Origin of the sequence: Nocardioides sp. (assembly GCF_035576065.1) — a bacterium.
GTDB lineage: Bacteria > Actinomycetota > Actinomycetes > Propionibacteriales > Nocardioidaceae > Nocardioides.
Map to the genome: position 1 here is coordinate 55324 of NZ_DATLWX010000020.1, position 57671 is coordinate 112994.

At 68.9% G+C, this 57671-nt stretch carries 48 protein-coding genes and 1 tRNA gene (2 of these 49 only partly in view); 23 read left to right on the forward strand and 26 right to left on the reverse strand.

What is annotated here, in order from left to right:
* Positions 1 to 339, reverse strand: the 5' portion of a protein-coding gene (locus VNJ48_RS10880) for a hypothetical protein (RefSeq protein ID WP_325601955.1). 69 nt of this gene lie to the left of the window's left edge; only the first 339 of its 408 coding nucleotides appear in the window; it begins with the start codon at positions 337 to 339; its stop codon lies off the left edge, out of view.
* 1755 nt (positions 340 to 2094) lie between these two features.
* On the opposite strand from VNJ48_RS10880, the gene VNJ48_RS10885 reads away from it, so the two are divergent.
* The 3 genes from VNJ48_RS10885 (at position 2095) to VNJ48_RS10895 (ending at position 9049) form a co-directional block, all read left to right on the forward strand.
* Positions 2095 to 7719 (forward strand): polymorphic toxin-type HINT domain-containing protein, encoded by a 5625-nt coding sequence (locus VNJ48_RS10885; RefSeq protein WP_325601957.1) that lies wholly within the window; start codon positions 2095 to 2097, stop codon positions 7717 to 7719.
* Between the two features lie 2 nt (positions 7720 to 7721).
* A complete protein-coding gene (locus VNJ48_RS10890; RefSeq protein WP_325601959.1) occupies positions 7722 to 8063 on the forward strand; it encodes a hypothetical protein in 342 nt (113 codons plus the stop codon).
* Between the two features lie 407 nt (positions 8064 to 8470).
* Positions 8471 to 9049 carry a hypothetical protein gene (locus tag VNJ48_RS10895; protein ID WP_325601961.1) on the forward strand — a complete coding sequence of 193 codons (579 nt, stop codon included), beginning with the start codon at positions 8471 to 8473 and terminating at the stop codon, positions 9047 to 9049.
* Here the strand turns inward: VNJ48_RS10895 and VNJ48_RS10900 are convergent, their stop codons facing one another.
* Positions 9050 to 10507 (reverse strand): phosphodiester glycosidase family protein, encoded by a 1458-nt coding sequence (locus tag VNJ48_RS10900; RefSeq protein WP_325601962.1) that lies wholly within the window; start codon positions 10505 to 10507, stop codon positions 9050 to 9052.
* A 158-nt stretch (positions 10508 to 10665) separates the two neighbouring features.
* Between VNJ48_RS10900 and VNJ48_RS10905 the strand changes: the two genes are divergently transcribed.
* On the forward strand, positions 10666 to 11838 hold the full coding sequence (locus VNJ48_RS10905; protein WP_325601964.1) for a site-specific DNA-methyltransferase: 1173 nt from the start codon (positions 10666 to 10668) through the stop codon (positions 11836 to 11838).
* An 11-nt stretch (positions 11839 to 11849) separates the two neighbouring features.
* Here the strand turns inward: VNJ48_RS10905 and VNJ48_RS10910 are convergent, their stop codons facing one another.
* The gene (locus tag VNJ48_RS10910; protein ID WP_325601966.1) at positions 11850 to 13250 is read right to left on the reverse strand and encodes a wax ester/triacylglycerol synthase family O-acyltransferase; all 1401 of its coding nucleotides are present in this window, start codon (positions 13248 to 13250) and stop codon (positions 11850 to 11852) included.
* Between the two features lie 108 nt (positions 13251 to 13358).
* Between VNJ48_RS10910 and VNJ48_RS10915 the strand changes: the two genes are divergently transcribed.
* Both VNJ48_RS10915 and VNJ48_RS10920 read left to right on the forward strand, forming a co-directional pair.
* Positions 13359 to 14459 (forward strand): FUSC family protein, encoded by a 1101-nt coding sequence (locus VNJ48_RS10915; protein ID WP_325601968.1) that lies wholly within the window; start codon positions 13359 to 13361, stop codon positions 14457 to 14459.
* Positions 14460 to 14589: 130 nt separating this feature from the next.
* Positions 14590 to 15228, forward strand: coding sequence for a hypothetical protein (locus VNJ48_RS10920; protein ID WP_325601970.1), 639 nt, complete (start codon positions 14590 to 14592; stop codon positions 15226 to 15228).
* Between the two features lie 107 nt (positions 15229 to 15335).
* On the opposite strand, the gene VNJ48_RS10925 is transcribed toward VNJ48_RS10920, so the two are convergent.
* From VNJ48_RS10925 to VNJ48_RS10950, 6 genes are all read right to left on the reverse strand, one after another.
* Positions 15336 to 15932, reverse strand: coding sequence for an HNH endonuclease (locus VNJ48_RS10925; RefSeq protein WP_325601972.1), 597 nt, complete (start codon positions 15930 to 15932; stop codon positions 15336 to 15338).
* A complete protein-coding gene (locus VNJ48_RS10930; RefSeq protein WP_325601974.1) occupies positions 15925 to 16695 on the reverse strand; it encodes a hypothetical protein in 771 nt (256 codons plus the stop codon). Before VNJ48_RS10930 ends, VNJ48_RS10925 begins: the two co-directional genes overlap by 8 nt.
* 247 nt (positions 16696 to 16942) lie before the next feature.
* Positions 16943 to 18070, reverse strand: a complete 1128-nt coding sequence (locus tag VNJ48_RS10935; protein WP_325601977.1) for a glutamate--cysteine ligase — start codon at positions 18068 to 18070, stop codon at positions 16943 to 16945.
* A gap of 34 nt (positions 18071 to 18104) precedes the next feature.
* The gene (locus tag VNJ48_RS10940; protein ID WP_325601979.1) at positions 18105 to 18677 is read right to left on the reverse strand and encodes a DUF402 domain-containing protein; all 573 of its coding nucleotides are present in this window, start codon (positions 18675 to 18677) and stop codon (positions 18105 to 18107) included.
* A gap of 9 nt (positions 18678 to 18686) precedes the next feature.
* Positions 18687 to 19514, reverse strand: a complete 828-nt coding sequence (locus VNJ48_RS10945; RefSeq protein WP_325601981.1) for an SDR family oxidoreductase — start codon at positions 19512 to 19514, stop codon at positions 18687 to 18689.
* Entirely contained in the window at positions 19511 to 21016 is a 1506-nt protein-coding gene (locus VNJ48_RS10950) for an NAD(P)/FAD-dependent oxidoreductase (RefSeq protein WP_325601984.1), read from the reverse strand. Before VNJ48_RS10950 ends, VNJ48_RS10945 begins: the two co-directional genes overlap by 4 nt.
* A 48-nt stretch (positions 21017 to 21064) precedes the next feature.
* On the opposite strand from VNJ48_RS10950, the gene VNJ48_RS10955 reads away from it, so the two are divergent.
* Positions 21065 to 21655 (forward strand): TetR/AcrR family transcriptional regulator, encoded by a 591-nt coding sequence (locus VNJ48_RS10955; protein ID WP_325601986.1) that lies wholly within the window; start codon positions 21065 to 21067, stop codon positions 21653 to 21655.
* A gap of 198 nt (positions 21656 to 21853) precedes the next feature.
* Entirely contained in the window at positions 21854 to 25612 is a 3759-nt protein-coding gene (gene hrpA, locus VNJ48_RS10960) for an ATP-dependent RNA helicase HrpA (RefSeq protein ID WP_325601988.1), read from the forward strand.
* Positions 25613 to 25749: 137 nt separating this feature from the next.
* Here hrpA and VNJ48_RS10965 read toward each other — a convergent pair whose 3' ends face one another.
* Positions 25750 to 26355, reverse strand: a complete 606-nt coding sequence (locus VNJ48_RS10965) for a hypothetical protein (protein ID WP_325601990.1) — start codon at positions 26353 to 26355, stop codon at positions 25750 to 25752.
* Positions 26356 to 26391: 36 nt separating this feature from the next.
* On the opposite strand from VNJ48_RS10965, the gene VNJ48_RS10970 reads away from it, so the two are divergent.
* Both VNJ48_RS10970 and VNJ48_RS10975 read left to right on the forward strand, forming a co-directional pair.
* Positions 26392 to 26838 (forward strand): type II toxin-antitoxin system PemK/MazF family toxin, encoded by a 447-nt coding sequence (locus tag VNJ48_RS10970; protein WP_325601992.1) that lies wholly within the window; start codon positions 26392 to 26394, stop codon positions 26836 to 26838.
* 56 nt (positions 26839 to 26894) lie between these two features.
* Positions 26895 to 28262 carry an ABC transporter substrate-binding protein gene (locus VNJ48_RS10975; RefSeq protein ID WP_325601994.1) on the forward strand — a complete coding sequence of 456 codons (1368 nt, stop codon included), beginning with the start codon at positions 26895 to 26897 and terminating at the stop codon, positions 28260 to 28262.
* Between the two features lie 3 nt (positions 28263 to 28265).
* Here the strand turns inward: VNJ48_RS10975 and VNJ48_RS10980 are convergent, their stop codons facing one another.
* Positions 28266 to 29609 (reverse strand): HRDC domain-containing protein, encoded by a 1344-nt coding sequence (locus tag VNJ48_RS10980; protein WP_325601996.1) that lies wholly within the window; start codon positions 29607 to 29609, stop codon positions 28266 to 28268.
* A gap of 2 nt (positions 29610 to 29611) precedes the next feature.
* Complete coding sequence (locus VNJ48_RS10985; RefSeq protein ID WP_325601998.1) at positions 29612 to 30232, reverse strand: DUF3000 domain-containing protein; 621 nt, start codon at positions 30230 to 30232, stop codon at positions 29612 to 29614.
* Positions 30233 to 30304: 72 nt separating this feature from the next.
* Here VNJ48_RS10985 and hemE point away from each other — a divergent pair, with 72 nt between their 5' ends.
* Complete coding sequence (gene hemE / locus VNJ48_RS10990) at positions 30305 to 31348, forward strand: uroporphyrinogen decarboxylase (protein WP_325602000.1); 1044 nt, start codon at positions 30305 to 30307, stop codon at positions 31346 to 31348.
* Here the strand turns inward: hemE and VNJ48_RS10995 are convergent.
* On the reverse strand, positions 31345 to 32355 hold the full coding sequence (locus VNJ48_RS10995) for an NYN domain-containing protein (protein ID WP_325602002.1): 1011 nt from the start codon (positions 32353 to 32355) through the stop codon (positions 31345 to 31347). The genes hemE and VNJ48_RS10995 overlap by 4 nt on opposite strands.
* A gap of 30 nt (positions 32356 to 32385) precedes the next feature.
* On the reverse strand, positions 32386 to 33345 hold the full coding sequence (locus tag VNJ48_RS11000; RefSeq protein ID WP_325602004.1) for a DUF4349 domain-containing protein: 960 nt from the start codon (positions 33343 to 33345) through the stop codon (positions 32386 to 32388).
* A 92-nt stretch (positions 33346 to 33437) separates the two neighbouring features.
* Between VNJ48_RS11000 and hemG the strand changes: the two genes are divergently transcribed.
* The 3 genes from hemG to VNJ48_RS11015 all read left to right on the forward strand — a co-directional run bounded on the left by hemG (position 33438) and on the right by VNJ48_RS11015 (position 36467).
* Positions 33438 to 34769, forward strand: a complete 1332-nt coding sequence (hemG, locus tag VNJ48_RS11005; protein ID WP_325602006.1) for a protoporphyrinogen oxidase — start codon at positions 33438 to 33440, stop codon at positions 34767 to 34769.
* Positions 34766 to 35473: a hydrogen peroxide-dependent heme synthase gene (gene hemQ / locus VNJ48_RS11010; RefSeq protein WP_325602008.1), complete on the forward strand. Its 708-nt coding sequence runs from the start codon at positions 34766 to 34768 to the stop codon at positions 35471 to 35473. Before hemG ends, hemQ begins: the two co-directional genes overlap by 4 nt.
* A 79-nt stretch (positions 35474 to 35552) precedes the next feature.
* On the forward strand, positions 35553 to 36467 hold the full coding sequence (locus VNJ48_RS11015) for a hypothetical protein (RefSeq protein ID WP_325602010.1): 915 nt from the start codon (positions 35553 to 35555) through the stop codon (positions 36465 to 36467).
* 6 nt (positions 36468 to 36473) lie between these two features.
* Here VNJ48_RS11015 and VNJ48_RS11020 read toward each other — a convergent pair whose 3' ends face one another.
* The 5 genes from VNJ48_RS11020 to msrB form a co-directional block, all read right to left on the reverse strand.
* A complete protein-coding gene (locus VNJ48_RS11020) occupies positions 36474 to 38120 on the reverse strand; it encodes a hypothetical protein (RefSeq protein WP_325602013.1) in 1647 nt (548 codons plus the stop codon).
* A 13-nt stretch (positions 38121 to 38133) separates the two neighbouring features.
* Entirely contained in the window at positions 38134 to 39165 is a 1032-nt protein-coding gene (locus VNJ48_RS11025; RefSeq protein WP_325602015.1) for an NAD(P)-dependent oxidoreductase, read from the reverse strand.
* On the reverse strand, positions 39162 to 39944 hold the full coding sequence (locus tag VNJ48_RS11030) for a glycosyltransferase family 2 protein (RefSeq protein ID WP_325602018.1): 783 nt from the start codon (positions 39942 to 39944) through the stop codon (positions 39162 to 39164). The genes VNJ48_RS11025 and VNJ48_RS11030 overlap by 4 nt, the downstream gene beginning before the upstream one ends.
* On the reverse strand, positions 39941 to 41143 hold the full coding sequence (locus VNJ48_RS11035) for a nucleotide sugar dehydrogenase (protein ID WP_325602019.1): 1203 nt from the start codon (positions 41141 to 41143) through the stop codon (positions 39941 to 39943). Before VNJ48_RS11035 ends, VNJ48_RS11030 begins: the two co-directional genes overlap by 4 nt.
* A gap of 96 nt (positions 41144 to 41239) precedes the next feature.
* A complete protein-coding gene (gene msrB / locus VNJ48_RS11040) occupies positions 41240 to 41644 on the reverse strand; it encodes a peptide-methionine (R)-S-oxide reductase MsrB (RefSeq protein WP_325602021.1) in 405 nt (134 codons plus the stop codon).
* A gap of 106 nt (positions 41645 to 41750) precedes the next feature.
* On the opposite strand from msrB, the gene VNJ48_RS11045 reads away from it, so the two are divergent.
* The 7 genes from VNJ48_RS11045 (at position 41751) to VNJ48_RS11075 (ending at position 48292) form a co-directional block, all read left to right on the forward strand.
* Positions 41751 to 42824, forward strand: coding sequence for a ferredoxin reductase (locus tag VNJ48_RS11045; RefSeq protein WP_325602023.1), 1074 nt, complete (start codon positions 41751 to 41753; stop codon positions 42822 to 42824).
* A gap of 45 nt (positions 42825 to 42869) precedes the next feature.
* Complete coding sequence (locus VNJ48_RS11050) at positions 42870 to 44087, forward strand: acyl-CoA desaturase (protein WP_325602025.1); 1218 nt, start codon at positions 42870 to 42872, stop codon at positions 44085 to 44087.
* Positions 44084 to 44392, forward strand: coding sequence for a hypothetical protein (locus VNJ48_RS11055; RefSeq protein WP_325602026.1), 309 nt, complete (start codon positions 44084 to 44086; stop codon positions 44390 to 44392). The genes VNJ48_RS11050 and VNJ48_RS11055 overlap by 4 nt, the downstream gene beginning before the upstream one ends.
* Positions 44393 to 44434: 42 nt before the next feature.
* Positions 44435 to 45445 (forward strand): NADP-dependent oxidoreductase, encoded by a 1011-nt coding sequence (locus VNJ48_RS11060; RefSeq protein ID WP_325602027.1) that lies wholly within the window; start codon positions 44435 to 44437, stop codon positions 45443 to 45445.
* A gap of 26 nt (positions 45446 to 45471) precedes the next feature.
* Positions 45472 to 46611 (forward strand): DNA polymerase domain-containing protein, encoded by a 1140-nt coding sequence (locus VNJ48_RS11065; RefSeq protein ID WP_325602029.1) that lies wholly within the window; start codon positions 45472 to 45474, stop codon positions 46609 to 46611.
* On the forward strand, positions 46608 to 47180 hold the full coding sequence (locus tag VNJ48_RS11070; RefSeq protein WP_325602031.1) for a DUF664 domain-containing protein: 573 nt from the start codon (positions 46608 to 46610) through the stop codon (positions 47178 to 47180). The genes VNJ48_RS11065 and VNJ48_RS11070 overlap by 4 nt, the downstream gene beginning before the upstream one ends.
* An 89-nt stretch (positions 47181 to 47269) precedes the next feature.
* Positions 47270 to 48292 (forward strand): hypothetical protein, encoded by a 1023-nt coding sequence (locus tag VNJ48_RS11075; RefSeq protein ID WP_325602033.1) that lies wholly within the window; start codon positions 47270 to 47272, stop codon positions 48290 to 48292.
* A gap of 16 nt (positions 48293 to 48308) precedes the next feature.
* Here VNJ48_RS11075 and VNJ48_RS11080 read toward each other — a convergent pair whose 3' ends face one another.
* The 3 genes from VNJ48_RS11080 to VNJ48_RS11090 are packed head-to-tail and all read right to left on the reverse strand — an operon-like array spanning position 48309 to position 52631.
* Positions 48309 to 50945, reverse strand: a complete 2637-nt coding sequence (locus VNJ48_RS11080; RefSeq protein ID WP_325602034.1) for a stealth conserved region 3 domain-containing protein — start codon at positions 50943 to 50945, stop codon at positions 48309 to 48311.
* 25 nt (positions 50946 to 50970) lie between these two features.
* Positions 50971 to 51537, reverse strand: a complete 567-nt coding sequence (locus tag VNJ48_RS11085) for a hypothetical protein (RefSeq protein ID WP_325602036.1) — start codon at positions 51535 to 51537, stop codon at positions 50971 to 50973.
* Positions 51534 to 52631, reverse strand: coding sequence for an ATP-dependent DNA ligase (locus VNJ48_RS11090; protein WP_325602038.1), 1098 nt, complete (start codon positions 52629 to 52631; stop codon positions 51534 to 51536). Before VNJ48_RS11090 ends, VNJ48_RS11085 begins: the two co-directional genes overlap by 4 nt.
* 47 nt (positions 52632 to 52678) lie before the next feature.
* Between VNJ48_RS11090 and VNJ48_RS11095 the strand changes: the two genes are divergently transcribed.
* Positions 52679 to 52757 (forward strand) — tRNA-Gln (locus VNJ48_RS11095).
* Positions 52758 to 52871: 114 nt separating this feature from the next.
* Positions 52872 to 54473, forward strand: a complete 1602-nt coding sequence (locus tag VNJ48_RS11100; RefSeq protein WP_325602040.1) for a M28 family peptidase — start codon at positions 52872 to 52874, stop codon at positions 54471 to 54473.
* Positions 54474 to 54563: 90 nt separating this feature from the next.
* Here the strand turns inward: VNJ48_RS11100 and VNJ48_RS11105 are convergent, their stop codons facing one another.
* The 4 genes in view from VNJ48_RS11105 to VNJ48_RS11120 are tightly spaced (at most 10 nt apart) and all read right to left on the reverse strand, a layout consistent with a single transcriptional unit that may run on beyond the window.
* Positions 54564 to 55265 carry an ABC transporter permease gene (locus VNJ48_RS11105; protein ID WP_325602042.1) on the reverse strand — a complete coding sequence of 234 codons (702 nt, stop codon included), beginning with the start codon at positions 55263 to 55265 and terminating at the stop codon, positions 54564 to 54566.
* 10 nt (positions 55266 to 55275) lie between these two features.
* Positions 55276 to 56190 (reverse strand): ABC transporter ATP-binding protein, encoded by a 915-nt coding sequence (locus tag VNJ48_RS11110; protein WP_325602044.1) that lies wholly within the window; start codon positions 56188 to 56190, stop codon positions 55276 to 55278.
* Positions 56187 to 57062: an ABC transporter permease gene (locus tag VNJ48_RS11115; protein ID WP_325602046.1), complete on the reverse strand. Its 876-nt coding sequence runs from the start codon at positions 57060 to 57062 to the stop codon at positions 56187 to 56189. The genes VNJ48_RS11110 and VNJ48_RS11115 overlap by 4 nt, the downstream gene beginning before the upstream one ends.
* Positions 57055 to 57671 carry the 3' portion of an ABC transporter ATP-binding protein gene (locus tag VNJ48_RS11120; RefSeq protein ID WP_325602047.1) on the reverse strand. Its footprint extends 325 nt past the window's final position, so the window shows 617 of its 942 coding nt (coding positions 326-942); its start codon lies off the right edge, out of view; it ends in the stop codon at positions 57055 to 57057. The genes VNJ48_RS11115 and VNJ48_RS11120 overlap by 8 nt, the downstream gene beginning before the upstream one ends.

Sequence of the window (57671 nt, forward strand, 5' to 3'; positions counted from 1 at the left end):
CTGCTCGGCGGCAGCGACGTCGACTCGCAGATCAGCCACGGTGGCGTCGAGGGTGGCGACTGTTGTGCGGAGGCTGACCGCGCTGGCCTCGAGTGAGGTGACGTTCGCGCGGAGGGCGGCGCTCTTGGCCCACTCGGCGCGAAGAGTGTCCATAGCGAGCCCGAGGTTGTGGTCGGTGATGACGAACTTGCCTTCCCAGAACGTGGCCCGGTCGCGCCACTCCTGGACTGCCTGGTCGCATTCGGGTGGGGTGGTGGGGTCGGCGGCCTGCGCTGGTGCGACGAGCCCGCCAAAGATGAGGGCGCTGGTGACGGTGGCGATCGCGACGATCTTCTTCATGGTTTCCCCCGCTAGGTGTGTGGTCGGAACATACATTGATTTCGGCGTGGGTAAAGGTGAGCGTCCCGGCCGACCGTTATCCAGACACCGATTGCCGATGCGGATAATCCAGGCGCGCGCTGGGGAATCGCACCTTCTCGTCCTATCAGCCGCCGCCGCAGTGCGTTGCTGCCGTGAACATCTCTAGCGGGCGCCAGGCGGGAAACAGCTCGGTGGGCAGCACCCGCGGACCTGAACCCTGGCCGGACGGACCTGTAGCAGACGCCGCATGATTGCGCCATAGCCCCACCGGCCCATTGACCGTAGTCAGGGCGTAGAGCCATGGTTTGCGCAGCGGCCGCGTGGGGCCGCTTTTCTGCGTCTCGGGAGAACTGAATGAAGCTTCGTTTGCTGTCCGCATGCATCAGTGGGGTGGTTGCGGTCACGCTCCTGCAAACGGTAGCGGTTGCACCAGCCGTGGCGGCCGATAGCGACGCCGAGGCGCACGCCAAGTTCAAGGCCAGAGCTGATCGCTTCCTCGAAGACATGGGGTTGCCGGCCGGTGTCCCGGAGGTTGCGGCTGTGCCGCTGCCTGTTGCGCCTGCAGAGGAGCAGGGGCAGTCTCTCGAACGGTTGCCTGGTCCGAGCTGGCGCGACGTGGACATGGCTGGCACCGGCACCGTGGTGCCGGCTGCTGTGTGGCGCAAGGTCCCCGGCACGCCGGTAGAGGTACGCCAGTCCGCTCTTGTCGAGGCCTCCCGTCGGGTTCCGGTCCAGATCTCCACGCGGTGGGCGCCCGAGCTAGGCACGGGGGTTGTCGCAGTCGAGGTCTCCTCCCTGCCCGCCGACATCGGCGAGGTCGCTCCCGGCGTCCCAGCCCAGATGCCCGAAGTCGTGGTCCCGGCATTGGACATCCGCGTATCCATGGGCGCTGCGGCGAACGCGTTCGGTGGGGTGTGGACCGACTCCCTGGAGGTGACTGAGCTCGGGTCCGACTTGTGCGGCGATGAGCTTGCAGATTGTCAGTTGGCGGTCCTGACCGCTCCAGGCCAGACACCAGAGCTGATCGGCAAGGACCGTCCGGGCGTCGTTACCTTCGAGACGTCACCGATGACGGCCGCCCTTCAGGCGGCACCGCCGACGCGGGTGGACGAGCAGGGTGTTGCGCAGGAGCAACCGGCAACTGCCGAGGGCCCAACGGAAACTCAATCGACCTCCATGACCTACGCCGTGGCAGGCAGTGAAGGCTCCTACAAGGCCAACCCGTTGCCGGTCTCAGCGGGGTGGCAGGTCGGCGTCGGTTCCGGCGAGTTCAGTTACAGCTACGACTTCGAGTTGCCGGACCCCCAGCTGACGGGGGCACCGTCGCTGGGGTTGGCGTACTCGTCGGGCTCTGTTGATGCGATGACTCTCAACACCAATGGGCAGGGCTCCGCCGAAGGCTTGGGCTGGTCGATGGGCCATAGTTTCGTCACCCGGTCCTATGCGTCGTGCGGCGACGATGGCGAGAACTCTGGGGACTTGTGCTGGAAGACCAACGGGCCACATCTGGTCGAGGACCTACGCCTGGTCCTCAACGGTCAATCCTCCGAGTTGATCCCGATCAACGGCCAGCCGAACGAGTTCCGGTTGCGAATCGACCCCGGCTGGCAGGTCACCCGCAACACCACCGGCAACCCGCGACCCAACAACTCCGACAACGACGGCGAGTCGTTCACCGTCCGCACACCTGACGGCACGACCTACAGGTTCGGCGCTGCGACCCAGTCCGAGTCCGTGTGGACGGTGCCGGTCTTCGGCAACAACTCGGGCGAACCATGCGCGGACGGGACCTTCGCCACCAGCTGGTGCAATCAAGGGTGGCGCTGGAACCTTGACGAGGTCACCGATCGCCACGGCAACAGAGTCATCTACGACTACGCCGTCGAGACCAACCACTACAAGCGAGGCCCTGCTCAGGTCCTCACGCCCTATCACCGCGCCGGGCGCCTGACGCGTCTTCGCTACGCCTTCGACGACGGCATTGCACGCGCCGAAGTCCTGCTCGACTCGGTGCAGCGTTGCGCCGCCGCGAGGATGGATCCGTCTGTCAACTGCCCGGCACCGACCGCCGACACCGCACAGGCATATCCAGACGTGCCGACCACACTGATCTGCGGGCCCGACAGCCCATGCGCCAACAACTCGCCGACATTTTTCTCTACGAATCGGTACAACAAGGTCACCACCCAGGTCCGGCCCTCAGGCCAAGGCGAGCGCGTCGTCGACGTCTACGAACTGAACCACGACTTTCCCAGGGCGACCGACGGCGTCGAGGAACCCCACCTGTGGCTTGACTCCATCAGGCGTGAAGGCCGCAACGGCCAAGGCGCCGAGACGATGCCCAAAGTCGAATTCAACTGGGTGATGGACCAGAACCGAGTCGTGGTCCCAGACGGGCAGCGGTCACTGCACAAGCCCCGGATCCAGGCGATCCTCACCGAGTACGGCGGCCGGATCCAGGTCTCTTACGGCCAAGCAGGAGACAACACGCCGAACGTCGCTGGCGATGACGCGGATCCTGGCAACCACCGCTGCACCCCGAATGAGGTCACTGGCCGGGATCGTTGGGAGATGAAGCAGGACTGCTTCGCGCAACGGATCAACGGCCCCTCGTGGGAGTGGTTTCACAAGTACTTGGTGCGCCGGGTCGCGTTGAGCGACCGCGCTTTGGGCTACGACAACCCGCCGCACTACCCGGGCAACGGCGCCCCCGAAGGGCCCTCGGTGCTGGGGGAGTGGCAGGTCACCGACTACCACTACCTGGGCGCACCCGCGTGGCGGTTCAGCAACAACCTCAACGCCGGTGTCGACGACGAGACCTGGGACGACTGGCGCGGCTATGAGACCACCAAGGTCACCAACTTGGAATCCGACCAACGACACCTGACCGGCGAGACACTCGCCGAGCAGCGGGTCACTCGCTTCCGCGGCATGCACGGCTCACGCCTCAACCTCGCAGGCGACCCCGTAGTAGCAAGGCTCGACTCTGAGGAGTACACCCAGGCGGAGAATGAGCCCCTGGACCAGTACTGGCTGGCGGGGCGCACAGCGGAGACGCAAACCTTGTCCGGCACCCGCGACTTCAATACACCCGTCGCGGGACCGGACCGGGCGAGCACCCCGCTCGAGACGACGTATCACGAGTACGGCAACTTTGAGACCGCCAGCCCAGCCTCGACCGGCGCGCGCTCAGCGCATCTGGTGTACCCGAAACTGACCCGCACCCATACCCGACTCATTGGCACTGGTACCGACCGGACCCGCAGTCAGGTGTACACCGTGGCCAGCAGCGGGACATCGAACCGCGGCGTCACGACGGGTGCCATCACCTCAACGGTGGACGACGGCGCCGGGCTGGCACCCGTGTGCACCACAGCTACCTGGAAGAGCTCCGACGAACTCTGGCTCCTTGTGCCTGGCCGCACCCAGGTCTGGGACGGTGCCTGTAACACGGGAACACTGACCGCGCAGACAGACCGGCTCTACGACAACGAGGTGGCCGGCACGAACCCGGCCGTCACGATCGGCAACCTGGTCCGTGAAGACGTCAAGCTCAACGCCACCGAAACCGCCCGTCACGGCTACGCCTACGACAGCCTCGGACGCATAAAGCATTCTACGAACGCGCGCGGCCACACCAGCAAGACGCTCTACCAGACAGCCGGCACCATGCGTGACGTCGTCACAGAACTCTTCGAGACCAATGCGCTCGCGCACGCCTCCACGACGACCCTTGATCCCGGACGCGGACAGGCCATCAAGGTCCTTGATCCCAACGGCGCCATCACCACAATGACCCACGACGGACTCGGCCGCCTGACCACAGTCCGTCTCCCCGGCAACGCTGGCGACCCCACCCCGTCGATGCAGATGACGTACGCCAACCTGCGGGACGCCCAGCAGAACCCCATCGTCCCGCGGGTGACGACGACCATTCAACGCTATGACGCCAAAGTTGACCGGGTCTGGCAGTTCTACGACGCGTGGGGGCGAAGCATCGAAACCCACGTCACCCAGGGCGACGGCAAGGACAGCACCGGCACGGCCACGACCACCAACCCGGGGCGTGTTGTCACGGTTACTGGCTACGACAGCCTCGGCCGCGTCCGTTACTCCATGCCCGCCGTACCCAACGGCGTGACCCCGAACGCCGATGTCGAGCCGCTGAACCCCAACCCAGCTGATGTCGCCAACGTCGTCGAAACCATGTACGACGGCGCTGGCAGGGTGGTGCGCACCAAGCGAACCGTCCCCACCGGTTTCAGCAGCCACCGCACCGACTACTTCGGCGACCGCATCCTGACCAAGCCGGCGCGCGGTGGCTGGTCCCGCACCGAGATCAACGGCCGCGGCCAGACCACCCGTGTGGCCCAGTTCACCTCGGCGTCTGAAGCCACACTCGGCCAGGCGGCCCGGTACGCCTACACCGCAGCCGGCCAGCTCAAGACCATCCACTCCGCAGTGGGGTCCACGACCGAGTCCGCGTGGACGTACACCTATGACCTCGCCGGACGCCGAACCGCAGCCACTGACCCTGACACCGGCACCTCCACCATCCGTTACGACCTCAACGGCAACGTCATCGAAAGTACTGACGCCGGCGGCCGGACCTTTGCCACTGCCTACGACTTCCTTGACCGCCCCACTCAGAGCACCTCTGGCGGCAACGTCCTGACCGAGTGGGGTTACGACGTCGGCGTCGCGAACTCGATCGGGCGATTGGTCTTCACTCGAACCCACACCCGCGCCGACGGCACCGATCGTGTCTTCACCCGCAAGGTCGGCGGCTACGACGCAAGAGGCAATGCAGCGTCGACCACCATCGAGTACCCGAACGCCTTGCTGGGCATCACATCACCAGAGACCGGCAGTACCACCACCAACCACTTCTACAACCACGCAGACATGCCAGTCGCGACCTCCTACACCGCGACCGCAAACGTCCCATCGATGAAGCTGACGCACCATTACAACCCTGACGCCCCGCTCCTCGACAGCACCCAGATTTTTGGTGGCCGGATCATCGGGCAGTCGTCCTTCGCCAACGACAACAAGCTCATTGCCACCACCGCGGGACTCGCCAACGTGATGGCCGCAACGACCTACGGGTACGAAGACGCGACCGGTCGAGCCAGCAGGGTCAAGCACGCCACCCGCTGGAGCACCTACGACTACCGGCTCAGTTGGGACGACACCGACAACCTCACCCACACCCAACTGACGGCGACGAACACCCAAGCCAAGCCCAACACGGTCCAGAACGAAGTCCAATGCAACGCCTACGACGGCCTCAACCGGCTCGTAGCGGCCTGGTCCAGGGTCCCCGACGCTAACGGGACCTGCTCAGCCCCCACGCCATCGAGCGAAAACCTACTGCTTGGCGAGGACTTGAACTACGCCTATGAAGGCAATCGGCTGACCACCGAGTCCAACAAGCATTGGATCGCCAAGTACAACCGTTTCGGCACGACAACTCGTCGTTGGAACTACGGCCGACCAGGCTCACCGCACGCGGCGACGGACGTCACCAGCCAGTACAACGATGGCACCTTCCCAACCCGGCCGGTGGTCGCGGCAGCCACCCTGTCTTACGACGCCGCCGGAAACATCACGAAGTCCGTGCGCAACGGTCGTCCCACCATCGACTACACCTACGACCCACAGGGCCGCATCGCCACCATGACGTCCGGCACGACGACCCGGTCCCGGGCCTACGACGCTGACGGAGCGCTGCTCGCCGAGTACGGAGCTGGCAGCACGACGCTGACACTCGACGACCTCACGATTTCAGTGACGCCGGGCACGGCACCGACAGCGGTTCGCACTTTCTCGCACGCCGGCCAAGCAGCCGCCTCGATCACCGGGACCGCCTGGACGTACCTGATGGCTGACCAACAAGGCAGCGTCCGCCTCACTGCCGCCGAAGACATCCCGGCAGGGGCCACCAGAAGCCCCGAGGTCTACTCCAACTACGAGCCCTTCGGGAAACGGCTCGGCGGAACCCCGGCCCCTGGAGACCGCGGCTACCTGAACAAGAGATCACTGGCAGGATTCGACCCCAACACGATCCAGCTCGGGCACCGGATCTACTCCAGCGACCTCAACGTGTTCGTGAACCCAGACCCAGTTCTGGTCGCCTATGACCCACAAAATCTCAACCCCTACTCCTACTCACGCAACAACCCAACCACCCTCAGCGACCCGTCCGGGCTCAACGTCGACGACGGCGAAGGTAGCGCCGGCGTTTCTGCAAACATCCCCGACGAGGACGGGATAACACACGAAGAAGAGGCGCAGAACACGGAGTGCTACGGGGACGAAAGCTGCGCGATCGCCTACGACCCCTTTCCTATCGCCAACTACTCCCCGACGCGCGACATCGGAAACTACCGCGACTGGGCTGGCGGATTGGCCTCTGGAGCGGGCTCGACCTTCGACTTCTTCGCCAGCAACGCGAACCCGGTTATGACGGTGGCCACACTGAGCGGCGCCATCGACATCAACGTCGGCTCATCAGCTTCCGACAGCATCAACGACCGCCTCGGCACAAACCGACAATCTGGCTTGTACCTACTTGGTGAATGGGGAGGGGTTCCTGGCGTCACCGGGGCCGTCGGAGCACTAATCAAAGCAGGACGAATCCTCGGGAAGTCCAGACGGCTAGCAGGCCCCTGCTCGTTCGGGGGCTCAACCGTCGTGCTCATGGCAGATGGGACCAAAAAGGCGATCGAGGACGTGGAAGTTGGCGACAAGGTAATCGCCACCAACCCGGTGACCGGCGTACAAAAGTCCAAGACGGTCACTCATGTGTGGGTTCACGACGACACCGTCACGGACCTGCTCGTCGACGGCGAGGTCATCACGACCACAGAAGATCACCCATTCTGGTCTGTCACCGACCAGGAGTTCGAGCGCGCTGACCAGCTCTCCGCCGGCGAACGGGTCCTCAGCGCAGACGGCCGAACCATCGAGGTCTCCGGCTTGGCCCTGGCAACCGAGCGCGAAGGTTTGGCTTACAACCTGAGTGTGCAAGGCATACACACGTACCATGTAGGTGCGGCAGAGATTCTCGTCCACAATACGAACGAGTGCGGCTGGCCAAAGCCGACTGACGACAACTGTCTGGCGTGTGCCCGGGAAATCCAAGACATGATCGGCGGCGATATTGTGCCCATCCGGCCCGCTGGCGGACCGCGGATGGGTCCGTCGACGAACAACCCTAGTGGGCTCTGGGCTGAGCACTACGTCGTGGTTCGCGATGGTCGCGTGTACGACGGTTTCACGGGAACATCGGGGATGTCGATCCCCGACTTCAAGGCTCAGTTCAAGTACGCAGACGACATCAACTTCGGGTTCTAGTCATGCAGGAATCGGAGCTGGTCGAGGTACTGCGGGCATTGGATGCACGCCCGGGGATGCTTCTTCCTGAGCAGTGCTACGGAGCTCTCGTCGCCTACATCGAAGGTTTCGTGGCGGGCGCTGGTAGCAACGAGCTCGACGGTTTCAAGGACTGGGTAGCGTCCCAGGTCCTTGGCCGAGAGTCTTCGTTTCATTGGTCGACCATCGTGGCTCTCGCACAGAGTGAGCAGGCGGGGCGGGCAGGACTCTCGGTACTATCGCCCGAGCAATCTGACCGTGCGTCCAAGAATCTGATCGAGCTCCTGCTCCGCTATCTGGGAGCAGAGGCAACAGCGGAGCGCTGATTCAGCCCAGCCTGGCGTGACCGGAGGAATTTCATTCTGCCTCCCATGACGGGTCGGCCGTCAGTGCCGGCGTTCGGTGCCACGCCTCGGCGCACGAGAGTGTCCAACATGCCTCTGACCTGCTCGAACGCTCTCCACGTCCCGGGGAGGGAGTTCTTGCATCTATTGCTACTCCCGTCCCTTTTCAACCGATAACTATCGTTCTGTCAGGGGACACGGCACTGCAAGGCGGAAGGAGGGGTACAGACAGGCGTAGCCCACAATTGCTCCCCGTTCAGCCTGGAACGAGCAGCTCGAACGATCCTCTCCTCCTCGGCACGAGCCTCAGGGCGCCGGACGGAACCTTCGCGGTGGCACTATCGTCCAACTGCCATCGAGTCCGACCCTTCTCACCCAGTGAGGTCCACGTGAGCCCACGACCAGACCGCCGCCTGAACGCCGCCACTCTTGCCTCCTGCGTGTTGTTGCTGACGGCCCTCGGGGCGTGTGGCAGCAGTGAGAGCGAGGAGCCGACGAGCGCGACCGACTCCTCGGCCAGCAGCTCCGAGTCCACCTCCGAGTCCGCCTCGGAGTCCGCAAGCCCCACCGACTCCGAGGACAGCTCGTCGGAAGGATCGGGGGCAAGCATGCCGGTCGGTGACACGGTCGAGCCCGGGCAGGCGCTCATCGTCAGCACCTCCAACGTCGACGAAGACACCTCGCAGCTCGCCAGCGCGCTGGTCGACGCTCAGGCTGTCGACACCTTCCTCGCCGGGTTCGACCCCAGGCTGGCCGCCGACGTGCGGGCAGCGGTCAAGGACGTGCAGGTCCCGGCCGGCAGCACGCTCTTCGGTTCGGTCGTGGCCGTGGGCTGTGACAGGCCGACGACAGTGGACTGGGAGAAGACGTTCGACGGCATCCAGGCCTCCGCCCCGATGCCCAAGTCCAGCGTCCAGTGCCTGGTGCCGGTCACGTCGGTGGCGTTGTTCCTCGTCGAGGACGTCTGATCAACGGGCGGGCGTCGGTGTCGGCGTAGGCACCGGCGTCGGGGTCGGCGTCGGGGTCGGCGTCGGCGTCGGAGTCGGCGTGGGAGTCGGTGCGGGCGGTGGTGGCGGCGGTGGCGGCGGCACGATCGGCGGGAAGGCCGCGTGGTAGTAGATCGCGACCCCGTTGGGCACCTTGCGCTCCACCAACCCGTCGGAGGGCTCGTTGATCACGCCCATCTCGCCGGTCACCTTGCGTGAGTACAGCGTCGAGGACCCGCCACCGTCGAAGTTCAAGGCGCTCTCGGCGCCCAGCGCCTGCATCATGTTGGCGAGCTCGACCATGGTGTAGCCGCGGCTCACGGTGGAGCGCCCGTCGATGACCAGGAAGAGCAGCTTGCGGCCGTCGACGTCGATGCCGACGGCGGTGCGCGGATGCATGAGCCGATCGTTGATGACCGTCCGGACGCCGTTCAGCAGCAGCGGTCGGTCTCCCGACACGGCCACCAGGGCGCCCGGCTTGGCCTTGAACTTGAAGGTCGCCTTGCGGCCCACCTCGAGTGTCTTGAGCAGCTTGGCGGCCGACCCACGGCCGATCATCACCTGGCCCTTGACCTTGCGGCCCTTGGACAACGCGCCCTTGTTGGAGACGATCTTGCCGTCGACGACGACCACCTCGCGGACCTGCTTGGTGTCACCGTCGGTCACCGAGTAGCCCTTGGTCCAGCCCCAGTCGGTCGTGTAGAGACCGATCGAGTTGTCGGCGACGGTCGGGGCGTTGAGGCCACTGAACTGCCAGCGCGGCCGCTGCCGCAGCTTGGTCTTGGTCGCCATCGGTCCGATCTGCGGGGTGCCGGCAGCGTCGAGGTAGAAGGAGGCGTTCTCCGGGATCCAGCCCGCGGTCGAGCCGTGGAGCACCCCGCGCTCGCGGTCCACCCCGACCCCAAGCGCTGCGCCGGTGTCGGAGATGTCGAAGAAGTCACCGTTGACGGCGCCGATCACGCCTTCGGCCGCCCCCATCTGGCTGACGGTCTGGCGGCGGACGGCATAGGGAGGGCCGAGGTAGTCGACGGCGATGTTGGGGGCGTTGAGGTCGATGGTCAGCAGGTTGGCGCGGATCGGGCCGCGCGCGTCCGACTGGTCCCACTCGCGGATCGTCATGCCGGGGGCGATCTCGTAGGTGGCGTCGCTCGTGACGGTCGGCGGCGTGGCGCGGGCGTTGCGGGGGAGCCGGGGGGCCACCAGTCCCGGGACGCCGTCGGACGTCTGCCCCGGTTCGCTCATGACTGTGCCGCGCTCGCGCAGCGCACGCCGTTGTAGTGGACCCAGGCCACGGCGGTCCAAGCGATCGTCGCCGCTGACGAGGTCGTTGGCAGTCGTCGACCGGGACACACCGGCAGAGACCGACACCGGGACAGCGACGAGACAGCACGCCAGGGCGCCGCCGAGCAGGGACGAGGTCAATCGGTTCGAGGCAAACACACGCTCCACAGTAGGTCGGCACCGGTGGCGGATCGCGCAGTCACGGGGTGTGTCGTCGCCCGGTCGTCCGCCCGGACGTTCGCAGGGTCGTTCGGATGTCGTCACAAGGAGGGAGACGATCCGTCCCGCCCGTTGGTTGTCGCACTAGGCTGCCCGCCGTGGACCAGCGCGTGGACAACGTCTTCATCGAGGGCGACAACCTCGACGTGCTGGCCACGATCCAGCCCGGGAGTGTCGACCTCATCTACACCGACCCGCCCTACAACACCGGCAACGACTTCGCCTATGCCGACTCCTTCCGCACCGATCGCGGGGGCCCGGCCGGCCGGCACGCGGCCTGGGTGGACATGATGCGCCCCCGGCTCGTGGCGATGCGCGAGGTCCTGTCGGCCCGGGGCGCGATCTACGTCAGCATCGACGACAACGAGGCGGCGTACCTGCGGCTGCTGCTCGACGAGGTCTTCGGCGAGGCCAACTTCCGGGCCCAGGTCGTGGTGAACCTCAACCCCAAGGGGCGACAGCTGGGCGGGGGGTTCGCGACGAGCCACGAATACGTCATGGTCTACGCCCGCGACGCGAAGCAGTGCGTCCTGGACGCGAGCAGCCACGACACCGTCGACGCGGCCGACTTCGGACAGAGCACCGAGGACGGCCGGGCGTTCCGGCACCTTCCGCTGCGCAACACCAACAAGAAGTTCAACCCGGTCACCGCTCCGACCCTGCACTTCCCCGTGTACGGCGACCCGGTGACCGGTCAGGTGGCCTCGACCGCCTTCGAGGGTGCCGTCGAGGTGCTGCCCGTCTTCGGCGACGGGCGACCGGCGGTGTGGCGTTGGTCCCGGCCACGCATCGACCAACGTCCCGACGACCTGGTGTGCCGCGAGATCGCCGGTCGGACCGGGACCCGGGTCGACGTCTTCCAGCGGGACTGGCTGCACCGCGAGGGCGGTCGACGCAAGAAGCTGCCCACGATCTGGCTCTCCGAGGAGATCGGCTCCACCGACACCGCAGTGGCCGAGCTCAAGGCCCTGGTCGGTCACGTCTTCGAGTCACCCAAGCCGACCGGCCTGGTCAGGCGGATCCTGGGCACGATGCCGGCCGATGCGGTGGTGCTCGACCCCTTCGCAGGAAGCGGGACGACCGGCCACGCAGTGGTGATCGCCAACACGGGAGACGGCGGGACTCGCACGTGCCTCAGCATCAACTCCGCCGAGCCGACCCGGCCGGGCTCCAACGCTGCGAACGCCGGGCTCGCCACGGTCGCCGACATCACCCGCGCCCGGCTGGCCGCGGTGAGTGAGCTCCACGGTGGTGGGCTCGAGCTCCGCTGAGCCCGGCCCACTCAGATGCCGGCGGCCGACTCCAGCGCGCGGAGCTCGTCGTCGAGGTAGGTCAGCAACCGCTGAAGGTGCGGCACGGTCCGGCGACAGCCCGTGATCCCGAAGCACATCTTGTCGGCGTACGAGTTGCAGGTGATGTTGAGGGCCATGCCGTTGATCGGGATCGACAGCGGGTAGGTCCCGACCATCTCGGCGCCGTTGTAGTACTGCGTGGAGCTGGGGCCGGGGACGTTGCTGATGATCACGTTGAACGGCGGTCGCACGAGGCCGTGCATCCCCATCACGGACGTCAGGAGCGTCGGCGACATGCCCAGCGCACTCATGGCGATGATCTGCGTGGGCGTCATCGACGACAGGGCGGCCTTGCCCTGGCCCATCGAGCGGTGAACGGCCTCGAGCCGGTCGCCCGCGTCGGGGAGATGGGTGCCGAGCTGCACCATCACCGCACCGACGGCGTTGCCGCCCTCGGCCGAGGCGACCTGCGACTTCTTGGCGTTGAGCCCGATCGGCACCATCGAGACCAGTGACGTCTCGGGCAGGGCGTCGAGGTCGAGCAGGTAGGAACGCAGCGCGCCGCTGCACATCGCCATCACGACGTCGTTGAGTGTCGTGCCGGTCGCCTTGCCGACTGCCTGCATCCGCTCGATCGGCCAGTCCTGGGCGGCGAAGCGCCGCGAGCCGGTGATCCCTTGGTTGAACATCGTCCTGGGGGCGTACAGCGACAGGGCCGAGGTCTCGTTGCGCACGCCCGCGCTGAGGGTCCGGACCAAAGCCCCCGGCAGGCCGGCGGCCTCGGCGCTGATGCCGAGTGCCATGCGCAAGGCAGCGATCGGCACCTCCGAGAGAGGCGTCTCAACCGGACCGGGTCGCTCGGTCCTGGTGCGGGGGCGAGCGCCCCAGGGAGGTGGCATGTCGCGCTGGTCGGGGTCGGTGCTCAGGACGCTCTGCATCAGACGCATGGCCGAGACCCCGTCGACCAGACCGTGGTGGACCTTGGTGTAGAGCGCGACCCTGCCATCACGCAGTCCCTCGATGACGTGGGCCTCCCACAGTGGCCGCTCGCGCCCGAGCCGCGTCGAGTGCAGGCGCGAGCAGAGATCGAGCAGCTCGCGGACGCGACCAGGCTTCGGGAGTGCGCTGTGGCGCACGTGGTGCTCGATGTCGAACTGCGCGTCAGGCTCCCAGACGTACTGCCCAGCAGTCGCGATGGAGCGTCTTGGGTGCTTGAGGAACAGCGGCGAGATCTCCTGCGTGGAGGACATCGAGGCATACATGTCCTTGACGTAGTTGCGACCTGCACCCTCCGGCTTCTTGAAGAGCTGGAGACCGCCGACGTGCATCGGCTGCCTGCGGTTCTCGGCATACAGGAAAGCAACGGACGTCGGGTCGATCGGTGTGACCACGTTGGTGGGCCCTCCCTCGAAGAGGCCCTGATCCTGCCGTGCTGCACGCTCGCTCACAAGGGCAACGCCGGACCGGGCCCAGCCTTTCGCTCTGGCAGGATCGCCGACATGGAGGCGAGTCCCTTGGACCGCGTGTGGTCGCGCAGTCGTACGTCGCTTCGCGCGCGCATCGACAGGTTGCGCTCGAAGTCCTTCGCGATCGGACAGTGCGCGATCGCTGCCGCAGTGGCGTGGCTGATCGCCCACGACCTCCTCGGTCACGAGATGCCGTTCTTCGCGCCGATCGCAGCTGTCGTCAGTCTGGGGACCTCCTACGGCCAGCGCCTTCGCCGGGTCGCAGAGGTGACGGTGGGCGTCGCGGTGGGCGTCCTGCTCGGCGACCTGCTCGTGATCTGGCTCGGCTCGGGCTGGTGGCAGATCGCCGTCGTGGTGGTCCTGGCGATGTCGTTGGCCTTCCTCCTCGACGGTGGCCAGCTCATCGTGATGCAGGCTGCGGTGCAGTCGATCGTGGTGACGACGCTCGTCGTCAGCCCGGGCGGCGCCCTGGTCCGGTGGACCGATGCGCTCATCGGCGGCGCGGTCGCGCTCGTCGCGGCGACCGTCGTGCCGGCCGCCGCGCTCCGGAGGCCGCGCGAACAGGCGGCGAGGGTGCTGCGCAAGGAGGCCGAGATGCTGCGGGCCGCGGCCGACGTGATGGACAACGGTGAGCTCGATCGCGCTCTGGATCTCCTCGCCGACGCCCGCGACACCGACTACCTGATCCACGAGCTGCGCAGCGCGGCCGACGAGGGCCTCGCGGTGGTGGCCTCGTCTCCGTTCCGGGTGCGGCACAAGGGCGGTCTGCGGCGCATGTCCGAGCTGGTGGAGCCGCTGGACCGGTCACTGCGCAGCACGCGCGTTCTGGTGAGGTACGTCGCCATGGCGGCATACCGCAGTCGGGCCGTGCCCGCGGGCTACCCGCTCGTCGCCCGCGAGCTTGCCGCCGCGGTCGAGCTCGTCGCCGACGAGCTTCAGGCCGATCGTCTGGCCGAGGCCGCGAGACCAGCCCTCATCGCCGTTGGCGTGGCGACCTCCGAGCTGCCCCGGGAGGATGCGCTCTCGGTCGAGGTGGTGCTTGCGCAGCTGCGGGCAGTGGTCACCGATCTGTTGATGCTGACCGGGATGGGACAGCTGGAGTCGACCGACGCGATCCCGCCGCCGCGGGCGTGAGGCGACCACGCTCACGGGGTGTGGCCCTGGTGGTCCGGTATGCGCAACTGCCGGATCGGTCGATATCCGGATGAGTCCCTGAGACGGTTTTGTCTCGGGCTCAGCGTTCGCAGCGCCTAGGATCCCCGACGTGAACCTTGTCCGCTTCGCCCTGTCAGCTGCATTGGTTCTCAGCGCGACGGTTGTCCTTGTTTCGCCAGCGACGGCAGACAGCGAACGTCTGCGGGACCGCTCTCACGATGTCGTGCGAGTGAGGTGCGAACGACCACAGCAGGACAGCTGCGTCGCGCAATCTTTCACCGAACCCACGGCGGCGTTCGCCGACATCGTCTGGGCACGACACACCTACTCCGATCGTCGCCTTGTCCTGCGCATGAGGCTTCGCGACGTGCTGGAGCGACGCGATGTCGGCACCTATCTGAGCTGGGACGTGCGTGGCCCTCGCGGGTCCGGCCTCAGTGCCCAATGGCTGTGGGACCCCGCTGGCCCTTCCCCCGACCTCACTTCCGTCGACCTCACTGACAAGAACGGCGACTACGAGTGCGCAGGTGCACGAACCACGATCAGCTCTCGCACCGCGACCTTCACCCTGGCGATTCCGACGCGGTGCTTACCCCGTGCGCCTTGGGTTCGCGTAGCTGCGGGAGTCATGGTCCAGGACTTCGCTAGGGGCGGCATCTGGCACGACGACCCGCGTGTCGGTGACGACCTGAAGATCAAGTATCAAGTCGCCGACCATCCCGAGGGCCCGAGACTGTATCGGGGCTGAGCCGCAAGGCGGGGCGACCGACATGTCCGCACATGCCGCGACCCGTGACCTGAACGCGGCCGGTCCGGGAGGCCTTCCTCTGTCCATGGCTGGAGGCGTGGTGTGCCTCAGCCCGCGAGGACGTAGTCGACGCGCAGCGCGGGTACTTGACGACTCCGAATCGTGACGAGGGGTGGTGGGCGGGTGCGGTGTTGGTGTCCGGTGGGCAGAGTCACGGCGACGGACCCGTCCGGTTGAGGTCGGGTCCGCCATCGCGGGGCGTCCTTGGCGTAGTTGCAGGACTCGCACAGTCCCTGGCCGTTGCGGGCACTGGTGGGACCGCCGTCGGCGTGCGTCTGGAGGTGGTCGACGTGCCGGACGGGTGCGTCGCACCACGGGGTGCGGCACACCTGGTCGCGGAGCCGGATGAATCTGGCCAGGCTGCCCCGGAAGAACCGGCCGGTGGCGTCCATCGCGACCAGCTCACCGGTGGTGGGGCTGGTGTAGAGCCGGCGGAGCCAGATCACCTCGTCGCTCGTGCACGCGTCGGCCATGATTTCTCGGGCAAGCTCCGCGGGGATCGGTCCGAACCCCTCCAGGTGTGCGGGGTCGTCCGAGCCGCTGAGTAGTGCGGTGTCGCTCATGATCAGCCCGAGCGACACCTGTGGCGCACCGGCCTCGCCGTCGGCGGCGCCGAGGACCTTGCCGACCAGGGTGTCAGCCATCACCTGTCCCTTGGCCCGCTCGTCGCCGGCCGCTCGTGCACTGTCGGCGGCGGCGGTGAGGGCGGCGAGCACCGCTACTCCGTCCTTCACCGGAAGCAGTGCTGTCAGGTACGTCCATCGTGTCGGGAGCGGGTCGCAGGGTCACGCGTCGATCGGACTCCGCTCGGCGTCGCCGGGCGACCAGCGCAGCGGCATCGAGGCGCGCGACCTCCCTGAGGCAGGCGCCTGCCAGCTCCCGCTCCCCGATCGACTCGACGACGTCGGGGCTCCCCGACACGATCTCGTCGACGGTGAGGCGGTCCTCGAGGGACAGGCAGGCGGTCTCGCGGGCAACGATCGTCGCCTTCCACTCGGTGATCCGCCCGGTCCGCCAAGCGGTCCACGTGTGTGGCAGCTCCGACTGGACGATCTTCGCCAGGCCCAGATGCTGCCGCCCGCGATGGGGGGACTCGCGACGAGCCAACGCCACCTGTTCGACAACACCCCGGCCGCGGCGCGCCGCCAGAACTCCTGCGGCCTCCTGTTCGGCTCGTTGTGAGACGTCGAAATCGGAGGCGAGGCGGGCCTGGGCGGCGGTGACGACACAGGCCAGCCGCTCCAAGGCCCGCAGGGCGCCGATCCGCTCAGCGTCACTCAGGTCACTGACGCCCTCGATCGCCGAGGACAGTCCTTCTGCCCATGACTCGAGGTCGCTCGCGCTCAGCACGCCCGCAGCGCCGCCTGAGGGCGGTGCAGCTGAGGAGGCGGGCAGCGTGTCGAACATGTGTTCGATTCTACCAACGCTGGGGCAATTTGGAAAGAGAAGATCGGGACCTCGTGGACTTCATTTATCCGCTTGGCGGGCCTCATCCCGGGCGTCGACTTCGGAGCCGCCAGCACCCTGCGCATCATCTACACCTACACCTACGACGGGGCGTGGCACGTGGACAGCTTGCGCGGCCGAAGCGCGGGTAGTGCCTCTCCCCGCTCACCAGCGGCGTGCCTGGCTCCCCACGATCACCCGCGACCGCTCAGAGCGAGGCGCGGAGCTCCGCGACGACGGAGTCCACCACTGCGACGAGGTCGCCCCCGGTGGCGGCGGCAACTGCGCGCTGGCGCTGGTAGGAGGCGCCACGGCGAGGTATGTCGGCCACGGACCGCAGCTCGGTCTCGCAGTCGAGTCGCCGGGCGACGGGCGTCAACCGCTCCAGCAGGTCGTCCAGGTCGTCGGTGACGAGACGCTCTCGCGACTTCTCGTCCAGGATCACGATCGCGTCGAGGCCGTAGCGCGCCGCTCGCCACTTGTTCTCCTGCACGTGCCAGGGCGGCATCGTTGGCAGGGTCTCGCCGGCGGCGAGACGGGTGTCCAGGTCGACGACGAGACAGTGGATCAGCGCCGTCAGTGCGGCGAGCTCGTTGATGTCGGACATGCCGTCGCACACGCGGTTCTCCAGCGTGCCGAGGTGGGGCGCTGGTCGGAGGTCCCAGCGCACGTCGGCCATCGAGTCGATGACGCCGGTCGTGGTCTGGTCGGCGATACAGGCCTCGAACTGCTCCCAGGTGTCGAACTGGAAGGGCAACCCGGCCGTCGGCAGCTGCTGGAACATCTGCGACCGGTTGGAGGCATAGCCGGTGTCCTGCCCGGCCCACACCGGTGAGCTGGCCGACAGGGCGAGCAGGTGCGGGTAGGTGTTGAGCAGCGAGGACAGGACGGGCATCACGCGGTCGCGCTCGGGCAGCCCGACGTGCACGTGCACGCCCCAGATCAGCATCTGGCGGCCCCACCACTGCGTCCGGTTGATCAGCTCCTCGTAGCGCGGTCCCTCGGTCAGCTGCTGCGCCGACCAGCTCGCGAAGGGGTGCGTGCCCGAGCCGAGCAGGTCGACCCCGAGCTCGTCGGCGACAGGCACCACGACACCGAGCGTGGTCCGCAGGTCCTCGACGGCCTCTGACACGGAGCCGCAGATGCCCGTGACCACCTCGACGGTGTTGCGCAGCAGCTCCTTGTGGAGCCGCGAGGCATCGGTGAGCCGTGGGCTCGCGGCGGCGAAGAGGTCGGCTGCGGTGTTGGACAGGTCGCGCGTCTCGCGGTCGATGAGCCCGAACTCCCACTCCACCCCGATCGTCGGCTCGGGTGAAGCCTTGAAGTCGATGCGCACGGGACCATCGTAGGGAGGCGGTGGTGCGTGTGCGTCACCCCGACGAGCGGGTCAGCTCGGCCAGCCGCTCGAGCCACACGACATGACTTCCGTCGTACGGCGCACGGCGCTCCACGACGCCCACCTTGACCTCGTCCGCGCTGGCGCGGGCTGCGGCGATGACCTCCGCCGGATAGCCGAACGCGGCCTGGTGCTCGAGGAACTCGTCCTCGTCGTCGATGATGACGGTCCCGTTGAAGCCGCGGACGACGTCGAGGTCCAGGTCCACGGCGCGCAGGAGGTCGCCCTCCCAGACGGCGGGCGTCGTCACGTCGACGTACACTGCGACGGCGGAATCACCCAGCGACGGCCATCGGTGCCCACCCGAGCGCCAGAACGTCGCGAGGTGCCACGGCTGCCGACCGTCGACCGGCGCCGGGACGAGGCCGACATGGTCGCGATCACCGACGTAGTGATGACCCGGTCGGGTGTACTCCGTGCCCGCCGGAAAGCCGAGCCACTCGCCGTGCTCGTCGGCGCCGAGGAACGTCGCTTCGTACTCCCAGTGCGGCCGGTCGCCCCACTTGCTCATCTGACAACGGACACGGGTGCCGGGTGCACGGGTCATGCGGCCACGCTAGCGAGTGAAGCGGGGGGCGACGCGGGCGACCACGTCCTGGTAGCGGGAGCCGGTGAGCTTGGCGAAGTGGTGCATCAGGTGGGCGTCGGCGCCGACGAGGACCCGTGCCTTGCCCGCGACGGTCCCCTTCAGGATGATCTCGGCGGCCTTGTCGGCCGACATCCTGGCCAGCTTCTCCTCGAAGAGCGACGTCAGCTTCGCGTGGTCCTCACCGGCCGTGGTGCGGCCGTGTCGGGCGATGCCGGTCTTGATCCCGCCCGGGTGGACGCAGGTGACGGTCACCGGCCGGCCGTTGATGAGCATCTCCTCGCGGAGCGCCTCGGTGAAGCCGCGCACGGCGTACTTCGTCGCGTTGTAGGCGCTCTGGCCGGGCATCGAGATCAGCCCGAAGAGCGAGGAGATGTTGACCAGGGCCCCGTTGCCGGAGGCGATCAGGTGCGGCAGGAACTCCTTGGTGCCGTGGATGACGCCGTGCAGGTTGACCCCGACGATCCAGTCGAAGTCGTCGTAGGTCATCTCCTCGAAGTCCCCGGTGACCGAGACCCCGGCGTTGTTGACGACGAGGTTGACGCGGCCGAACTGACCGACCACGTCGGTGGCCCACTGCGCCACGGCGGCCCGGTCGGAGACGTCGACGACGTCGCTGCGGACCTCCGCGCCGTGCGCCTTGACGATCTCGACGGTCTCGGCGAGCCCGTCGGGGTTCCAGTCGGAGAGGGCGAGCAGGGCGCCCTGCTCGGCGGCCTGGCGGGCAAGCGCGCGGCCGATGCCGGAGCCGGCGCCGCTGATGACGACGACCTTGTCGTGGAGGCTCTCGAGGCTCATGCGTTGGCTCCTTCATTCCTGCGGGCGGGTTGGAGGTCATAGTGCTCCGCGTCAAAACGGGCCAGGAGCCGGCGGAACGAGATGGTGCTGCGCGGCCACAGCGTGGTGTTCTTGCCGTGCGCGTCGAGATACCAGCTCGAGCAGCCGCCCGCCGACCACACGGTGCGCCTCATCCGGCTCTGGAGGGTGGCGTTCCACTCGTCCTGGGCCTGCTGCCGCGGCTCGACGGCGGCGTACTGCTGCGTCTTCATCGTCGCCAGCGCGTCGAGGACGTAGGCGATCTGCGACTCGATGATGAAGACCATGGAGGAGTGGCCCAGGCCGGTGTTGGCGCCGACCAGCTGGAAGAGGTTGGGGAAGCCGTGCGTCGTGGTGCCCTTGTAGGACGCCATGCCGCGCTCCGCCCAGACCTGTGCCAGTGCTCGGCCGCCGCGACCGTGGATGTGCTCGGCGATCGGCTGCTCGGTGGTCTGGAAGCCGGTGGCGACGACCAGGACGTCGATGGGTCGCTCAGTGCCGTCGGCGGTGACGACGGCGTCGCCGGTCACCTTGACGATCGGATCGGTCACCAGGTCGACGTTGTCGGCGGCGAGCGCGGGGTAGTAGGTGTTGGAGATCAGGATCCGCTTGCAGCCGATCTCGTAGCTCGGCGTGACCTTGGCGCGGAGCTCCGGGTCGTCGATGGCCTTGGTCATGTGGGCCAGCGCGATCTTCTTGGCCGGCGTCATCAGCTTCGGGTTCCAGACGAAGCCGGGCACGTAGAGCTCTCGGCCGAGGTAGATGCCGGTCCGGTAGGCGCGCCGGACTGCCGGGACGGCCTTGAACAGCAGGCGCTCGACGCGGGTGTAGCGCCGGTCGTTGCGTGGCATGACGTAGGGCGCGGTGCGCTGGTAGACGTCGAGGTGCGCCACGTCGGGAGCGATCTCCGGGACGATCTGGATGCTGGACGCGCCGGTGCCGATGACCGCCACCCGCTTGCCGGTGAGGTCGACGTCGTGGCGCCAGCGCGCCGAGTGGAAGACCTCGCCCTGGAAGGTGTCGATGCCCTCGATGTCCGGCAGCTTGGGGGCCGAGAGGCCTCCGGATCCGGAGATGAGGGTCTTCGAGGTGACCTCGCCCCGAGTGGTGGTGACGTGCCAGCGCTGGTCGGCCTCGTCCCACCGGGCGTGAGTCAGCTCGGTGTCGAACGAGAACCGGTCGAGCGTGCCTGACTTCTCCGCGACCTTGCGCAGGTAGGCCTCGATCTCCGGCTGCGGGGAGAACGACTTCGACCAGTCCGGGTTGGGCGCGAACGAGAACGAGTAGAGCTGGCTGGGGACGTCGCACGCCGCGCCGGGGTAGGTGTTGGCGCGCCACGTGCCGCCGACGCCGCCGTCCTTCTCGATGACGAGGAAGTCGTCCTCCCCGGCCTCGGCCAGCCTGATCGCCATACCGAGACCGGCGAAGCCCGCGCCGACGATGAGGTGGTCGACCGTTGCCGGGAGCGCCTGCTGCTGAGTCATGGCCCGAGGTTATTGCCATTATTGAATATCCGTCAATAAGATGTGGCCGTGACCACGTCCGCTCGCACCAGGCTTGCCCCAGAGGCCAGGCGTCTCCAGCTGCTCGACCTCGGCGCGCGCCTGTTCGCGACGCACTCGGTCGAGGAGATCTCGATCGACCTGCTGGCAGAGGAAGCGGGCGTCTCCCGGGGCTTGCTGTACCACTACTTCGGCTCCAAGCAGGACTTCCGTGAGGCCGTCATCAGGCACGCGGTCGAGGACCTGGTCGCCCAGACCGCGCCGCCCGCGACCGGGGAGCCGATCGAGCGACTGGTCGTCTCGCTGGGGGTGTACGTCGACTACGTGCTCGCCAACCTGACCTGCTATCGCTCCCTCGTGCGCGCTGCCGCCGGTGGCACCGGCGAGATGCAGGCGCTCTACGAGGAGGGGCGCGCAGCGCTGACCGACCGCATCTTCCGTGAGGACAGCCAGGGCGAGGTCATCACCGACACCCCCCAGTCGCGGCTGATCGTCCGCGGTTGGGCGGCAATGACCGAGGAGCTGGTGCTGGCCTGGGCCGACGAACCCTCGGGGATGACCCGCGACGAGCTCGTCGGGGTGCTGGCGTTGTCGTTGCCGGCGCTGGTCGACCTGGTCTGAGGGCGTACGCCGCACACGTTGTCGGACGTCAGGCGGGACGTTCGACGACCTGGTGGTCTGGGCAGCCGCCTCGTCGGACGTCAGCGGGACGTCCGACGACCTGGCGGCCCGGGCAGCCGCCTCGTCGGACGTCCGGGCGGTCGGCCACAAGGGCGAGACGCAAAGCGAGTTGCGGCGTAGGCGAGAATGGTGGGCGTTGTGCACATCTCCTACCCGCCCGCGCTGCCTGTCTCGGCACGACGCGAGGACATCGCGGCCGCCATCCGGGACCACCAGGTGGTCATCGTCGCGGGTGAGACCGGGTCGGGGAAGACCACCCAGCTGCCCAAGATCTGCCTCGAGCTGGGCCGAGGCGCAGGACCGGCCGCAGGCGGCAAGCTCATCGGCCACACCCAGCCCCGCCGGATCGCCGCGCGAAGCGTCGCCGAGCGCATCGCTGAGGAGCTGGGCACCGAGCTCGGGGACGTCGTGGGCTACCAGGTGCGGTTCCTGGACAGGACGTCGAGGAGCAGCCGGGTCAAGCTGATGACCGACGGCATCCTGCTGGCCGAGCTGCAGCGCGATCGCCAGCTGGAGAAGTACGACACGATCATCATCGACGAGGCCCACGAGCGCTCGCTCAACATCGACTTCCTGCTGGGCTACCTCAAGCGGCTGCTGCCCCGCAGGCCGGACCTCAAGATCATCATCACCAGCGCCACGATCGACGTCGAACGGTTCGCCGAGCACTTCGCCGCACCCGTGGTGGAGGTGTCAGGGCGCACCTTCCCGGTGGAGATCCGATACCGCCCGCTGCTGGAGCTGCCCGAGGACGATGAGGAGGGCGAGCCGGTCCAGCGCGACCAGACCGAGGCGATCCTGGCGGCCGTCCGGGAGCTGTCGGGTGAGGGCCCCGGGGACGTGTTGGTCTTCCTGCCCGGCGAGCGCGAGATCCGCGACACCGCCGACGCCCTCGAAGCGCTCAAGAGCGATCGGCTGGAGGTCGTGCCGCTCTACTCCCGCCTCTCCGCGGCCGAGCAGCACCGCGTCTTCTCCAGCCATCCGATGTCCGTACGCCGCGTGGTGCTGTCCACGAACGTCGCCGAGACGTCGCTGACCGTGCCCGGCATCCGTTACGTCGTCGACACCGGCGTCGCGAGGATCTCGCGCTACTCGCTGCGCACCAAGGTGCAGCGCCTGCCGATCGAACCGATCAGCCAGGCCAGCGCCAACCAACGGTCGGGTCGCTGCGGGCGCGTCGAGGCCGGCATCGCGATCCGGCTCTACGCCGAGGAGGACTTCGAGGGGCGACCGGAGTTCACCGACCCGGAGATCCTGCGGACCAACCTCGCCAGCGTCATCTTGCAGATGACCTCGCTCGGACTGGGCGACATCGCCAGGTTCCCGTTCGTCGAGCCGCCCGACAAGCGCAACGTGCGCGCCGGCGTCGAGCTGCTCGAGGAGTTGGGCGCCGTGCAGGGGCCGACCCTGACCAAGCTCGGGCGACGGCTGGCGCGACTCCCGATCGACCCGCGGCTGGGCCGGATGATCCTGGAGGCGGACCGGCTCGGCTGCGTCCGCGAGGTGATCGTCATCGCTGCTGCCCTCAGCCTCCAGGACCCGCGCGAACGCCCGGCGGAGAAGCAGGCCCAGGCCGACCAGCAGCATGCCCGCTTCAAGGACGAGACGTCCGACTTCCTCACCTGGCTCAACCTGTGGCGGCACATCAAGGAGCAGCAGCGCGAGCTGAGCTCCAGCGCCTTCCGGCGCATGTGCAAGCGCGAGTTCCTCAACTACCTGCGCGTGCGCGAGTGGCAGGACTTCGAGTCGCAGCTCCGCCAGGTCTGCAAGGAGATGAAGGTGGAGGTCGGGCAACCGGCGGACCTTCCTGACACCGACGGCATCCATCAGGCGCTGCTCTCCGGACTGCTCAGCCACATCGGTGCGCTGGAGGAGCGGGAGCGGTCCCGTCCGGGCGAGCGCAAGGCGATGCGCGAATACGTCGGCGCTCGAGGCGCTAGGTTCGCCATTTTCCCCGGCAGCGTCCTGAAGGGCAGCAACCCCGCCTTCGTGATGGCCGGCGAGCTCGTCGAGACCGGCCGCCTGTGGGGTCGGCAGAACGCCGCGATCAAGCCGGAGTGGGCTGAGCGGCTCGGCAGCCACGTGGTCAAGCGCAGCTACTCGGAGCCACACTGGTCGGCCAAGCGGGTCGCGGTGATGGCCTACGAGAAGGTGACGCTGTACGGCGTACCCCTCATCGCCGATCGGTTGATCACCTACGGCCGGGTCGACCCGGCCCTGTCGCGCGAGCTCTTCATCAGGCACGCGCTCGTGCAGGGGGAGTGGCGCACGAGGCACGCCTTCTACCACACCAACCGGGCGCTGGTGGAGGAGGCCGAGGAGCTCGAGCACCGGGCCCGCCGGCGCGACATCGTCGTGGACGAGGAGACCCTCTTCGACTTCTACGACGCGCGGGTCGGTGCCGACGTCGTCAGCGGCGCGCATTTCGACCAGTGGTGGAAGCGAGAGCGTCGCGAGCGCCCCGACCTGCTCACCTTCGACCCCCAGATGCTCACCCACGCAGGAGCCGGGGAGATCCGGGCCGCGGACTTCCCGATGAGCTGGCACGACTCCGACGAAGCCGGGCTGACCTTCCCGATCAGCTATCACTTCGAGCCGGGCGCGGCCGAGGACGGACTCACCATCGAGGTGCCGGTGGCGACGCTCAACCGGGTCGAGGCCGCCGACTTCTCGTGGCTGGTGCCAGGGCTGCGCGAGGAGCTGGTCACCGAGCTCATCCGCAGCCTGCCCAAGAACCTGCGGGTCAACTTCGTCCCAGCCCCCAACACAGCCCGGGAGTTCCTCGCCGCCGTGCCAGCGGGGGCCGAGCCCCTGCTCGACGCCCTCGAGCGCTACCTCCTCTCCACCAAGGGCGTGGTGGTCCCGCGTGAGGCCTGGGACTGGAGCCGGGTCCCCTCACACCTCCAGCCGACCTTCCGCGTGGTCGACGACGAGGGTCAGGAGGCTGCGAAGGGCAAGGACCTGGAGTCGTTGAAGGCACCGCTGCGACCCAGCCTCGAGCGCGCGATCGCCGACGTCGCCGCCGACTCCGGCATCTCTGCGACCGGACAGACGTCGTGGACCTTCGACACGCTGGAGGAGTCCTTCGTCCAACGACGGGCGGGCCACGAGGTGCGCGGCTTCCCGGCGCTCATCGACGAAGGCAGCACCGTTGGGGTACGCGTCTGTGCCTCTGCCGAGGAGGCCGCGGCGTGGCACCGGTCGGGAGTGAGCCGCCTGCTGCTGCTCGCGCTCGGACCGGCACCGACCCTTGACTCGCTGGAGCTCGACCAGCGCAGCAGGCTCGCGCTGGTCGCGTCTCCCTATCCGACCGTTCTCGAGCTGCTCGACGACGTCCGCGCAGCCGTGGTGGGCGACCTGGTGGATGCACGACCGCCCGTGCGTGACGAGGCGGCGTACGCCGCACTGCTGGACGTCGCCCACCAGCAGCACGACGCCTCGGTGCTGGCGACCACCCACGACGTGCTGCGCGTCCTCGAGGAATGGCGGGCATGCGACAAGGTCCTGTCCGGGCGAGCCGAGCTCACGACCCTGCCGGCGCTGACGGACATGAAGTCGCAGGTCGAGCGGCTCATGTCGCGCGGGTTCATCGGCCAGGCCGGGGCGGCGCAGCTGAGGGAGTATCCGCGCTACCTCAAGGCGGTCCGGCACCGCCGCGAGCGGCTCGACGAGCAGGTCGCGCGCGACCGTCAGCTGATGGACCAGATGGCGCATCTGCAGGACGCATGGCTGCACCAGGTCGCCGCTCTCCCTGCGGGTCGGCCACTGAGTGCCGCGCAGCGAGCAGTGCGCTGGCTGCTGGAGGAATACCGGGTGTCGCTGTGGGCGCAGCACCTGGGGACGTCAGGGACGGTCAGCGACCAGCGGATCCGCAAGGCCCTCGCCGCCGCCCAGTGAGAGGACTCGCGGGACTGTGGAAACTCGCCGGACCGGGAGCGCCTCACGGCGCGTGGCCGCTCGTAGCGGCTTATTTTGGGACCCGGGGCTGCCGCGGTCCGGCGAGCTCCAGGGGAGAGTTTACGTCGCTTTCGTGCTCACGCCAGTGAATCGCGGAGCTCGAGGTGTCCCGCGGCCTCGAGCTGCTCGGCGAGCGTGAGCATCCTGACGGTCTCGACGTGGTTCGAGCCGGCCAGCACGGCCCGCCCCGCAGCGACCACCCGCGCGAAGGCAGCGGCGCGCAGCAGGGTGACCGCGAAGTCGCCTCCGGCGATGCCGCGCAGCACCTGGTCGACCATCGCCTTGAGCTCCTCGGGTCCCGGCGGGTCGGCGACTCCGGCGACCACGCGCGCGACCTGGGCGCGTTCGTACCCGGCGTCATACTCTTCTGCAACGACGGACGGCGCGCGGTGCACCCACGCGCGGAGCACGTAGAGCCGCCACAGGCAGCCGGCGATGGTGTCCGCCGGGGCGCCGGACCAGACGTCGGCGAGCGTCTCGAGGCCCTCGGTGTCGGCGAGGTGCAGCACCCGCTCCGCGAGCCCGTCGTCATGGACGCCCTGGGCGCCTCGGACCAGGAGCGTCGCCGCCAGGTCGCCAGCCTCCCGGATCGCAGCCGGGTCGGCCCCGCCGGTGATGTCCTCGAAGAACGCGGCGCCGGGCACGGCGGGGCGGTGGTGTCGCGGAGCGGGGGAGTCGGCCACCCGTCCACTGTAGGAGCAGCTCCTATGCTCGGCGTCATGCAGAAGCTCAGGCAACGCATCGCCCGCCTCCTCTCCAGCCGAACCACGACCCCGGCGTCTTCGGGGACCGACATCTACGCCCCTGAGGTCGACGGCGAGCCGGACCCGGGGGAGGTCGTCTGGGCGTGGGTGCCCTACGAGGACGACCCTTCGCAGGGCAAGGACCGGCCGGTGCTGGTGCTGCGGGCCGAGGGGGAGGGCTGGACCGGGCTCTACCTCAGCAGTCAGGACCACGACCGCGACGCGGCGGACGAGGCGCGCCACGGTCGCTACTGGATGGACGTGGGCACCGGCGGCTGGGACTCGCAGGGCCGGCCGAGCGAGGTCCGCCTCGACCGTCGGATCGCGCTGACGCGAGATGGCGTACGCCGCGAGGGTGCCGCGCTCGACGCGGCCCTCTTCGCCCGGGTGGTCGACGCCGCTGGACGCTACGGCGGGGCCTGAGGTCGAGCCGACTAGGGTTTGACCGGCAATCACAACGTCGACGAGAGCGGAGCGGGATGAGACGGGGGCTGGCAGCGACGACGGCAGGCGTGGTGCTGAGCCTGTTCCTGGCAGCCTGCACGGTGGACGACCCGAAACCCCCGAAGGCCCCTCCGTCGACGTCCAAGCCCAGCGACGGGCCGCGCAAGCTGACCTTCGGTGCCTTCGGACATCCCGACGAGCTCGTGGCCTTCGAGCAGGTCGTCGACTCCTTCAACGCCTCGTCCCAGACCCGCAAGGTCGAGCTGATCACCTGGCGCGACCACCAGGAGGCGCTCGACGCCGTCCTCGCCGGCGATGTCCCTGACGTCTTCATGACGTCGCGGGGCGACCTGTACGAGATCGGGGGGAGCGAGTCGACCCGTCCGGTGAGCCTGCTGCTCGACGAGCGCGGAGTCGACTTCGGTGACCGCTACTCCCGCGACGCGCTCGAGGCGTTCTCCTACGACGACGACCTCCAATGCATGCCCTACTCCGTCTCGCCGATGGTCCTCTACTACAACGACGAGCTGATCGACTTCGCCAAGATGGAACGACGCGAGCTCGACGTGCCCATCGACTCCGAAGGCGAGCTCATGGATCGCTGGACGATCACCGAGTTCGCTGCGGCAGCCGAGTTCGCGACGCGCAGACGCAACGTGGACGCGGTGTGGATCGAGCCGACCCTGAGCGGGTTGGCGCCCTTCATCTACTCCGGCGAGGGTCAGGTCTTCGACGACGAGACGGAGCCGACCTCGCTCGCCCTCTCCGACGACGGCACGCGCGCTGCGCTCGAGCAGACCTTGGCGATCCTGCGCGACGCGACCCTGACGCCGAGTCCCGATGAACTGCGCAAGGCCACCGCCCTGCAGCTGTTCAAGCGCGGCAAGCTCGCGATGGTGGCCGGCTTCCGCGACCTGGTCCCTGAGCTGCGCGAGGTCGAGAGCCTGTCCTTCGACACGATCTCGATGCCCGTCATCGAGACTCCCGCGACGGTGGGCGACGCCGACGGGCTGTGCATCAGCGCCGAGACCGAGCACGTCAACGACGCGGCGGACTTCTTGGCCTATGCAGTCTCCGACGCCGCCCTGGACATCGTCACCCGGACCGGCTTCATCGTGCCGGCCAACACCGAGGTCGCCGGCTCGGAGGCGTTCCTGTGGCCCGGCCGCGAGCCGGCCCACTCGTCGGTCTTCAACGCAGCCATCCGCGGCATGGTGGTCCCGCCGCTCCTCCCCGACCGGCCAGAGCTCGACGAGGCCGTCGCGCCCCTGGTCGAGGACCTGGTCATGAGCCCGGGGATCCTCGACCTGGAAGCCGCGACCGAGGAGATCGATCTCGTCTCGCAGACGATCCTGGACCCCGAGTCGGTGACGGAGTCACCCTCGGAGTCCGCGACCGAGTAGGCCTCAGTCCGACTCGGTCGCTGCTTCGACCTCGGGTTCGACCTCGGGTTCGACCTCGGGTTCGACATCGCCGGCCAGCACTGCTCCGGTCAGGGCACCCGTGACCAGGGCGACCTGCCACGGACGGGCGCCGTACGACTGGAGCTGCTTGCGCAGCTCGTCGGCCAGCTCGGCCGGCTCGCGCGTCTCGGGTGGGGTCCACATCGCGCGGCGTACGTAGTCGGGCGTCAGGAGGTTCTCCACCGGCAGGTGGTGGTCCTGGGCCAGCAGGAGCATGGAGGCGCGGGCGGCCTTGAACCGGCGATCCGCCGCGACGTCCCGCTCCGCCCACATGCGCGGGTGCGGTGGGCCGTCCTGGCGGGGTGCGCGGGAGGGAAGGTCCTCCTCGGGCATCGCGAGCACGGCCTCCAGCGCCGAGAGCCAGGTGCGTGAGTAGCGGTCGGCGCCGCGGCCGTGGAAGCCCGGGGTGCTCATCAGGGCCGCCTTGTCGAGAGGCAGGGCACTGGCTGCGGCGACGATGGCGGCATCAGGGATGACTCGACCGGGGGTCACGTCGCGCCGAGCTGCGATCTCGTCGCGGGCCTCCCACAGGGCCTTGGCGGCGGCCAGCGAACGCCGGCTCCGCAGACGATGGACGCCGGAGGTACGCCGCCAGGCGTCCTGCCGGACCGCGGGTTCGAAGTCCAGCAGGTGCTCGAACTCCTGGCGGGCCCACTCGTCCTTGCCGGCCGCTGCCAGCTCGGTGATCATCAGGGAGCGGAGCTCGAGCAGCACCTCGACGTCGAGGGCGGCGTAGTCGAGCCAGGCCTTCGGCAGGGGGCGCGTCGACCAGTCGGCAGCCGAGTGCTCCTTGCGCATGCGTTGGCCCAGCAGGGTCTCGACGAGCGTCGCCAGGCCCACCCGGGGATAGCCGAGGAGCCGACCGGCGAGCTCGGTGTCGAAGAGGGCTGCCGGCTTGAGGCCGACCTCGCGCAGGCACACGAGGTCCTGGGATGCCGCGTGCAGGATCCACTCGGTGTCGGCCAGCGCCTCCTGCAGGGGGGCGAGGTCGTCGAAGGCGATCGGGTCGATGAGCCAGGTCCCGGCGCCCTCGCGTCGCAGCTGGATCAGGTAGGCCCGCGCGGAGTAGCGGTAGCCCGAGGCGCGCTCGGCATCGATGGCGACCGGCCCGGATGCGGCGCCGAGCGCGGCGCACGCCGCCGCGAGGCCGTCCTCGGTGTCGACGATCGTCGGCAGCCCGTCGCGCAGGATGAGCAGCGGAGCAGGCGGTGCCTCGACGGTCTCCTCGGGGGTCTCGTCTGGGGACTCGCTGGCGGCCCCGGTCTCGTCGGTCGTCGTCGTGCCCATCGTCAGGAGCCGCGCTGGCCGCGCCGGCTCGGGATCGCGGTGACACCCTCCGGCACCGGCGGCAGCCCGGCGGCCGTGCACAACAGCTCGGCCCACGCCTCGACGTGCGGGGCGAGGTCGAGGCCGGCGTCCGGGTCGGTGGCGAGGGGGGTCCAGGACGCCCGGACCTCGATCTGGGCGGACGAGTCCTCCTCGGCCATCCCGCCGAAGCTCTCGGTGGCCACGCACGTGACGGTCCCCGAGGCTGCGCCGTAGGACGCACCGTGCGCTGCCAGCGCCTCGGTCAGCCAGGACCACCCGACGGCGGCGAGCATGGGATCGGTCGCCAGCTCCGGGTCGATCTCGGCTCGCGCATAGGCCACGCAGCGGAAGGTGCCGTCCCAGGCGTCGTTGCCCGCCGGGTCGTGCAGCAGGATGATCCGCCCGGTGCCGAGGTCTTCGTCATCGACGGTGACGTCGGCGGAGAGCGCCGAGGAGAAGGGCGCGATGCGCTGTGGCGCGGGCATCTCCTCGCAGAAGACCTCGGGGCGCAGCGCCGCCGCTTTCATGCTCTCGACGGCTGCGCGGAACTCCGCGGGGCCGGCGGCACCCGTCCCCGGGTGCGTCTCGTGACGCGCCACCATGGCTCCACAGTAGGTCAGGGCCGGTCAATGGCGATGCGCCGCCACGCCGCCTGACCTGCGAAGATTCGACGCGTGACTTCTCCCGCCGACGCTCGGCTCGACGACTCGGCGTTCCTGGCCGCCGCCCGTGGTCAGGAGCCGACCCACACGCCGGTGTGGTTCATGCGCCAGGCGGGCCGCTCGCTGCCCGAATACCTGAAGCTCCGCGAGGGCGTCGGAATGCTCGAGTCCTGCATGGACGCCGACCTCGTCACCGAGATCACCCTGCAACCCGTACGCCGCTACGGCGTCGACGCGGCCATCTTCTTCTCCGACATCGTGCTGCCGTTGAAGGCGGTAGGAGTCGACCTGGACATCGTCGCGGGTGTCGGTCCCGTCGTGGCGTCCCCGGTGCGCACCCTGGCCGATGTCGCCGCGATCCCCGACCTGACCCCCGAGCACGTCCCCTTCATCACCCGCGCCGTGCAGCAGTTGGCGGCCGAGCTCGGCGGCACGCCGCTGATCGGTTTCGCCGGGGCTCCCTTCACCGTGGCGTCCTACCTCGTCGAGGGCGGGCCGTCCAAGGAGCACGCGAAGACCAAGGCCATGATGTTCGGCGCGCCCGACGTCTGGGACGCCCTCATGCGCAAGATCGCCGGGCTCGCGGAGGAATACCTCCGCGTCCAGGTCGAGGCCGGCGCCAGCGCCGTACAACTCTTCGACTCCTGGGCCGGCGCCCTCACCCCGGCCGACTACCAGCAGCACGTGATGCGCCACTCGGCGCGCGTGCTGGCGGCCGCGGGCGAGCTCGGTGTCCCTCGGATCCACTTCGGGGTCGGCACCACCAACCTGCTCTCGCTCATGGGCGAGGCAGGCGCCGACGTCGTGGGCATCGACTGGCGCACCCCGCTCGCGGACGGCATCGCCCGCGTCGGCGACCGTGCCGTCCAGGGCAACCTCGACCCGACGCTGGTCTTCGCCCCCACCGCCGTGATGACCTCCCGAGCAGCCGAGATCATCGAGGCGGGCCGGGCTGCCAAGGGGCACATCTTCAACCTGGGTCACGGGGTCATCCCGTCCACCGATCCCGGTCAGCTCAAGGCACTCACCGAGTTCGTGCAGGCGTATCCCCGCTAGTCCTTGGGCGCGACCTTCTTGGCACCTCGAGTCCGGGTGGTGACGGTGACCGTCGGCTTGGCAGGCGTGGCAGGGGGCTGTGGCTCCTCCTGGGGCGGCGCGGTCGGCTCCACCGCGGGCTTGGCCGCCCGGGCGGACCTGGTCGTCCTCTTCACCGCCGGGGCCTTCTCGGCCGGCGCGGCAGACTTCGCCGTCTTCTTCACAGCGGGGGCGGCCGCCTTCGCTGCCTTCTTCTCGGCAGGGGCGGCGGACTTCGTCGCCTTCCTCGCCGACTGCTTGCCCTTGAGCTGGATCAGGGTGTCGTTGCCCTCGCCCGTCGTGAGGAGGTAGGGCAGCTCCTTGACCAGCGAGCTGAGGTTCTCGTGCCCGAACGACCGCGTGTTGAACGACGGGTGGGTACGCCGAAGGTGCTGACCCAGGGGCCCGAGCCGGGCCCAGCCGTCGTCGCCCGACTGTGCGTTGACTGCCTTGGTGAGTGCACTCTGCAGGTTGATGGTGGGCAGGGCGCCGGGCTCCTCCTCGGCTGCTTCCGCGTCCACGGGCTCGGCAGCGACCTCGTCCTCGCCCAGCGTCTCGAGATGGACGAACTTGTCGCACGCGTTGGCGAACCCGGCCGGGGTCTTGGCCTCGCCCATGCCGTGCACGAACTTCCCGCCGGCACGCAGGCGCATCGCCAGGCTTGCGAAGTCGCAGTCGCTCGACACCAGCGCGAAGCCCTCGACGTTGTCGGCGTAGAGCAGGTCCATCGCGTCGATGATCATCGCGGAGTCGGTGGAGTTCTTCCGGGTTGTCAGCGCGTGCTGGTGCATGGCCTGGAGCCCGAGCGGGTTGAGCTTGCGGGTCCAGCCGGCGAGGTGGGTCGAGGACCAGTCGCCGTACACACGTCTGATCGTGGGGTTGCCGTCCCGGGCGATCTCGTCGAGCAGCGCCTCGGCGAACTTGGGTGAGGTGTTGTCGGCGTCGATGAGGACGGCGATCCGGACCGAGGAGGGAGAGTCTGCCTGCACGCCCCGACCCTAGCGGCGAGCGCCGCTGCGTCACGACGTGGCGGGCTGCTTCGTCTGCCGACGCCGCGCGGTACGGCGGACGAGGAGCCACATCGGCACCCCGAAGACCGCGAGCACGATCGCGAAGGGGAGCAGGGCGCCGACGATGGTGGCCATCGCGGAGGCGAACGCGCCGAGCGCCTTCATGCCGCCCTTGAGTCCGACGAGGAAGCCGGCCGGCTCATCCTTCTTCTCCTTCTTCACCTCGGCTTCTCGCTTGCGCTCGATGTCGATGGTGATCGTCGAGTCGCTGGTCTGGTCGGCGAGCCACGCCTGCTGCGACTTCAACGAGTCGAGCTCGGCCTGACGTCGCGTGAGCTGGGACTCGATCCAGATGATGTCCCTGAGCGACTCGGCGCGGGCCAGCAGCTGCTCGACGCGACGCAGGCTGCCCTCCTGTGCGCGGACGCGGACGTCGGTGTCGATCACCTGGGTGGTGACGTCCTCGCTCGAGACCTGAGACGTCCGCAGCTCGGCAGCCTTCTCCAACGAGAGCACCGTCGCTGCGAACGAGCTCGACGGCACCCGGATGACCAGCCGCGAGTATGTCGCAACGCCCTCGTCGTCGGTCTCGGTGTTCTCCTGCGTGACCGTGCCCTGCTGGGCGTCGACGATGCGCTGCACGTCGCGCCGTGCCTCGGCCACGTCCTCGCTGACCAGAGAGACCGTGCCGGTGGAGATCACGTGCCGCTCGATCGCGGGTGTCTGGAGGGCGGTGCGCGTCACCGAGGCCGAGCCCGCCTTGTCGGCCGGGGCGGCGGCGTCTCCTTCGGACTGGGCTCCGAAGGAGCGGTCGGTGTCCTCGGCCGACTGCTCGGACATGGTGCCGCCACTGGCACCGCTGCTCTCGTCGCTGTCGGAGGAGGAACAGGCGGCCAGGCTGGCCGTCATGGTGAGGGCGACGATCAGGCCGGCCGTGCGGCCGCCTGGCAGGAACTGGGTGAGTGTCATGAACCCTCGGACGGCGCCGCTGCAGCATGTGGTTCCCCACCGTGCGCCGCCGTGACCGAACCGTGATGGCGGGGCGTGCCAGAGTTGTCACCGTGAGGCATGACGTCGTGGTGGTCGGGGCCGGGATCGCGGGGCTGACGGCCGCCCGGTGCCTGTCGGCCACCCACGACGTGCTCGTCCTCGAAGGCTCACCTGCCATCGGCGGCAAGCTGCGGCTCGCGAGGGTCGCCGGTGTGAGCGTCGACGTGGGAGCCGAGGCGATGCTGAACCGGCGCCCCGAGGGCGTGGCGCTGGCGCGCGAGCTGGGCCTCGAGGTGGTGCACCCGTCCTCGGCGACGTCGCGTATCTTCTCGCGCGGGGCCTTGCGGTCGCTGCCGCGCTCGCTGATGGGAGTGCCCTTCAACCTCGACGAGGTTGCGGCGTCCGGGGTCCTGTCCGAGGCCGGGCTTGCACGACTCAGCGCCGAGGTCGTGCGTGCGGTCCACCAGGACGTCTCCGTGGGCGACCTCGTGGCAGAGCGGCTGGGGGACGAGGTCGTGGACCGCCTGGTCGAGCCGTTGCTCGGTGGCGTCTATGCCGGGCGGGCCCGGCACCTGTCCGCGGCGGCGACGGTCCCGCAGCTGCTCGCGATGGCGCGTCGCGGTTCGCTGCTCGAGCAGGCAGGCGCCATACCCCCCAGCGACGTGCCTGTCTTCGCAGGGCTGCCCGGGGGGATGGGCCGACTGCCTGCTGCCGTCGCGGCCGGCCTGCAGGTCCGCACGGATGCCCCCGTGCGCGAGATCCGACGCGATGGCTCCGGGTGGGCGCTCACGATCGGTTCTGCCCATGCCGCCGAGACCGTGCTGGCGCGCCACGTCGTGCTGGCCACCCCGGCCGCCCCGACGGCGCGGCTGCTCGCAGAGACGTCACCCGAGGCGGCGGGCGAGATCGCCGGCATCGAGTCGGCCAGCGTGGCCGTCGTGACGCTCGCGTTCCCGCTCGCGGCGGTCGCCGGACTCGCGGACCGGTCCGGATTCCTGGTGCCGCCCGTCGAGCAGCGTGGCATCAAGGCCAGCACGTTCTCCTTCGCCAAGTGGGACTGGGTGCGCGCGGCCGGTGGCGATCACGCGATCGTCCGCACGTCGCTGGGACGGATGGGGGAGGAGCGCACCCTTCAGGCGACCGACGAGGCGCTGGTCGCCCGGTCCCTGGCCGAGCTCGCGGAGCTGGCCGGCATCAGCGCCATACCGGTCGACACGCATGTGCAGCGCTGGGGCGGCGGGCTGCCGCAGTACTCCGTCGGCCATCTGGACCGGATGGAGCGGGTGCGCTCGTCGCTGCCGGTGGGTTTGGCCGTCTGCGGGGCCTGGTGTGACGGAGTCGGCATCCCGGCGGTGATCGCCTCGGCCCGTCGGGCAGCCGCCGAGGTCGTCCGGGCACAATGAGCGGTATGGCGACGAAGGCAGCGCAGCTCAAGGAGCTCAACGACACCATCCGCTACACGATGTGGTCGGTCTTCAAGCTCCGAGACGTCCTGGGCGACGCGGATCGCGCCGCCGAGGCCACCGACGTGGAGGCTCTCTTCGAGGTGCTGGCCGAGCAGGACGTGGTGGTCCGTGGGGTCTACGACGTCAGCGGTCTGAGGGCTGACGCCGACCTGATGGTCTGGTGGCACGCGGAGGACTCCGAGGCCCTGCAGGCCGCCTACAACGCGTTCCGGCGCACGTCCTTCGGTCGCCGTCTCGAGCCGGTCTGGTCGCAGATGGCGCTGCACCGACCCGCCGAGTTCAACAAGTCGCACATCCCGGCGTTCCTGGCCGACGAGGAGCCACGCGCCCACATCTGCGTCTACCCCTTCGTCCGCTCCTATGAGTGGTACCTCCTCGAGGACTCCGAGCGCCGCGCCATGTTGTCCGAGCACGGTCAGATGGCCCGCGGCTACGCCGACGTCCGCGCCAACACCGTCGCCTCGTTCGCTCTCGGTGACTACGAGTGGATGCTCGCGTTCGAGGCCGACGAGCTGCACCGGATCGTCGACCTGATGCGCGACCTGCGTGCCTCGACCGCTCGACGCCACGTGCGTGAAGAGGTGCCCTTCTACACCGGCGCGCGTGTCTCGCCCGCGGATCTGATCACCCGGCTGCCCTGAGCGGGCATAGTGGGCCGTGTCCGACCCGGAGACGGCAGAACCAGGGGAACCAGCGTTGCGCACAGATCGTCGTACCCCCATGAAAAGAACCTTCGTCGCGCTCGCTGCACTGCTCGCACTCTCCGCCTGCAGCACCGAGGAGCAGATGCTCGGTGTCGACAGCGACGCTGACCCGTCCGCCGGCGCCGAGCCTGCGGCCGCGACGGCGGGCAAGCCCACCGCGGTGCCGGCTGCCGACGGCCCCGTCACCACGGACGGTCTCGTGACGGTGCTCGACGACGGCGACGGGCCCGAGCTCTGCACCTTCGTGGCCGAGTCGTTCCCGCCGCAGTGTTCTGGCCCGCCGTTGGCCGGCTGGGACTGGGCGGCGCACCCCGAGCACGAGGACGCTTCCGGCACCAAGTGGGGATCCTTCGCGCTCACGGGCACGTTCGACGGCACGACGTTCACCGTCACCGACGCGATCCCCGCCGCGTTGTACGACGCGGTGAGCGAGCCGGCGGAGCCGGACTTCGAGACTCCTTGCGACGAACCGTCCGGCGGCTGGACGATGATCGATCCGGCCACCACGACCCAGGAGGGGATGGACGCCACCTTCGCCGCGGCCGGCCGACTGCCGGGCTACGCCGGGGCCTGGATCGACCAGTCCATCAACGAGGCCGACCAACCCGCTCCGGGGGAGGCCGCGGTGAACGACCCCACGTCCATGATCATCAACGTCGCCGTCACCGAGGACGTCGCCGGGGCCGAGGCCACGCTGCGCGAGACCTGGGGTGGTGCCCTGTGCGTCAGCGAGGCCGCCTACACCGAGGCCGAGCTCAACGAGATCGCGATGGAGCTCCAGGAGCTCCCCGGCGTGACGACGTCCTCGGCTGCCGACGACGTCGTGCAGATCGGCGTGCTCCACGACGACGGCTCGTTGCAGGCCTGGGCGGACGAGACGTACGGCGAGGGCCGCGTCGAGATCAGCGCGACGCTCGTCCCGGCGAGCTGAGAGCTCTCAGCTGTCGCAGACGGTGAACGGCGTGCCGGGCGGCAGGTCGATGAGGAGCTCCAGGTCCGGGGCGACCACGCCCACGTAGACCTCGGCGCCGGCGCCGTCGCCGAGGATCAACGGCACGCGGGCGCCCGAGACGCCGCTGTCGCGCAGCCGGACCGTCGTCCGGTCCGTCCCGGAGAGGATGAGGCGGACCTCGCCGCCCACCTCCTCGGACGGGACCACCACCATGGCGCCCTCGGCCCCGAGGCCGATCACGCAGTCTCCGGACGGGGTCGTCGGCGTCCCCACGACCGACACCTCCTGATTGGTCAGCAAACCCCAAGCGGAGGGTGATGCGTCGACCTGGAGGGCCGCGCGGGCGGTGAGCATGTCGCGGGCGGAGAACGGATCGTCGGCCAGCGCGTCCGACACGGCCTCGGACCGCAGGGCCGCGACCGTGACGTTGGGGTTCCAGACGGGGTCGACCTGCTCCCGAAGCAGCAGCTCGCCGGATCGGGCGAGCTCTCGGGCCGCCAGGACCTGCCCGCGGAGGTCGGGGTTCTGCGCATCTCGGACGACGCGCCACTCGACCACCTGGAAGGCACCGGGCACCACGAGCAGCCCGAGCAGGACGGTGGTGGTGAGCCAGCCCTCGATCGGCCGTTCCCGCAGGCGCTCACGGAACGTGTCCAGCACCAGGGCCAGCGAGGGCAGGGTGAGCAGCGCGCCGAAGTAGGCGTAGCGCGACTCCGTGGCGGCGTCCGGGCCGAACTCCCCACGGGAATGGGCGATGATCAGGTAGGTCGTGAAGACGGCCGCCCAGGCCGAGAGGGCCAGCCTGCGCCCGTCGGTGCCTGGGTGCAGCACGAGCGCGGCCACCAGCAGGCCGACGACGAGTGCCGGCCCGGCACCGGTGAAGCCGGACATGGTGTCCCAGGTGGCGCTCAGCCCCCGCCACGCCATCGGGATCACGTCGGCCGGTGCGGCGGTGGCGATGCCGGTGTCGGCGTCGCGTCCCCAGACGACGAACCAGGCGGCCCAGACGAGGGCAGGGGGCACGGTCAGGACGAGTGCGCGACGCAGGCCGTCGCGCAGCAGCGTGAACGCACCCAGCCAGAGCACCATCGGGATCGCCGTGCTGGCCGTCATCAAGGAGAGCACGAGCAGGAGCCAGACCACGCCCACGGACCGTCTCCGGGGGCTGGTGATGGAGACCAGCAGGGCGCCCAGGCCCAGGACGGCAGAGCCGATCATCCCGACCTGGAAGGCCCACAGCAGGTTCTCCGCGCCGGCGCCCAGGAAGACCAGAACCGTGGTGACGCCCGCCGCGATCCAGGGGTGCACGGTGCACCGGCGCAGAAGCAGGAAGAACAGGAAGCACACGCCCGCGTGGGCCAGGATCGGCAGCACGGCGAACACCGGGAAGTGGTCCACGCCGACCACGGAGAACAGCGCTCGGTAGAGCAGCACCGGGAGCGCACTCCAGTGCTCGTTGTGCGGCGTCATCAGGTCCTCGAGCGGCCGCTCCGAGAGGTCGCGCTCGAGCAGGAACATCCAGTCGTCGCCGAAGAAGTAGAGATGGCGAGCCTGGGTCAGCAGGAAGACCGACCCCACGAGGATCACCAGCAGGGTGGTGACGAGCGGCAACCGCTCCCTCAGCGTCGGCACGAGTGAGCCGCGGTCACAGACGGCCGTCCGAGACAGCCTGGGTCACCCACGGGATGACCTCGTCGAGCATGACGTCGAGCGTGGTGGTGCACTCGAAGCCCAGCACGTCCTTGGCCTTCTGCACGTCAGGCACCCGCTTCTGCACGTCGTACTCGTAGGCCTCGTCACTGACCAGGCTGAAGGGGGCGTCGCCCTTGATCTTGCGCCAGATGACCTCGGCGAGCTCGCGGACGGTCGTGGACTCGGGGGTGGAGATGTTGAAGTCCTCGTTGTAGGCCGCCTCCTGGCTCATGCACTCCACGATCCCCTTGGCGAGGTCGCCGCCATAGGTGTAGTGGCGGACCTGGTTGCCCTCGCCGAGGATGTGCAGCGGGTCCTGGCCCTTGACGACCTTCTGGACCAGGTCGGGCACGACGTGGCTCATCGCGAGCTTGACGTTGCCCGAGGACACCTCGACGTCACCGAGCGCCCGGCCCTCGCCGACGCCGACGCAGTTGAAGGGACGCACGATCGTGTAGGGCAGCTTGTACTGGTCGAAGGCGGCCTTGGCGAAGTACTCGACGGCGAGCTTCTGGAAGCCGTACGACGACAGCGGCGGCGGGATCTTGCGCTCGTCGCCCTCCTTGGAGGGCCACGTCTGGGTGGATTCGAAGACCATCGAGCTCGACAGGTAGGTGACCTTCTTCAGCTTGCCGTGCTGGAACGCCTCGATGGCGGCGTCGCACTGCGAGGCCATGATCCGCTCGTTCTGCGCCAACAGGTCGTAGGCGTAGGCGTGGAAGTAGGAGATGCCACCGATGAGGGCTGCGCCGGCGACGAAGTGGTCGCAGTCGGCCAGCAGCTTCTTCATCACGTCCACGTTGCGGCAGTCGTCCTCGTGGAAGTGGTAGTTGGGGTGGTTGTCGTAGGACTTCTCCACCTTGCCGTACTTGGAGTAGTTGTCGATCCCGACGACCGTGTAGCCGCGCTGGAGGAGCTCCTCGACGACGTAGCCGCCGATGAATCCTGCCGAGCCTGAGACGAGGACCTTCTGTTCCTGGGTCACGATGACTTCCCGTTCTTCGTGGCGGAGCGTTGGTTGAGGGTGGCGATGCGCGCGGCCTGGGTCGAGACGTCTTCCAGGCTCAGAGCCCGGCCGAAGGCGAACCTGTACCACCGGAGATATTTGGGTATCCACGCGCGCATGTCGAAGTTGGAGTCGCCGATGGTGCGGTCGAGCCAGATGGTGGGCAGCTCGGCCACCGGCCGACGCAGGCGTCGGGCCTTGGCGGTCAGCTCCAGCCCGATCTCGAAGCCGCTGGTGCTGTGGATGCCGACCTCACGGACGAACTCGGTCGAGTAGGCCTTGAAGCTGTTGGTGGCGTCCTGCGTGCCGACGCGGGCCAGCAGGCCCAGCGAACGGCCGGCGCTGTAGGAGATCAGGCCCTTGAGCAGCGGGCCGCCGACCTGCTGACCGCCGGATGAGTAGCGCGAGGCGGCGGCGACGACCACGCCTCGTTCCACGAGTCGGGCCAGCGGATCGATCTGACGAGGGTCGTCGGACCCGTCGGCCATCGTGACGACGACGACGTCATGGCTGGCACGGTCGATGCCGTAGCGGATGGCATGGGCCGGACCGCGGCCGTAGGTGTTGACCAACAGCTGCAGACCCTCGCCGAACTTCGGGTGGGCCCGGACCACCGGCACCGTGGAGTCCTCCGGGAAGTCCACCACCACGAGCACCTCGAGGGTCGACTCGACGGCGGGGAAGAGCCGGTCCAGCACGGCGACGATGCCGTCGCCCTCGTTGTAGGCGGGGATCACCACCGAGACGCCCAGGGTCATACGGTCGTTCCGTTGCCGAGGAGGTTCCAGACGTCCACGACGGGCTTGTCGATCACCAGGTCGGCGTATGCCCGGTGCGGTGCTCCGATGACGAGGATGTCGGCCTGCTCGAGCACGTCCTCGAGCGGCATCAGGTTGTCGTCGACCGTGACGTAGGGGTCGGTGCAGAGCACCCCGCCCGAGCGGAACTCGAGGATCCGCTTGAGCTTGTAGGACAGGCTCGACCGGATGTCGTCGCTCTCGGCCTTGAAGGCCATCCCGAGGATGCCGACGCGGAGCCGTGGCAGGTCGTGGGCCTGCTCCATCCGGGTGACCAGATAGAGCGGGAGGCCCTCGTTGACCAGCATGGCGGAGTGACCCAGGACGTAGGAGTTGTCGGTGAAGGCAGCGAGCTGCATCGTGTCCTTGAACAGGCACGGTCCGGCGGCGAAGCCGGCGCCGGGCATGTCGGCAGCGCGGGGGTAGTCGTGCGCCAGCGCGTTGCGGATGCGGTCGTAGTCGAGCCCGTGGTCGTTGGCCATCCGGTAGAACTGGTTGGCGGCAGCGAACTTGATGTAGCGCCAGTTGTTGGTGAAGAGCTTCGCCAGCTCGGCCTCTTCGGGCTCGAGCTCCACGATGCTCGCCGTGAGGCTGCCGAACAGCTTGGCCGCGCGGTCGCGCGCATGCTGGGTGCGGGCGGACACGATCTGCGGGAGCGAGAACAGCTCCTCCATCGCTCGACCCTCGGCGATCCGCTCGGGGCAGAAGGCGACGTCGACGGCGAGTCCCGCCTCCTCGAAGAGGTTTTCGATGTGCTTGGTGACGCCCGGATAGACGGTGCTGCGGAGGACGACCAGCTGGCCGTCACGGAAGGAGCCCAGGGACTCGCGCAGCGCCTTGGTCACCGCGTGCGGGTCAGGGTTGAGGTGCTCGTCGACGGGTGTGCCGATCACCACGACGACAGCCTCGCTGCGCCCGAGCACGTCGGGGTCGGTCGTGGCGGTGAGCAGGCCGTCGGCCAGGGCCCGCTGGAGCACCGGCTCGGCGCTGTCCTCCATGAAGGGCAGGGTCCCGCTGAGAACCAGCTCGACGGCGTCAGCGTCGATGTCCTGGATGGCGACGCGGAGACCACGCGAGGCCAGGGCGATGGCCAGCGGGAGGCCGACGTGACCGCAGCCACCCACCACGACCACGTCGTGGTCGTATTGCGCGCCAGACAAGGGCGAGTCCTCCTGAGGTCGACGTTCTGGCCTCAACCTATAGGTCGTGCGCCCCGTGCGCAGACGGCAGTGTCGATCCACCCCGCCCGCTGGTGCCTACTGCTGCTCGGCCGGGCGGAGGGTGAGACTGATCGAGTTGATGCAGTAGCGGTCGCCGGTGGGCGTGCCGTGGCCGTCGGGAAACACGTGCCCGAGGTGGGAGCCGCAGTTCGCGCAACGCACCTCGACGCGGTCCATGCCGTGGGAGACGTCCTTGATGTATTCGACCGTGTCCGTCATGGGCTCGTAGAAGCTCGGCCAGCCGCACCCGGAGTGGAACTTCGTGGAGCTGGTGAACAGCTCGTGGCCGCACGCCTTGCACGCGTAGGTGCCTTCGGTCTCAGTGTCGGTGTAGGCGCCGACGAAGGCAGCCTCGGTGCCGGCTCGGCGAAGCACGGCGTATTCCTCCGCGCTCAGCTCAGCGCGCCACTCGTCGTCGGTCTTCTCCACCTGGTAGCCCATGACACCACGCTACTTGCCACCCGGCTGGGTGAGGCGAGCGACACAGGCTCTTGACGCGGATGAGTGGACAGTTGTTCACTGAGCCTCGACAGTGAGGAGCTTGACCGTGGCAGCCATCGATCGTCTGTCCTGGGCCCGCAAGGCGGGTTCAGGTCTCACCACCCCTCTCCAGCCTGACGACTACCTGAGGCTGCTGCACCCGCTCTGGACCGCGCGCGAGCTGCGCGGACGGATCGAGAAGGTCATCCCCGAAACCGAGGACGCCGCCACCGTGGTGATCCGCCCGGGCTGGGGGTGGAGCTTCGACCACAAGCCGGGGCAGTACGTCGGCATCGGCATCGAGGTCGACGGCAAGTTCCACTGGCGCTCCTACTCACTGTCGTCGCCGCCGAGGCGGCAGGGCCGCACCATCGCCATCACGGTCCGGGCGATGCCGGAGGGGTTCCTCTCCAAGCACCTCGTCGAGGGCCTCGAGCCCGGCTCCATCGTGAGGCTCGCCCTGCCCGCTGGTGACTTCGTGCTCCCAAGTCCGCCCCCGGCCACGATGCTCTGCCTCGTCGGCGGATCGGGCATCACCCCCGTCATGTCGATGCTCCGCACCCTGGACCGGCGCGGGACGATGCCGGACGTCGTCCTGCACTACTCCTCGACGACTCCGGAGCGGATGATCTTCCGCGACGAGCTCACCGAGTTGGCCGCCAAGAACGACGGGCTCACGCTGCACACGCTGCACACCGACCACGACGGGCTGCTCGACCTGGCCGACCTCGACTCGATCTGCCCCGACTGGCGTCAGCGCGAGACCTGGGCCTGCGGTCCGGCGCCGATGCTGGACGCCATCACCGAGCACTTCGAGAAGGCCGGCGTCGTCGAGCACCTGCACGTGGAGCGGTTCTCGCTCGACCTGGACGGTGACGGCGGCGAGGGCGGCACACTCACCTTCATCAACTCAGGCAAGACCATCGAGGTCGACGGAGCCACGACGGTCCTCGAGGCCGGCGAGCAGGCAGGCGTCGGGATGCCCTACGGCTGCCGGATGGGCATGTGCCACACCTGCACGCTCACCCTGGTCAGCGGCACCGTCCGCGACCTGCGCAACGGCGACGAGTACTCCGACGCCAACGACCGGGTGCAGACCTGCGTGACCGTCCCCGTGGGCGAGTGCACGCTCGACATCTGAGAGCCCCGGAGGCTCGACCACCACCACCCGAGAAGGGACAGTTTCATGGCCATCAGTGACGTCAAGGAATACACGCACCTCACCCCCGAGGAGGTCGACCAGTTCGGACGCGAGCTCGACGCGCTCCGCAAGGAGATCGAGGAGTCTCGCGGTGAGGCCGACGCGGCTTACATCAACCGGATGATCAAGATCCAGCGCGGCCTCGCGGCCGCTGGCCGGGTGACACTGTTCGCCAGTCGTCGCAAGGAAGCCTGGATCGCCGGTGCGACCATGCTGGGCATCGCCAAGATCCTGGAGAACATGGAGATCGGTCACAACGTCATGCACGGCCAGTGGGACTGGATGAACGATCCCGAGATCCACTCCTCGACGTGGGAGTGGGACACCGCGCAGCCGGCTGAGCAGTGGAAGCACAGCCACAACTACATCCACCACCAGTTCACCAACGTGCTGGGCCACGACAACGACATCGGCTACGGCATCCTGCGGATGTCGCGCGACCAGAAGTGGCACCCGGTCAACCTCGGGCAGCCGGTCTACAACGCCCTCCTGGCCAGCCTGTTCCAGTGGGGCGTCGCGCTGCACGACCTCGACCTCGAGGCGATCCGCAAGCGCGAGAAGGACCCGAAGGTCCTCGCCAAGCAGCTGCGCCAGATCAAGCGCAAGATCAGTCGACAGATCGGCAAGGACTACGTCTTCTTCCCGCTGCTCACGGCTGTGACGGGTCCGGCCAACGTCGTGCCGACGATGACCGCCAACGCCAGCGCCAACCTCGCGCGCAACCTGTGGGCGTACATGATCATCTTCTGCGGCCACTTCCCCGACGGGGCGCTGCACTTCACCGAGGAGGAGCTGGAGGACGAGACGCGCGCGGAGTGGTACCTGCGCCAGATGCTCGGCTCGGCCAACTTCGAGGGCGGCAAGCTGCTGCACATCATGAGCGGCCAGCTCGGCTACCAGATCGAGCACCACCTGTTCCCCGACCTGCCCTCCAACCGCTATGCCGACATGTCGGTGCGCGTGCGTGAGCTCGCGGCGAAGTACGACATCCCCTACACGACCGGGCCGCTCTACAAGCAGTACGGCCAGGTGCTGCGCACGATCATGAAGCTGTCGCTACCCAACAAGTTCACCTCCTCCGACCAGCCCGAGCCGCCTTCGCCTCCTCGCGACGACGCGCCGTTGGCAAGGCGTCGCCGTACGGACGCCGAACGTCCCAACCGCCGGCAGGAGACCGGTGGCTGGTCGAGAGCGACGGCATGAAGGAGGACCTGCGCAGCGGCGCGACCGCACTCCGGGAGCCCACGCGCGCCTGGGTGACCCAGTGCGCCCTGTCGAGGATCTGCGGGGTGTGCGAGGGCGGCCTGGGTCGGCCGATCGCCTTCGTCGGCTCGGTCACCGAGCGTGACCGCAACCAGTTCCACCAGCCGCCGATGCACCTGTCGTGTGCCGAGGACGTGCGTGTGGACGGCCAGGTGATCGTTGCGACGGCGGGCTTCGACTTCATCCGCCCGGACCGCGAGGACGTCGACCAGTCACCGAGGTTCGAGCCCAACTCCACCCTGTGACCCCGGCTCCTCGCCGTACCCGCCGACTGGCACGCTGTCGGAATGGACAGCACCCAGATCTGCCTCGCCCAGCGACCCGTCGGTGAGCCCGACGCCAGCACCTTCACCACGCACATCCAGCCCCTGCCCGACCTCCAGGACGGTCAGGTGGCGCTGGCGATCCGCTACCTGTCCCTGGACCCCTACATGCGCGGGCGGCTGAGCGCGGCGAAGTCCTACGCCGACCCGGTCGAGATCGGCGCCGTGATGGTGGGCGGGACCGTCGGCGAAGTGGTCGAGTCCCGCTTCGAGGGTCTCGCCCCCGGTGACGTCGTCCTGTCCTACTCGGGGTGGCAGTCCGCTGCGATCGCTGAGGGATCCCAGGTCCGCAAGCTGGACCCGTCCCTCGCGCCGGTCACCACCGCCCTCGGTGTGCTCGGGATGCCGGGCTTCACGGCCTACGCCGGGCTGCTGGAGATCGGGCGCCCGCAGGAGGGGGAGACCGTCGTCGTGGCGGCTGCCACCGGTCCGGTCGGCAGCGCGGTGGGGCAGATCGCCCGCATCAAGGGCGCCCGCGCCGTCGGCATCGCGGGTGGTCCCGACAAGGTGCGCGCGCTCACCGAGCAGTTCGGCTTCGACGCCGCGGTCGATCATCGCGCCCCCGACTTCGTCGACCAGCTGAAGGCCGCGACCCCCGACGGGATCGACGTCTACTTCGAGAACGTCGGTGGTCACGTCTTCGACGGCGTACGCCGCCAGCTCAACAACCGCGCCCGGATGCCGGTCTGCGGACTGGTCGCCAACTACAACCTCACCTCGCAACCGGTTGGGCCCGACCAGCTCGCGGGATTCCTGGGACAGGTGCTCACCAAGAGCCTGACCGTCCGCGGCTTCATCCAGGACGAGTTCACCCGTAGCCACGGGCGCGACTTCGTCCGCGACATGGGTGCCTGGCTCGCCGACGGGCGAGTGCGCTACCTCGAGGACATCGTCGAGGGCCTCGAGAACGCGCCGGCAGCCTTCGCCGGGATGCTGCGCGGGGACAACTTCGGCAAGTTGGTCATCAAGGTCTGAGAGCCGCGCTCGGTTAGGTTGGGGCCATGGCAGCAGCGAAGGCGGCGATGGTCCGGGCGGGCGAGCGGGAGGTCCGTGTCTCCTCGCCGGACCGGGTGATCTACGAGGCCACCGGCTCGTCGCCCGAGGTCACCAAGCTGATGGTGGCGGAGTACTTCGCCTCGGTCGAGGACGGGCTCATGCGCGCCCTCCGAGACCGGCCCACGGCCCTCGAGCGATGGACCTCTGGCGTCCGCGAAGGGTTCAAGCTCGCGACCGGGCCGGCCGACAAGGACGCCGAGGCGTTCTATCAGAAGCGGGTGCCCAAGGGCGCGCCCGACTACCTCGAGTCGGTCCAGATCACCTTCCCGTCGGGCCGCGTCGCCGACGAGATCTGCCCGACCGAGATCGCGGTGCCCGTCTGGTGTGCCCACATGGGGACCCTGACCTTCCACCCCTGGCCGGTCCGCCGTGACGACGTGGACCACCCCGACGAGCTGCGCATCGACCTCGACCCGCAGCCGGGGACGGGGTTCTCCGACGCGGTGCGGGTCGCAGGGGTCGCCCACGAGCTGCTGGCCGACCTGGGGATGACCGGATATGCGAAGACGTCCGGCAACCGGGGCATCCACATCTATGTGCGGATCTCTCCTGACTGGGAGTTCGCGGACGTACGCCACGCGGCCATCGCCTTCGGCCGTGAGCTGGAGAAGCGCGACTCCGGTGTCACCACCGCGTGGTGGAAGGAGGAGCGGGGGAGCCGGATCTTCGTGGACTACAACCAGAACACCCGCGACCGGACCATCGCGTCGGCATACTCGCTGCGACCCCTCCCCGGCGCCCCGGTGTCCACGCCGGTGACGTGGGACGAGCTGGCCTCGCTGCCGTCGCCCGCGGGGTTCAACCTCTTCACGGTGCCCGAGCGACTGGCTGACGGGGACCCCTGGGCGGCGATCGACGACGTCGCGCACTCCCTCCAGCCGCTGCTCGACCTGTGGGAGGAGCACCCCGTCGAGCTCAACTACCCACCGGACCACCCGAAGATGCCCGGGGAGCCGCCTCGGGTCCAGCCGTCGAAGAAGGTCGCCGCCCACTGGGACCCGGAGGGCAACAGAGTCGAGCGAGGAACGAGCGAGCGACCGCGCCCGACCGGAGGACCCGACGGCAACCGGGTCGAGGGCACGTGAGCGAGGACCAGCGCGTCGCACGCTTCACCAAAGAGCCGCCCAAGGGCGGACCGGTCGGTGCCGAGCGGTGGGCGGGATACCTGGACTGGGTCCGCGGTGACCTCGCGACCCAGGTCCTTGCTCTGTCGTACGTCGACCAGCGCACCTCGCTGGTGCCGTCGGGCTGGACGCCGCTGGAGCTGCTCAGCCACGTGCTGCACATGGAGCAGCGTTGGTTCGTCTGGGGCTTCCTCGGCGAGCAGGTCGACGAGCCGTGGGGCGACTGGAACACCAACGAGCCGTGGTTGTCCGACGACTCGGACGAGACCCGCCCGGCCGCCCGGTGGGTGGTCGCCGAGGACCTGACGGCCGAGTCGTTGGCGGGTCGGCTCGATGCGGTCGGCGCTCGCACCCGCGGCATACTCCGGCAGTTCCGGCTAGACGCGACGGCCGCGCCTGGTGGTCGCTTCGCCGAGGACCCGCCGACGCTCGAGTGGATCTGCTTTCACGTGCTGGCTGACTACGCCCGCCATGCCGGGCACCTCGACATTGTTGCTGAACTCGCTGAGCCGAGCGGTCTGCCTGACTGAGCGCCACCCAGTGCTGGATCCTCGGCGGTATGCGGGGGACGATCCAGCACGGTCACGGGTGGGGCCGTCGATCCACTAGCCTCGCCTGCGTGAATCCCCACCTGCTTCTCGTCACCGGCTCCGGCCGGTCCGGCACGTCGAGCGTCGCCGGGGCGCTGAAGCGGCTGGGACTGCACGTGCCCCAGCCGGAGGTCCCCGCCGACGAGAAGAACCCGCGCGGCTACTACGAGCCGGAGTGGGTCACCGAGTTCCACAAGCGCGTGCTCAACCCGGTGCCGGTGCGCACCATCGACACCCGCCCCGACGCGGGGTCGATCGCGGCCGAGGCAGGGGGTCGGCCTGAGGTCGAGGCGGAGCTCCGAGACTGGCTGTCCGGTCAGCTCGAGGCCGAGCAGATCCTGGTGAAGGACCCGCGCGCGTTCTGGATACTTCCGGTGTGGACGCGAGTCGCGGCAGAGCTCGGCGCCGACGTGAGCACCCTGACGATGCTGCGGCACCCCACCGAAGTGGTGCGGTCGCGTGATTCGGCATACCTCACCGAGCAGACGCCGACCTTCCGCCGTCAGCGCGAGACGGCCAACGTCGCGGCCTGGGTCAACGCAGCCTTCGAGACCGAGCGCTCCACGCGGTCGCTGCCGCGAGCCTTCGTGCGGTATGCCGACCTGCTGGCCGACTGGCGCACGGCTCTCCACCGGGCAGGCGAGCAGACTCAGATCCGCTACAACGCCGACCTGAGCACGCGCGAACCGCACGCCGTCGACGATTTCATCGACGCCGGGCTCAACCGCTCCGCGATCACCTGGGACGACATCGCAGTGCCGCCGCACCTTCGGGAGATCGCCGAGCAGACGTGGCAGGCGATCAACGCGCTGGTCGACGACCCGGCCGATGCCGCCGCGATCGAGGAGCTGGCCGGCCTGGAGCGGGAGTACGGCGAGCTGTTCGACTTCTCCGAGGCAATCGCCATGGACGCCACGACCGCTCGTGTCACTGCGGGCCGCCGCGACGTCCGACGCAAGAAGGACGCCCAGCTCGAGGAGCTGCGCCGTGAGCTCGACGAGGTGAAGGCGGAGCTCACCGCGCGTGGGAAGCCGGGCTTCTTCCGGCGGTGAGTCGGCGTCGTCGAGCTCAGTGCTCCCAGGGCGCCGGTAGCGGGAAGTAGTCGGCCAGGAATCCGGCCAGCATCGCGTCCACAGCGGCCGCGTCGACAGCGAACTCATGGTGGTCGCCGACGCAGAAGAAGTCGTGGTCGCGGGCGCGCAGCTGCTTGAGCTGGCGTTCGACCCGCGCGTTGCTCAGGTCGACGAACGCCTGCTTGGCGGTGGCGGGGAAGGCCGTGCCGGTGAGCAGCCCGTAGTGCTGGGCCAGGCTCGACAGCAGCGACACGTCGGTCTCGCTGCGGAAGGGTGCCCGGGCGGTCCGCGCGACGGCGTCGGGGAAGCGCGTCTCGATCTCGGCCAGGACCGAGACCCGCTGCGGGTGCGGGGAGTGCGCCATCACCTGGGTGATCTGCACCCCGAAGGCGTCCTCGAGCAGGGCCCGGTTGTTGAGCGCTGCCTGCAGGAACGGTTTGTCGGAGGTGCCGGGTAGACCGATCGGAGCCTCCCCGACGAACGCCGCGGCAGCACCTCCCGGCGAGAAGAACCGCTCGGGTCGGCTCGGCCGGGCGAGGAAGACGTCGTCGTTGACATAGATGAAGTGCTCGGCCAGGCCCGGGATCTTGTGCAACGCGGTCTCGATGGCCTGCGAGTTGAAGGTCGGGAGCGCGTCGGGCGGCAGGATGTCGCGGTGGTCAACGAGGGTGATGCCCGGGTGGTCGGCCAGCCAGGACGGGCGCTGACCGGCGGTGACGATGTGGATGTGGCGCACCCAGGGGGCGAAGAGGTGCAGGCTCCGCAAGGAGTAGCGCAGCTCGTCACGGCTCCGGAACCGCGCCCGGCCGGCGACTTCCCGGCGCGTGTCGGCGTCCTCGCGAGCAGCACGCGCGGCGTTCCAGCCGGGGTCGTCGCCGTCCACCCAGGTGTAGACGGCATCGACCGGGAAGGTCACGTCGAAGGGGGTCGGCGCAGCCATCAGCTCCAGCGTGGGCACCTTGACGTCCGCGACGGTGACCTCGGTCGCCTGGGTGCCGGGAGGCACCGTCCGCACCCATCGGTTGGGTCGCGGTGGCACGAGGGTGCCGTCCGGCAGCCGGTCCCAGAACTCGATCTCGACGCCGGCGTCCTCGCCCAGCACCGACCGCACGCCCTGGCTGCGCGGCCACGGCTCCAGGACGACGCGGTTGGGGGCTGCGCCGTGGAGTGCCTCGACGAGGCTCCGAGCAGGCAGGCGGCGTACGGGCCAACCGCGATCGCCGGGGTCGAGCAGCGAGAAGTGGTCGGGCACGTCGGCCAGCCCGGCCAGGACGGCCGGGCGATGGGCCGCGGGCACGACGACCGTCGGCGCAGGGTTGTCGTGCGTCGGGATGACGAACCAACCGGGACCAGCAGCATCGGCTGCAGCGATCGCCAGGGACAGGGCCTCCTGCCGCGCCTCGCGCGGAGTGATGGGTGGCACCGCGAGCGGCATGCTGTCGCGGGTGAAGGGGCCAGAGGCCGCTGCCGGGGTGCGTTGGTCGGCGCAGAGCCGGCTGAAGATCGTCTCCCACTCGGCCGCGATGGCATCGGCGTCGTAGCGGCGTGAGGCGGCGAGGGCCCCGGCGCCCAACCTCGCGCGCAGCTCCGGGTCGCGGGCGACATCGTGGAGCGCGGCAGCGAGGCCCGCCTTGGAGCCAGCGCCCACGAGGAGTCCGCTGACACCGTGCTCGACGAGCTCGCGCGGGCCCGAGGGGCAGTCGTAGGTCACCACTGGGACACCCGCCGACATCGCTTCCTGCGCGACGAGCGGGAAGCCCTCGGTCTTGGAGGACAGCGCACAGATGGCGGCCGCTGCCCACTCGGGCGCCATGTCTGGTACGGCGCCTGGCAGCTCCACGCGATCGGCCAGTCCGACCTTGGCGGCATGCGCAGCCAGCTCGGCACGCAGCGGCCCGTCGCCGAGGATGCGCAGCCGCCAGTCCGGTAGGTCCGCTGCGACCTGCTCGAAGGCGCGCAGCAGGTGGATGAACTGCTTCTCCGCCACGATCCGACCGGCCGCCACGATCGTCTTGGAGTCCAGCGACGAGGCAGGCTGCTCAGTCACAGGGAGCGGGTTGGGCATCACGACGATCTCAGGGGCTGCGGAGCCCAGCTCGGAGCCCAGCCAAGCAGCAGTCGACCTGGTCAGCAGCGCGACGGCAGCGACGCGTGGAGCGAATGCGAGCAGCGGCTCCATCCCGCCGACCCGGTCCGCGGAGCTGCGGTGCTCCTGGTGGAGCACCTTGGTGTCTGCGGGGAGAAGCTGGACGGCAGCCGCCATCAGGGCCGGGGTGACGGTGACCACCAGATCGACATCCAGGGACTTCAGGGCGTTGAGACCGTCGTCGGTCAGCTCGGAGAACTGCCCGTCCCAGCGTGCGGGTATCAGTCGCGAGGGCCGGGTCGCGCGCGGGTCCTCGTCACGCGCATCGACGAGGTAGTGCACACCGACGGCCGGGTCGATCGCATAGTGGGGCGTCGCCGCGCTGCGGGTCACCGAGACCAGGCGCACCTCGACGTTGCCCCGTCGCGCCAGGGCGTTCGCCTGGGTGACGGTCGATCGGGACGTGCCGCCCATGCCGTCCAGGTTGAAGACGAGGAACGCCACCGACACTCGGGTCGACCGGCGCAGGCGTGGGGCGAGTTTCACCCGCTCACCCTATGTGCGGCCCGGCTCAGAATCCGGTGACGCCTTCGCCGCCACCGGCCTGTTCGTCGAAGTTCTCCTGCTCGAGCAGGTGCAGGACGGGCACACCGATCTTGCGGCGCGCACGGGACGTCCAGTCGACGTGGAAGAACTCGGCGACCAGGTGGGGGCGGGTCAGCACGATCACCTCGCGGGCATCGACCGCGCTCACCTTGGACGCCAACGCGTCCACCGGGGGTTCGGAGGTCACCTCGCCCACAGCCTGGCCGCCCGCCGCGTGGATCGCCTGGAGGGTGAGGGCCAGGTCGCGGTGCGAGCGCTCTCGGCACTCCTCGCGCACCGCGTCGAGATCGACGTCGCTCATCACCATCGCTGGCGCGGCCATCACGTCGCCTGCCCCCAGGGTGCCCAGCGACGCCTCGATGCGGGCTGAGGCGTCCTCGATGGGGAGGAGCACGTGGTAGACGACCGTGTCGGAGATGTCCTCGTGCAGCGACCGGACCTGCGTCGCGTCACCCGCTGACATCGCTGCCTCGACGAGAAGCACGACGTCGTACGTCCCGGCGCCGTCGTGGATGTTGTCAGTCAAACTCATTCGCCCCTTTGTTGGTTGTCGGCCCCGCTCAGGACTCTAGCGAGGTCGTAGGTCACTGGCTCCTCCAGTTGGTCATACCCGCAGGACTCCGGATCGCGGTCGTCGCGCCAGCGCTTGAAGTGTGCGGTGTGACGGAAGCGCCGACCCTCCATGTGGTCGTACTTCACCTCCAGCACCCGCTCGGGGCGCAGCGGGGTGAAGCCGAGGTCCTTGCCGGCACTCCAGCGGCTCTGGGTCCCAGGGATCCGATCGGGGTTGGCGGTCAGGAACTCCTGCCACTTGCCCCAGGGGTGGTCCTCGATCGGGCAGACGAGCATTTGCAGCTCCTCGATGAGCTCGGCCCGTCGGGCGGCCGTGAAGCTCGCGCTGACGCCGATGTGCTGCAGCTCGCCATCGGCGTACAACCCGAGGAGGAGGCTGCCGAGCAGCGGCTTCTCGGGCGTGGACGTCTTGTGCTCCCGATATCCCGCGACGACCACGTCTGCCGTGCGCTCGTGCTTGATCTTCAGCATCGTGCGGGCGTTGGGCTCGTATGCCGCAGCGACCGGCTTCGCCATGACGCCGTCCAGCCCAGCGCCCTCGAAGTCGTCGAACCACTCCTCGGCCTCGGCGACGTCCAGGGTGGTGCGGGTGAGGAAACAGGGCCCGGTCAGGCCGACCAGGGCGTCGGCCATCGCCGCGCGGCGCTCGTGGAAGGGCCGGCCGAGGTAGGACTCGTCGCCCAGAGCGAGGAGGTCGAAGGCGACGAAACCGGCCGGGGTCTTCTCCGCCAGCATCGTGACGCGGCTCTGCGCCGGGTGGATGCGCTCCTGGAGGACCTCGAACTCGAGGCGCTCGCCGATCGCCACGAAGAGCTCGCCGTCCAGCACGATCCGCTCGGGCAGCTGTTCCTTGATCGCGGCCACGACCTCCGGGAAGTAGCGCGTCAGTGGCTTGGTGTTGCGGCTCGTCAGCTCAACCTCGTCGCCGTCGCGGAAGACCAGACAGCGGAAACCGTCCCACTTCGGCTCGAACGAGTAGCCGCCGCCCGCAGGCACGGTCTTGACCGACTTCGCGAGCATCGGCTGGACGGGTGGCATCACTGGCAGGTCCACACCGTTGACCCTCGTCCTGAGACGGGGCTCTAGGCTTGTGCGCACATTCCCCGGTTGGTCTGCCGGCAGGGCCCGCCTGACTTTGAATCAGGATTAGCGACGATGGTTCGACTCCATCCCGGGGAGCAAGTTCACCAAGCGGGGCCGAAGTAACGCCCGTCTGCCCCTAGCACATCTGGGCCGATGGTGCTTGACTTTGCCAAAATTCGAGCACTCGGCTCGGAATTCCGGGAGGAAAACGTGAGAACAACTTCTGTGCGCCGTCGATTTGTCGGCGCGGGCTTCGTCACCATCACCATGGTGACCGGCATCGTGGTCGCCGCACCCACAGCCAGCGGCGACGACATCAACGAAACCAGGGGGCTGCGCAACGCCGTCACCCTGGAGGGCGTTCGCGAGCACCAACAGGCGCTCCAGACCATCGCCGACAACAACGGCGGCAACCGTTTCGCTGGCACATCCGGCTACGACGCGTCCGCCGACTACGTGGTGGGCAAGCTGCAGGCGGCCGGCTACACCGTCACCCGCGATCCCTTCACGTTCGACTACAGCGCGGACCGGACTCCACCTGCCTTCGAGCAGATCAGCCCAACGGCCGTGACCTACACGCCTGATGTCCAGTTCTCGTCGTTCACGTTCTCGCCCAGCGGCGACGTGACCGCGCCGCTCACGGCTGTGGACTTGGTGATCCCCGCTACGGGACCGGCCAACACCAGCACCAGCGGCTGTCAGGCCACTGACTTCGCCGGCTTCCCCGCCGGGACGATTGCACTGATCCAGCGGGGCACCTGTCCGTTCGGGACCAAGGCGGCCAACGCGGCGGCCGCGGGTGCTTCCGCGGTCGTCATCTTCAACGAGGGTCAGGCCGGACGGACGGCGACGATCGCGGGCACCCTCGGCGGGAAGCAGTCCCACAGCGCGCCCGTGATCGGGACGAGCTTCGCGATCGGTGACGACCTCAGCAACGGGGTGCTCAACGGTCCGACCGGCAGCACCGTGCGCGTCAGGGTCGACCGGCTCAACGAGACCCGCACCACCCAGAACATCATCGCGGAGACCGCCGCCGGTGACCCCAACAACGTCGTGGTCGTCGGAGCGCACCTCGACAGCGTGTCCAGTGGACCGGGGATCAACGACAACGGCTCCGGCTCGGCCGGCATCCTGGAGATCGCCGAACAGTTCGCCGCTCGAGGCATTGTGCCGCGCAACAAGGTGCGCTTCATCTGGTTCGGAGCAGAGGAGCTGGGACTGCTGGGCTCAACCTCGTATGTCAGCAGGCTCTCTCCTGCCCAGCTCGCGCAGATCAGGCTCAACCTGAACTTCGACATGATCGGGTCGCCGAACTTCGTGCGCTTCGTCTACGACGGCGACAACTCCAAGTTCCCTGTCGGTCCTGGCTCGGCTGACGGACCGCAAGGCTCGGGCGAGATCGAGCGGGTCTTCCACGACTACTTCGCCTCCCAGGGCCTTGCGTCGTCGGAGACCGCGTTCAGCGGACGGTCCGACTACGGTCCGTTCATCGCGAAGGGCATCCCGGCCGGTGGCCTGTTCACCGGCGCCGAGGGAGTCAAGTCGGCCCAGGAAGCGGCGATCTACGGCGGGACGGCAGGCATGGCCTACGACCCGTGCTACCACCTCGCCTGCGACAACTACGCCAACAACTCCGACACCGGCCTGGACCAGATGGTCGACGCTGCCGCCCAGGCAACGCTGATCTTCGCCAAGCGCAACTACGCGAAGAGCCCGCTCGTCGACCCCGCTGGGCCGGTGAGCGGCTCGACCAGCACCCCTGGTGGTGGTGGTCTGCACGACGACCACGACCACGAGGAGCTCGAGAGCTGACCGAGTCTCGGTCATTGAACGAGGTCGTCGGCCGGACTCACCTGTCCGGCCGACGACCTCGAACGATGGTGGGTCGAGGCCCGGTAGCCGCTACTCGTCGCCCGTCAACGCGAACGATCGCAGCCGGTCGCCGGCGAACCAGACCCCACCGACCGTGACGACGAGGCTGGCGATCAGCGCCCACGGCAGGTTGGCCGGGTCGTCGAGCAGCGACGAGACCTCATGGCCGACGCGGATGCCCCACTGCCCGACGCTGAGCCACGCCACACCGCTGAGGAAGCCGCCGGCGAGGCCTTCCCAGATCAGCACGAAGATCAGGCCGGCCACCACGGCGTGGCGGGTGAAGGCGGACAGGGCGAGGAAGAGCGCCGAGTAGGTCGTCCCGGCCACCAGGGAGGCGATCCACCAGCCGAGAGCCTGATCCCCGCCGCCGGCGATGAGGCTGGCCACGAGCACGCCCAGCGAGCCCACCACCAGCGTCGCCGCCCAGGCGACCAGCCACTTGGACACGGCGATGGCATGGCGGCTGACCGGCTTGGACAGCAGGTAGACGATCGACCCGTCGTCGACCTCCGGACCCAGCACCGATGAGGCCGCAAGGATCGCCACCAGCGGCAGCACCAGGGGATAGCCGAGGAACGAGACCATCGGCCACGCCGCCTCGCTGTCGGACGACAGGGAGCTGATCAGCACCGTCAGTCCGATCAGTGCGAGCGGCAGGCCCAGCAGCAGCCAGAAGCGCCGTCGACCCAGCAGTGCCTGCAACGCGAGCTTGACGATCGTGGCGTTCATCCAGGCACCTTCATCGGTCGACCAAGTAGGCAAAGACGCTCTCCAGCGACTCGTCGCTGGGGGAGAGCTCGAACAGCGACAGGTCGTGGCTGCGTGTCAGCGCGGGAAGCTCGGTGGCGAACGTCCCGAGGTCGTTCACCCGCACCTCCAGGCCCCCACGGGGATCCAGGCTGACGGCCTGCACGGAGGGACGCGCCACGAGTACGGCGGCGAGTGCTCGGTCGTCGCTCGACGTGATCGAGTAGCGGACCGGCCGATCGGTCATCAGCTTCCGAATCGCACCGAAGTCACCGGAGGCCGCATGCCGACCCGAGACGACCACCTCGATGTGGCGTGCCAGCCGCTCGACCTCCTCGAGGATGTGGGAGCTGAAGAGCACGGTGCGGCCCTCCTCGCCCAGCTGGCGGAGCAGCTCCATCAGGTGCATCCGCTGTCGCGGGTCGACACCGTTGAAGGGCTCGTCGAGCAGCAGCACGGCGGGGTCGTGGACGAGAGCGGCCGCGATCTTGACCCGTTGCCGCATGCCCTTGGAGTAGGTGTCGAGCCGCCGCGCTGCCGGCTCGACCATGTCGACGACGCCGAGGATCCGCTCGGTGGCTGCTGCCGCGTCGGGCAGTCGGTGCAGGTCGGCGTTGGCCCGGACGAACTGCCGTCCGGTGAGGTAGCCGAAGCTCAGCTCGCGCTCCGGCACCAAGCCGATCAGCTTGTAGGCGTCCGTGTGCCGCCAGACGGGCTCGCCGTCCAGGGTCACGGTCCCCGAAGAAGGCGGCAGGAAGCCGGCCATCATCGCCATCAGGGTGGTCTTGCCGGCACCGTTGGGCCCGAGGAGCCCGGTGACACCCGGCCCGATGGTCATGACGACGTCGTTGACTGCCACGACGTTGCCGAACCAGCGCGACACCTTGTCCAGGACGATCGTGCTCATCTCGAGCCCACCTTCACGAAGCGGCGTACGAGCAGGGCCAGGCAGGCGGCACACACGACGAGCGCCGTGCCGAGGTAGGCCAACGGCCACGCGCCGCTGAGCTCGATGGTGGAGGTGCCACCCGCGTCCCACGCCTCGGCCAGGCCGTTGTGGGTGGCCCACGGGGAGAAGAGGCCGGCGATCTCCCCGACCTTCTCGATCCCCTCGAAGGCGGCGATCTCCTGCACGATCAGCACCACCCCGGCGACCACGATGAGCGCGACGATCGAGGCCACCACCGCGAATCCTCGCCGGAGCGCCACCGAGGAGATGAGTCCGGCAATGCCGGCGAGGAGCGCGGCAAGCAGGAGCTGCAGTGCGACCGACCGGAGGAAGACGGGCGTCTCCTCGCCCGTGTCGAGACCGGCCAGCAACCCGCCGACGTACAACAGGAACGTCGGCAGGAGGGTGAAGACGAGGATCGCGGTCGCCAGGGAGGCCCACCGGGTCAGTGCGAACAGGGCCGGCGGCAGGGGCCGGGCGAGGTAGAGCACGATCGATCGATGGCGCAGGTCCCGGGAGAAGAGAACCGGCGCCTGCGCTGCGGCGAAGAGCGTCACCAGCATCTGGATCTGGTTGAGGTAGGCGGCGTACGAGAGGGGCAGGCTGTCCAACCCGATCATCGTCACGACGCCCACGACGATGACTGAAGGAACGACGGCCAGGCCGAGGAGCAGGAACGGCAGCACCTTGGACCGGCCCGAGCGGCCGAGCCCGAAGGCGTGTCGCAGGCCGGTGACGTAGAGGGTCAACGCGAGCGAGCCCATGCCTTCACGCGGCCCGTCGTAGCCGCGGTAGCCGATGTCGTGGATGACGCCGGTGCGCTCAGCCATGAAGGACTCCGTCGGTGAGGAACACGTCTTCGAGGTGCGCCTGGTCTGGCTGGATCCGGACCAGGCCGAGGCCCAGGTCGGCGGCCGTGTCGCGCACGAGCGCGTGGAGGGAGAGGTGCTGGGGCGGGGGGTCGACGGCGACGAGCTGACCCCGCGGACGACAGCTCAGCCCCGTCCTGGCCAGCGCCTCACCGAAGGCGTCGCGCTCGGCGTCCCCGCCCAGCACCTCGACCAGCAGTCCGCCGGTGTGCTCGGTGAAGTCGGACGTGGCGGAGGAGCGGAGCAGCTTCCCACCGTCAAGGACGATGACGTGGTCGCTCACCTTCTCGAGCTCGCCGAGCAGGTGCGAGGTGACGAGCACCGCAATGCCGAAGTCACGGCCGATCCGCTGCACGAGCTGCAGCATGTCGATGCGCGCCGCGGGGTCGAGGCCGTTGGTGGGCTCGTCGAGGAACACCAGGCTCGGGTCGTGCACGAGTGCCTGGGCGAGCTTGGCGCGCTGCTTCATGCCGGTGGAGTAGCCGCCCATCTGGCGGTAGCGCTCCTCGTCCAGCCCGACGTGCCGCAAGGTGTCGGCAGCGCGCTCGCGGGCGGCGGTCGCGGGGAGGC

Bases quoted from the DNA above. Each gene is read 5' to 3' on its own strand.
- VNJ48_RS10890 (WP_325601959.1), top strand. From the start codon at position 7,722: ATGCAGGAATCGGAGCTGGTCGAGGTACTGCGGGCATTGGATGCACGC.
- VNJ48_RS10915 (WP_325601968.1), top strand. From the start codon at position 13,359: ATGGAGGCGAGTCCCTTGGACCGCGTGTGGTCGCGCAGTCGTACGTCG.
- VNJ48_RS10925 (WP_325601972.1), bottom strand. From the start codon at position 15,932: ATGGCTGACACCCTGGTCGGCAAGGTCCTCGGCGCCGCCGACGGCGAG.
- VNJ48_RS10930 (WP_325601974.1), bottom strand. From the start codon at position 16,695: ATGTTCGACACGCTGCCCGCCTCCTCAGCTGCACCGCCCTCAGGCGGC.
- VNJ48_RS10940 (WP_325601979.1), bottom strand. From the start codon at position 18,677: ATGACCCGTGCACCCGGCACCCGTGTCCGTTGTCAGATGAGCAAGTGG.
- VNJ48_RS10945 (WP_325601981.1), bottom strand. From the start codon at position 19,514: ATGAGCCTCGAGAGCCTCCACGACAAGGTCGTCGTCATCAGCGGCGCC.
- VNJ48_RS10950 (WP_325601984.1), bottom strand. From the start codon at position 21,016: ATGACTCAGCAGCAGGCGCTCCCGGCAACGGTCGACCACCTCATCGTC.
- VNJ48_RS10970 (WP_325601992.1), top strand. From the start codon at position 26,392: ATGCAGAAGCTCAGGCAACGCATCGCCCGCCTCCTCTCCAGCCGAACC.
- VNJ48_RS10975 (WP_325601994.1), top strand. From the start codon at position 26,895: ATGAGACGGGGGCTGGCAGCGACGACGGCAGGCGTGGTGCTGAGCCTG.
- VNJ48_RS10980 (WP_325601996.1), bottom strand. From the start codon at position 29,609: ATGGGCACGACGACGACCGACGAGACCGGGGCCGCCAGCGAGTCCCCA.
- VNJ48_RS10985 (WP_325601998.1), bottom strand. From the start codon at position 30,232: ATGGTGGCGCGTCACGAGACGCACCCGGGGACGGGTGCCGCCGGCCCC.
- VNJ48_RS11000 (WP_325602004.1), bottom strand. From the start codon at position 33,345: ATGACACTCACCCAGTTCCTGCCAGGCGGCCGCACGGCCGGCCTGATC.
- hemQ (WP_325602008.1), top strand. From the start codon at position 34,766: ATGAGCGGTATGGCGACGAAGGCAGCGCAGCTCAAGGAGCTCAACGAC.
- VNJ48_RS11015 (WP_325602010.1), top strand. From the start codon at position 35,553: ATGAAAAGAACCTTCGTCGCGCTCGCTGCACTGCTCGCACTCTCCGCC.
- VNJ48_RS11030 (WP_325602018.1), bottom strand. From the start codon at position 39,944: ATGACCCTGGGCGTCTCGGTGGTGATCCCCGCCTACAACGAGGGCGAC.
- msrB (WP_325602021.1), bottom strand. From the start codon at position 41,644: ATGGGCTACCAGGTGGAGAAGACCGACGACGAGTGGCGCGCTGAGCTG.
- VNJ48_RS11050 (WP_325602025.1), top strand. From the start codon at position 42,870: ATGGCCATCAGTGACGTCAAGGAATACACGCACCTCACCCCCGAGGAG.
- VNJ48_RS11055 (WP_325602026.1), top strand. From the start codon at position 44,084: ATGAAGGAGGACCTGCGCAGCGGCGCGACCGCACTCCGGGAGCCCACG.
- VNJ48_RS11060 (WP_325602027.1), top strand. From the start codon at position 44,435: ATGGACAGCACCCAGATCTGCCTCGCCCAGCGACCCGTCGGTGAGCCC.
- VNJ48_RS11065 (WP_325602029.1), top strand. From the start codon at position 45,472: ATGGCAGCAGCGAAGGCGGCGATGGTCCGGGCGGGCGAGCGGGAGGTC.
- VNJ48_RS11085 (WP_325602036.1), bottom strand. From the start codon at position 51,537: ATGAGTTTGACTGACAACATCCACGACGGCGCCGGGACGTACGACGTC.
- VNJ48_RS11105 (WP_325602042.1), bottom strand. From the start codon at position 55,265: ATGAACGCCACGATCGTCAAGCTCGCGTTGCAGGCACTGCTGGGTCGA.
- VNJ48_RS11110 (WP_325602044.1), bottom strand. From the start codon at position 56,190: ATGAGCACGATCGTCCTGGACAAGGTGTCGCGCTGGTTCGGCAACGTC.
- VNJ48_RS11115 (WP_325602046.1), bottom strand. From the start codon at position 57,062: ATGGCTGAGCGCACCGGCGTCATCCACGACATCGGCTACCGCGGCTAC.